The organism is Streptomyces sp. NPDC002623, assembly GCF_053592635.1.
The window spans coordinates 57,065-114,419 of sequence record NZ_JBSFWB010000015.1 but is presented as its reverse complement, the minus strand read 5'-3'; the positions used below and the strand labels follow the sequence as shown (position 1 = coordinate 114,419).

Here is a 57,355-nt window from a genome sequence, read left to right as displayed (position 1 = left end):
GAAGGACGTTGAGACCGGCGATCTCGCCGGCTTCCTTCGTCGCCTGACGCTCGGAGTCGTTGAAGTACGCCGGGACGGTGATGACCGCGTCGGCCACCTTCTCGCCCAGGTACGCCTCGGCGTCGCGCTTGAGCTTCTGCAGGATGAAGGCGCTCATCTGCTGCGGGTTGAAGTGCTTCCCGTCGAGCTCGATCGTCCAGTCGGTGCCCATGTGACGCTTCACCGAACGGATGGTCCGGTCCACGTTGGTGACCGCCTGGCGCTTGGCGACCTCGCCGACAAGCACCTCGCCGTTCTTCGCGAAGGCGACGACGGACGGCGTGGTCCTGGCACCCTCGGCGTTGGTGATGACGGTGGGCTCGCCGCCCTCCAGAACGCTTACGACGGAGTTGGTTGTGCCCAGGTCGATGCCGACCGCACGTGCCATGGTGATCTTCCTCCAGCTGACTTGAGTGGAACGGACTCAAGTGTGCACGAGGCTCGCCTTCGGGTCAACAGACCTGAGTCGGACCCGCTCAACTCTTATCCGTTCCTTACACGCAATCCAGCGTTGACCTGCGACGACACGGACGGCGTGGCCCGCCTCACTCCGAACTCCGGGTGACCCGCAGCGGCCTCGGGTTGACGCCGGGGCCCGTACACGGGCGCGGGACGCACCTCCCGGGAGGCGGCCCCTCGGGAGGCGGCCTCTCGGGAGGCGGGACGGGCCCGACGGGCGCGACGGGCCCGGGAGCCGTCCGTCTGTGGCGCGCGCGCATCGCGCGGCCGTGGCGCACGCGCGCGTGGCGGCCCGTACACCGGGACCCGCAGCAGCCCGAGCGGGACGACGGCCGCCACGCCGGCCACCCACAGCACGGCCCGCGCGTCCGCCCACCCGCCGTGCACCAGCACTCCGACGAGCACCGCGCCGAAGGCCGCGACGCCGAGCAGGACGCTCACGCCCTGAGGAGTGAGCCCGAGCCGTCGCAGCCGGTGGGCGAGATGGTCGGGCGCGGCGCGCAGCAGGGGCCGTCCGGCCAGCCGCCGGGACACGGCCACCAGCAGGACGTCGGCCCCGGCGACCGCGGTGAGCGCGAACAGCACCCCCGCGCCGACGACCGGATCGTGCCCCGCGCGGGCGATCACGGCGGCCGCGGCGAGCAGGAAGCCCGCGAAGAGCGACCCGCACGTCCCGAGGGCGACACGCGCGGGGGGCCAGTTGTGCATGAGGAACCCGGTCAGCGCGGCGGCGAGCACGCTGAGCAGCACCACCAGCCCGTCCATGACCTCGACGGCGACGCACGCGGCCACTCCGAAGGCGGTGACGACCCCGACGGTCCCGGCCACCCCGTCGGCGTGGTCGAGCGCCCGGAAGGCGAGGGCCACGAAGGTGATCCAGCCGACGCCCACCGCCGCGGCGACCGGCCCGGTGTCGCCGTAGGGCACCACGAAGGCCGCCGCGACGGCCGTCCCGACCACCAGGAACCGCGCCTTGAGCCGCCAGACGTCCGCGACGAGCCCGAGCGCGGCGACGGCGCCTCCCGCGACGAGCAGCGCCTCGATGCCCTCCCCGAGGGGCGCCACGCCCGTCCAGTCCCCGGCGACCGAGACGAGACAGGTGGCGAGCGCGACGGCGGCGCCCCCGAACAGCGGAACCCGTCGTTGCCGCTGCCGCCGGTCGATCAGCCCGAGTCTCAGTGCGGGCACGCGCAGCAGCGCGGCGAGTACGGCGGCGAGGAGCAGGGCGGTGGCGGCAGCGACAATCCCGTAGAGCACGGCTATAAATTAGTCATAAATGTACCAATTTGGTACGAATAACACGGCCGGGTTTATCTCGAGTTCTGAGGCAACCCTGAGCGACTCAGATCACTCCACACCCCGCTACAGTGCGACGCAGAATGAGGGGTACTCTCAGACGGACTACATAAGTTACCGCTTAGTAATCTCCACCGAAGTCCCTCGCAGGCCCGAGGAGCCCCCAAATGCAACTCGCCGCGATCATCGTGTCGCTGGTTCTGATCGTGGTCGGCGTGGCCCTGTTCGCCCGCGCGATCCTTCAGATCTACAACTTCATGCGGCTCGGCCAGAGCGTGCCCGCGGGCACCCGCACCGACGAGCCCGTCCAGCGCACCGTCACCGTGGCCAGGGAGTTCCTCGGCCATACCCGGATGAACCGCTGGGGCATCGTCGGTGTCGCGCACTGGTTCGTGGCGGTGGGCTTCTTCTCGCTGCTGCTGACGATCGTCAACGCCGTCGGCCAGCTGTTCCAGGCCGACTGGATGCTGCCGATCATCGGCGAGTGGGCGCCGTACAACGTCTTCGTCGAGTTCATCGGCACGATGACGGTCCTCGGCATCCTGACCCTCATCGTGATCCGCCAGCTGAACAAGCCGAACAAGCCGGGACGCAAGTCCCGCTTCGCCGGCTCCAACTTCGGCCAGGCGTACTTCGTCGAGGCCGTCATCCTCATCGTCGGCGTCTGCATCTTCATGCTGCACGCGCTGGAGGGCGCCCAGCACCATGTGGACGGCTACGAGGCCTCGTTCTTCATCTCGTACCCCGTGGTGTCGGCGCTGGAGGGCCTGGACGTCTCCACGCTCCAGAACCTCACCTACTTCTTCGCCGGCCTGAAGATCGCGACCTCCTTCATCTGGATGATCACGGTCGCCCTCAAGACGGACATGGGCGTCGCCTGGCACCGCTTCCTCGCCTTCCCGAACATCTGGTTCAAGCGCAACGCCAAGGGCGAGACCTCGCTCGGCGCGCTGCTCCCGATGACCTCGGGCGGCAAGCCGATCGACTTCACCGACCCCGGCGACGACGACGTCTTCGGCGTCTCCCAGGTCGAGCAGTTCTCCTGGAAGGGCCTGCTGGACTTCTCCACCTGCACCGAGTGCGGCCGCTGCCAGTCGCAGTGCCCCGCCTGGAACACCGGCAAGCCGCTCTCCCCCAAGCTCCTGATCATGTCGCTGCGCGACCACGCGCACGCCAAGGCGCCGTACCTGCTCGCCGGCGGCGGCAAGACGGCGGAGGGCGAGGAGAAGGGCTCCGAGGAGCAGCTGAAGGACGTCCCCGCGGCCGCTCTGGCCGAGGCCGAGCGCCCGCTGATCGGCACCGCCGAGGAGAACGGCGTCATCGACCCGGACGTCCTGTGGTCCTGCACCACCTGCGGCGCCTGCGTCGAGCAGTGCCCGGTGGACATCGAGCACGTCGACCACATCGTCGACATGCGCCGCTACCAGGTGATGATCGAGTCCGCGTTCCCGTCCGAGGCGGGCACGATGCTCAAGAACCTGGAGAAGAAGGGCAACCCCTGGGGCCTGGCGAAGAAGCAGCGCCTCGAGTGGCTCAAGGAGGTCGACTTCGAGATCCCGGTCGTCGGCAAGGACATCGAGGACCTGACCGAGGTCGAGTACCTGTACTGGGTCGGCTGCGCGGGAGCCCTGGAAGACCGCGCGAAGAAGACCACGAAGGCCTTCGCCGAGCTGCTGCACATCGCGGGCGTCAAGTTCGCGATCATGGGCGGCGACGAGAAGTGCACGGGTGACTCGGCGCGGCGTCTCGGCAACGAGCCGCTGTTCCAGGAGCTCGGCATGGAGAACGTCATGGCGCTGAACACGGCGTTCGGCGAGGAGCTGGACGACGACGGCAAGGTGACCGAGGAGTCCCGCAAGCCGAAGTCGGCGAAGAAGATCGTCGCCACCTGCCCGCACTGCCTCAACACCATCGGCAACGAGTACCCGCAGCTCGGCGGCGACTACGAGGTCATCCACCACACCCAGTTGCTCCAGCACCTGGTGGACGAGGGCAAGCTGATCCCGGTGACCCCGGTCGAGGGCATCATCACCTACCACGACCCGTGCTACCTGGGCCGCCACAACAAGATCTACTCGCCCCCGCGCGAGATCATGTCGGCCGTCCCGGGCCTGCGTCAGCAGGAGATGCACCGCCACAAGGAGCGCGGCTTCTGCTGCGGCGCCGGCGGCGCGCGGATGTGGATGGAGGAGCGGATCGGCAAGCGCATCAACAACGAGCGCGTCGACGAGGCCCTGTCCCTGAACCCGGACATCGTCTCCACCGCCTGCCCGTTCTGCCTGGTGATGCTCACGGACTCGGTCAACGGCAAGAAGAACGAGGGCAAGGCCAAGGAGTCCATCACGGTCGTGGACGTCGCCCAGCTCCTCCTGGAGTCGGTCAAGACCCCCGTCACCGACGACGAGCCCCCGGCGGGCGAGACGGAGACCGAGAACGCGCCGGAGCCGACGCCGGTGCAGTAGCGCAGCAAGTGCGGTAACAGGTTCCTCATGACGGCGGTAACAGGTTCCTCATGACGGGTGCACGAAGGCGCCCCGGGTCCGGTGACCCGGGGCGCCTTCGTGCACCCTGAAGCTCCCTCAAGGCCTGGTGAGACCCCCTGAGGCACCCTCAGATCCGCCCCCTAGGGGATGTCACAGCTCGGCAGCAAACCCGTCCCCGTACGCCCCGCCCAGCCGCACGAGTCGACCGGACCAGGTACGTTCGATGACGTGGCTGGATTCAGGATCGGACGCGGCCGGGACAACCCCGCCCCCCAAGCGCGACCGCAACAACCCCCGTACGGGCAGGCGCCCCAGGGACAGTCGGCACGGCCTTCGGGCCCGTCGTACGGCTACCCCTCGGCCCAGCAGCCGTACCCGCAGCAGCAGCGGCCGCAGTACGGCGGCAGCACGGGCGCGGGCGGCGGCCAGTGGCCGCAGGCGAACGGCGGCGGATACGGCGGCCAGGGCGGACAGAGCGGCGACGAGCCGGAGTACTTCGGCGGCGACGCCCCGTACGGCGGCCCCGGTGGTCCGGGTGGGCCCGGTGCTCCGGGCAGCGGCCCCGGCGGCGCCCCGTACGACCCGTACGCCGCGAACAACCCGGGTAACACCCAGGCCTTCTCGGTCGACGACCACCACCAGTACGACCAGTACAACCAGGGTGGTACGTACCACGCCGGTGCGGCGGCCCCGGCGGGCCCGGTCGGTCCGCGGCTGCACTGGAAGGAACTGCTGAAGGGCATCGTCGTCGCCCCCAACCAGACGTTCCTCCAGATGCGGGACTACACGATGTGGGGCCCCGCCCTCATCGTCACGTTCCTCTACGGAATGCTCGCGGTCTTCGGCTTCGACGGCGCCCGCAAGGACGCGATAAACGCGACGCTCTCCAACGCGATCCCGATCGTCCTGACGACGGCCGTGGCGATGGTGCTGAGCTCGCTCGTCCTGGGCGTGGTCACCCACACGCTGGCCCGCCAGCTCGGCGGCGACGGCGCCTGGCAGCCCACGGTCGGCCTCTCCATGCTGATCATGTCCCTCACGGACGCGCCGCGTCTGGTCGTCGCGATGTTCTTCGGCGGCGACGCGTCGTTCGTACAGCTCCTGGGCTGGGCGACCTGGGTCGCGGCCGGCGCGCTCCTCACCCTGATGGTCAGCAAGTCACACGACCTGCCGTGGCCGAAGGCGCTGGGCGCGTCCTCGATCCAGCTGCTGGCACTGCTGTCGATCGTGAAGCTGGGCACGTTCTAGCACCTGGCGGGCACCGGCCAGTACCTGGCGGACACCAGTAGGGCCCTCGGCGGGTGGCCGGGGGCCCTTGGCATGCCGTCACCGAAAGCGAACTTTCACGGACACACGGCTGGACAAACCAGTCGAATAGTCGCATGTCATACCACCACAACTACGGAGCGTAAATATAATGTGACTGTTCCCTACAACCTCCTACAAGGAGTGTGCGTGAAAGCTCGCTTTGGCATGAGGCAGGGAACGGTGCTCGTGGCCGCCCTGCTGGTCGCCCTCAGCGCCGCGACCCTTCCGGTTTCGGCAGCCGCAAACACGGACGACAACCACAACGACCACTGGGGCGTGATCGCCCGCAACACGATCGGCTCTCCCGTCGCCGAACTCCGCAACGGACCCTTCGGCCCGTTCGGCGTGACGCCATCCGCCGCCAGACCGCCGTACGGGCAAGGCAGCCTCGGCATCGAGGTGGCGAACAACTCCACCACGCTGACCCCTCCCAGCGAGAAGGTCGACTTCGGCAATGAAGTGGACTTCTTCGGCCAACAGGTGCTGCGGGTGCGGCAAGTGGGCTTCCACGTGTTCCAGACGAACGAGAACGTCGGCTACGGAGGCCCGACGAACATGCCGAACATCAGGTTCGAGATCGACCCTGACGTGACGTCCACCGACGACTACTCCACGCTGGTGTGGGTGCCGAACGCATCCCCGGTCACCAGCGGCTGGAGCCCGTTCCTCGACGCCACGAAGACCGGCTACTGGTACCTCACCGGCAACGAGACGAGCTGCACCCAGGCCGCGCGGTGCACCTTCACCCAGCTCAAGGCCTCGTTCCGGACCCTCAACGCCAGGCCGACCATCTACTCGGTCGCCGTGGGCAAGGGACGGGACTTCATGTGGATCGGCGCGATCGACGGCCTCCGACTGAACGACCGCATCTACGACTTCGAGCGCTACGGCGTCAGGGAGATTCGCGTGAAGTGACGCGGAGGAACGGAATCCCCCGGACCTGACCGGGCGGGGCCGACACCGGAAACGGCCGGCCCCGCCCCACGTCACACGGCCGACCGGTGGACTTCCCTACAACCGGCTGGAGACCTTCCCTGCAACCGGCCAGAGGACTTCCTTGCGACCGGCTAGAGGGCTTCCTTGGAGGGCACGACAGCCTCGCCCGCCTTACGCACGACCGGCAGGACGCTCCACGGAAAGTTGATCCAGTCGTCGGTCCGCTTCCATACGTACTCGCACTTCACGAGCGAGTGCGACTTCTCGTAGATGACGGCACTGCGCACCTCGGCGACGGCGTCCAGGCAGAAGTCGCGGACGAGCTTCAGCGTCTTGCCCGTGTCGGCGACGTCGTCGGTGATCAGGACCTTCTTGTCGGAGAAGTCGATGACGTTCGGGACGGGCGCGAGCATGACGGGCATCTCGAGGGTCGTCCCCACCCCGGTGTAGAACTCCACGTTAAAGTTCAGAGGCGCAATCACCAGGCAATATGCCCGACGATCGCGCCTCAACTCAGCACCTGCTCAGCACAGGTTGTGCCGAGTTCCCGTTGCTCAGCCCGCCTTCTGGATCTGTCAGGGGTGGATCAGCGGGCGAGGTCGGCGGCGACGCCCCACAGGGGCCGCTGGAGATGTTCGGGGCAGCGGTGGGAGAACATACCTCCCACCGCGTTGAGCTGTCCCACGACAGACTTGCGGTGCAATCCGACGAGCGCGGCCCCCACGCCCACCAAGCCGTGTCGGTTTGAGCATGAGGTCCATTCCCGTGAATTCGGTGAGGACCGCGGCAGTCCGTTCGGGCGCCCACGGCACACCGTCGGGATGTTCCGCACTCCCGCCGCCAGGCCGCTTCCCTGTACTCCGTGCCAGACCAGAGCGAGTTCCTCGATCGTCGTGACACGGCCGAGAGGCTCGGTGAACAGAGCCGCCAGCACCCGCGGCACCGGATCGCACGGAATCCCTCCGGTGTCGATCCGCTGCCGCACCCGGGAGGTGTCGGTCGACAGCTGGGGGTGGCCCATGGACGCTGCCTCCCGGTTGACCAGCCGCGCGAGTTCACCCTTGGACCAGTCGGCAAGGCCGAACAAGTCCGTAAGGCGGGGTGTTGGGTTGCCTGCTCACGTCAAGCCCCCAGATTCTCGGCTGAGTTGACAGTAGCCCGGTAAAAGTGGCCGGGCGACTATTCGCCAGGGTTCGCTGGGGTGCGCGAGATGGTGTGCCAGTGGCCATCGAGTGTGAGGTGGACGTGGCCGCCCTGAGTCAGAGCTGGGCGGACCGTCCGTTGGACTTCGGAGGGAGGTGAACATGCAGAAGCGGGCCAAGCCCCGTCGACGTAGGCAGCTCGACCCGACTGCCCGGGCGCAGATGATCACTGCTGTACTCGGCGCGGTCACCGCGCTAGTAGGGCTGTTGGCTCAGTTCGCGCGATAGCGCGGACCAGACATGTGGGGCCGGACGGCACAGTCACGGCCTGCGCGAAGCGGGTCCGACCGGCACATGATCGGCCGGCCCCACCTCAACGCCCACACGCCCGGTCGGGGCTCTGGTGGCACCCAGAGCCCCGGCCGCACTCACGTGTGGCCTCTGGTAGAACCAGAGGAGCCTTCACGTGGTAATTATCGAGTGAGTCCCGGGCACGTCGCCCTAGCGCGCCTAAGGTTTCGGCTGGCGGACGCTGGCGAAAAGGAGCCTGATCATCCTCAGAGTTCAGAACAGGATCTGAGTCAGCACCCCTACGCCGAGCGGATCCGGCTGAGCGACTCGGACAGATCACGGGCGACGGCCCGCGCCACAGCACCCTTGATCCGCTCTTCCGCGCCCGGGAGGAGATGGATGTACACCTGTTCGGTGGTCTTGCTACTGGCGTGCCCCATCCATACGGCCAGTTCCGGAAGTGGGACGCCGGCCGCGATGGCCACCGAGGCGAAGTAGTGCCGGAGGGACTTGGGAGTCAACCCCCGATGCTTCAGCCCCGCATCGTCAGTCGCCTTGTTCCACCGGTCGGCGAAGGTCGTCCGCGACGGGAAGCGGTTGGCGTACGTCTCAGACTCGTAGAACCATCCTTCGTCGCCCCAGGTGCCATACGTGGCGATGTGGGCGCGCCACGCTTCGTCAGCGATCTCCGGAACCGGGACCTTGCGGCCGGTCCTGGACCACTTCACCTCATCCCGAATAGCCGTTCCGCGTCCCGCGCCCTCGTTCGCGCCGAAGGTGGAGAGCTGAGCGTTGACCGTCACGAAGCCAGTGCTCTGCTCCCATTTCTGCTCGCACAGCGCCAACGCCTCACCTACTCGGAGTCCACACCCCGCCATGCTCCAGACCACCGAGCGGTAGTACGGCTTGATCTCGTCAAAGATCGCCTCAACCTCACCGGTCGTCGGCACTTCGGACGGATCGATCGGACGGTACGCCGATACCCTGCGCTTTCGCGCTTCCGCCTTCTTGCACGGATTGCGCGGGATGATCTCGGCTGACCACGCGTACTTGAAGAGCGAGGCGAGGACGACCTTGCGCGTGTGAATCCCGTAAGGCTTGTACCCCTTCTCCTTCTGGAGCGTTTCCCACCTGGCGATATCGCTTGCCGTGACGGCTCCGATGGGACGCGGGCCGAAGAACTCTGCGTAGTGGTTCTTGTAGATGCTCACGTACTGCGCACGTGACGAGACGGCCAACTGACCCTCGTCCGACCCCGCGTTGAGCCACTCGTCCCAGACGTCAGCGAACGTCCGCTTGGACTGCTCAGGGTCGATGTACGACCCGGTGTCCTTGTCGCGTTCGACCTTCCGTTCCCACTTGACGGCTAACTTCTTGCCGGTCGCCCCCGACTCGAAGGATTTCTCTCGCTGCCGTCCCGAGCGACCGCCAGGCTCCCGCCAGCGAGCTACCCAGGGGTGCGGACACCGGTCCCACGCCGTGACGACACACTCACACCGCTTGATGATCGAGCCCATGAACGAGGTTCTCCCTACTTCTCCTGGCGACTCAGCACCAATATTCTAGACGTGCTAATTAACGACGTGCTGGGTTAACCAGGTTTCCAAGTCCCTTTCTCTGAAGCGGAGATGCTTGCCAACGCGGTATGCCGTCAGCCCCCACGCCCTCCAGTTGCCGTAGAGCGTGTTCAGGGACACCGACAGGAACTCGGCCGTCTGAGCAGGTGTCAGAAGTGCCCACTGGCGCTACACGGGCTCTGGCCACACCCCCGGCGCAGCCCTCATCGCCGCCGGAATCGCCGAAGACCTCGCCCGCAACCGAGAGGCCGTCATCCGTGACCGCGTCTGGGATGTCGATGTGACCTACGTGGTGGGCGCGTTCGGCGCGGAGTGCTGCGTAGGTGGTGGAGTAGGCGCGTGACTTGGTGAGGATGTGGCCCCGGTAGCCGAGGGTGTGGGTCCAGGCCCGGAGGCGGAGGGGTTCGTACTCGGGGAGGTCGCCGAGTCGCCAGCAGGTCCGCATGAGGGTGCGGACGTGTTCGCTCACTGGTGTCGCGTCGATGTCGTCCCAGGTGGTGACCTTGTGGTCGGTGCCGGCGCCGGTCTCGTCCGCACCCTTGGTGACGTATCTGGCGACGTATGCGGCTACCGCGTCGTCGTCGGGACCGTCGTCGTGGGGGCGCAGGTGGCGTATGTCGATCTGTGCGCCCCAGTTGAGGGCGTGCTCGCCGAGGGCGGGACTGTAGGGGGTGCGGACCAGGACCCGCCTCGCGGAGGCCTGTACCGCAGCAGTCAGGCGCTCAGCGGTGCCCCAGGGCGGGGGTTCGTCGGTCGGTCCGTTTGGGCCGTCGAGGCGGACCACGGCGTGAACGTGGACGGCTGCCCGTTTCTGGTACTCGGCGACACGGGCGAAGGACAGCCGGGCGTGAGCGGCGAAGCGGGACTGCACGATGCCGGCCGAGGAGGCGAGGCGACGTCGGACGTCGATGACGAACCGGTCCCACAGCTTGGAGGCGTGTGCGTGCCACAGCACGTGTGCTGTGTGGTCGTAGCAGTCGGGGCACAGGGGTTGGCCGACGGCGGGTGAGTCCGAGGTGTGAACTGTGCCGCAGCCGAGGGGGCGGTCGTGTTCGCAGGTGTCGCCGTCGCGTCGAGGTCGGCAGCGTTCGCCGGCACGATGCACCGGGCCGAATGAGGGCGCGGTGAGGGTGACGAAGAGTCGAGGCCGGTTGCGGACGGTTGCGGGGACGTTCTTGCCGCCGATCAGTCCCGCGCGGACCAGGTGGAAGGTGTCGCCTGCGTGCAGGCGGGAGCATGCGGGGCAGATGATTGCGCGGCGGTTACGGCAGCGGACGAGGAGGCGTTCACCGGGTTCGTTGCGGGTGTCGTAGTGGCGGAGGATCTCGCCGGTCGCTCCGTCCAGGGTGGTGGTGGAGCCGGAGACGTGGACGGGATGGGAGCAGCCGCCGGTTGCGGTGATCTGTTCCAGCCAGCGGGGGAACTTGGGGTCTTGGGCGATGCGGATTGCGTCGCGGTCGGCTTCGGGGAGCTGACGCAGGCGCGCCGCGCGGTCGAGGGCAGCGCGCCTGTCAGCCGGGGTGTACTGCGGGGTGATGGTGGTGACCTTCCGGGGTGAGCCGCCGCAGCGGCACGGATGTGGGTGGGTGGTGCGAGGTGGGTCATGGGGATCACTCCCTGTGTGGAGGGGTGTGGTGGGGTTCAGCGGATGGTGCCGGTACCGCGGCAGACGCGGCAGCGCCGGATCCTTCCGGTCCAGGTCTTACGGGCTCCGTCGCCCTTGCAGTGGGGGCACCTCACGCGAGGCATAGGCATGGGGGGACGTCCCTTCTCTCTGCTCAGGTGTGGGAGAAGCCGCTGATGAACCAGGTCACGAGCCCGTGGATGGTGAAGACCACGGGGGTCTGCCCGAGGTAGATGCCGAAGAGGCCGACGCAGACGGCTTCCCAGGGGCGGACGTCGCGGGAGCGGACGAGGAGGACGGTGATGATCCCGAAGATCACCGCGAACGTGAACGCCGTTCCTTCGCCGATCACTTGCCGTCTCCTTTCAGCGCCGCGAGGGCGCGGCCGACGAGGGGCAGGTCCGGGGTCATCGCGGCGTACTTCCGTGCCGTGGCCACGGCCTCATCGGTGGGGGTGAGATGGGAGCGAGCGCGGCTCCATCCGCCGTCCGGGCCGGTACAGACGGCCACCCCGCGCTCTTCCGGCGTGATGGATTGGGCGACGGCGACGGCGTCTTTGTTGAGGTCGCCGAGGGTCATTTCGGCGGTGCCGGGGTCGTTGACCCGGTGGCAGATACGGCCGCCGAGCTGGGCGCGCAGGGCGGTGACGCCGGGGCCGAGGTCGGATCCGACGCGTTGGCCGGCCACGACCAGGTGGATGCCGAGGGCGGCTCCGAGCTGGGCGAGGCGCAGCAGGAGTGTGGAGCACTGTTCGGCTTCCGCTTTGCTCTCGCGGGTGCCGTCGGACAGGTACAGTTCCGCGATCTCGTCGACCAGGACCACGACCGGCACCGGGCGGAGCTTGTCCGGGAGCTCCCAGACGGAGCGGACCCCGGCCGACCGGCAGGCGCTCATCCGGTCGTGCATGTCGACGACGAGGGCGGAGAGGACCGCGACCGCCTCACGCCGTGAGGTGGCCAGCGCACTGAGCCGTGCGGTGAACAGGCCGAGTTCCATGCCGCCCTTGCAGTCGACGCCGACCAGGGCGACGCGCTGTGTGGCGAGTTGGGTGATGAGCCGGGCCATCAGGGTGGACTTGCCGGATCGGGTGGCCCCGGTGATGAGCCAGTGCGGGACCAGGCGCAGGTTCATCACCCACGCCCCGCCCGTCTCCAGTGCGCCGATCAACGCGGAGAGGAGTTCGGCCGGGGCCGTGACTAAGCCCGGCCGTTCCAGCGGGTCATGGGCCATGGCTGTCAGCAGCACAAGCCCACGTTCCGGCGAGGTGACCCGTACCGCGTGCACTCTCCAGGCGTGCACGAAGGCGTCCGCCGCCTTCAGGTAGGTCGCCGGGGTCTGCCCCGCGTGCAGCCGGATGATGAGCGTCAGGCCCATCGGAGTGACGCGCGGGAAGGAGCAGCGCGGAGCCACCGGCCGCACCGGGTCGCCCTTGACGAGCAGGTGTCCGACGAGGGTACGGGCAGGAAGCCGGGACACCGCCAGGTCGTTGAGCACGGCGACGCGTCGCCAGGTGAACACCACCCGCCATGCGGTCACGGGGTAGCCGACGAGGTACCAGTGCCAGACCGGCCGGTGCCGACGCACCAGGTCCCCGACGACGAGCATCCAGGCCAGCACGGCGAGGGCGAAGGCGAGCACGATGGGTCCCATCACGCGTCACCGCCCTTGCCGTGCGCGGCAGTCGTGCGGACGGGGGTGATGGCGTCGGCGCGGAAGCTGACGCCGTGGCGGTCGCCCATCGACCACATGAACGCCGTCAGGCCGGTGACCTTGACGATCTGTCCTTCTTCGATGCCGGTGGGCTCGCCGCTGACGGCGATCTCGATGACGGAGATACGCCGCCGGTCCTGCCGCACGGTGACGGCCACGGTGTAGACGGGGTTGCCGTCCCGGTCCTTCTTCACCTCCTGTGTCTCGGAGTTGCTGATCTTCACTTCCGGCGCGATGGCGCACCGCAGTACGCCGAGCCGTGTCGTGTCCACGGGAATGGACTGCATTTCTTCGGCCTCCCTGGCCAGTTGAGACGCCAGTCTGATACTGACGTCACTTGTCCTTACGAGTGATGAGTGTGTGGTGCTGTACGGCGAGTGCGCAACTACTTATGCTGACGAGTGACGCCGCGCGTGCGACGTGCCTATGACCCCGACCCGTCGGAGATGCCCAGATGTCGGAGATCCAGCGCCCCGGAGCCCTCTACCAGCAGGTCGCCGCCGCCATCCGCGAAGCAATCCTGTCCGGCGAACATGAGCCCGGCGCTCCCCTGCCGTCGGAAGCGCAGCTCATGGAGCGCTACCAGGTGTCCCGCCCGACCGTCCGCAACGCGGTCGCCGCCCTGCGCGCGGAAGGGCTGATCGACGTCCGCCACGGCAAGGGCAGCTTCGTCCGCGCCGACCGCGGCCCCGCCACCGACATCTCCCGCTACGTCGGCAAGACGCCGGCCGGACGCTTCACGCTGTACGGCGTAGCCGCCTGGCAACAGACCGAAGAACCCACCACCTACCGCACACACGCCACCGAAACCACAGCCCACCAGCTGGAACTCAAGGTGGAAGACGCACTGTTCGGCTGTGACCGCCTGCTCACCGACCCGGCCACCGGGGCGCGCGCGATGCACCGCACGCTCATCCCCTTCACCACCGCCGAGGCTGTACCCGCTCTCGCCGAGGCACCGGACACCGAACCAGCGACGGTGTACGCGCTGCTGACGAAGGCCGGACACAAGCTGTGGTGGTCCGAGACGGTCCGCGCCCGCATGCCGCTGCCCGACGAGCGCACCGCGCTGCGCCTGCCCGACGCGACCCCGGTCCTGCACGTCTCCCGCGTGACGTGCGGCACCGACGACCAGGCCCTGATCCTCGAAGAACTCCGCATCGGAGCAGACCGCGCCGCACTCGGCTACCGGATCACCGCCGACAAGGAGCCCACCCGACGCCGCCCGGCATGACCGCGAACGGCAATCGGTCGAAACAGTCTTCACTTCCTCAAGGGCGCGCCTGCGGCGCGCCGGGCCGCCCGGCCGCCCCGGCCGGGCGTGCGGCGTGGCCGCCGGTCCCGGCCGAGCGCCGGACGCCCCACACCGCAGCCAGCCGAAGGGGTCGAAGCGTCGACCGGCCGTCGAGGGCCGGGGCATGGGTGGCCGGGGGTCGCCGGCGTGCCCACGCGCGCCACCCACCAACGGAAAGACACCTCACAGCGCACCACCGTCGCCATCAGCGAGCGCCTCCAGAAGCCCGGCAAGCCGATCCACCGCGCCCGGCCGGCCCGCCAGACGCACGACCCCGCGCCCGTTCTCGTCCGTCGAGGCGACGGCCCGCGCCTCCGAGAGTTCGAACCCCGCGCCGAGGAACGCCCGGTTCAGTCGGTCAGCGGATTCGCGCGCCATACGCCAACCCGTCATGTAGTCGACGCCACGAACCCACAGAGCGGACTCCACGCTTGTGATGTCGTCCAGCCCATCCCTGAGCCAGTCCTCACCGAAGTCAGGCACCTTCGCTCACCTCAACCTAACTGGTCGTCAACTCCCTTGATTCCAGGGTCAGAAGCAGACGCAGCACTGCGACCCCGGTACCATTTGGCACCGGGGATCGCAGTGTCCCCAGCCGGGCCACCCTTCGCTTTCCAGGGCTGATGGGGTGGCCCGGTCTCGGTATGAGGTTGTGAAGCGCGGCCCCTCTACGGGAGGGGAGACAACGAGCCCTCGAAGGGCCGCGCTCCCCGGCCGAAGCGGTCAACTCCAGCCGGTGACCGGCGCATCGCCGACTCCCGATCGCGAGGGAGCACGAGGAGGCGACGCGCCGGCGTCAGTCAGGCCGAATGCTCGGCCCACAGCTGTTCGAGGTCGAAGCGGCACCAGACGGTCTTGCCTCCCTCACGCTCCGGCGACCACCACACCGCTTCCGCCAGACGCTGAGCGATCAGCAGCCCACGGCCCCTGTCCGGCAGCAGCGCCTCAGCGAAGCCGCCCGCCAGCTCGGGCGATACGACCTCTCCGGCGGGAAGGTCGGGAGGAGTCGAGTCCTCGTCCCGTACACCGAGTACGAGCAGCTCCGGCCAGGTCACCACCGACACGTCGATACGACGTCCGGCACCAGGGCGCGCAAGGACGTTGTCCGGGACCGCGTGATGCACAACGTTGCCGACCAGCTCCGACACGACGAGCCGCACCGCGTCGACCGCGTACGCCAACCCCCAGGTCTGGAGATACGAACCGAGCATGTCCCGCGCCGCTTTGGCACAGTCCGGCGATTCGGCGTACAGCGTCATTCTCCGGAAATGCCCCGCGCCGGGATCGTGGACCGAGCGACGAGGAAATCTCACAGCCAAGGTGTTCGCTGCGCATTTGCTCTGCTGTGCTTCCACCGCGTTCCCTCCCGGACACTGACGGACTCCGCAGTCCGCCGATCTGTGCGACCAGTGAACGACGCAAGGGGTTCAGCCGGGAGTGTTCACCAGGGGGTTCACATGAACACCGGCAAATGCGACGGGGGTTCGCTTTTGAACCCCCCGGGTTCAAACGGTGTGACACGATGGTGACTCATCGTCATTCTCGGGTTGGCAGGGGAGCATGAGCCGAGAGCCGAACGCGCAGTTGATCTCCCTCATGGACGAGGCCGGGTTCTCGAACAAGGGTCTCGCCAAGCGCATGCGAGATCTCGCGCAGCAGCGCGGCAGCACACTCGGAACGACCCATGTCGCCGTACAGCGCTGGCGGGATGGAGCGGGTATCCGGGCGCAGGCCGCCGCAATCATGGCGGACGTGTTCGGCTCCAAGTTGGGACGCCGCATCACTCCGGGAGATCTCGGCCTGTTCGGAGCCCCGGAGCCGGCCGTACCCCAGCCAGTTGCGTATGCCGCCGTTCTGCCAGACGCCCTGACCGCGCTGGAAGGTCTCTCCGAGGAGCGCCCCGAGCCGGAATCGGCCAGCCTTCTGATCATCCCGGACGGAGAGATAAACGCCGCTGTCCTGTCCTGGATGGTGGCCCGGCCCGATGGAGTGCAAGCCGACAGGCACGAGTCTCAGCGAGTCGGCATGCGCGACGTACGCGCGATCCAGACCGCTACCGAGATGTTCATGCGCCTGGACTTCCTGTATGGCGGAGGCCACGGCCACAAGGCATTAAGACACTATTTCCGGCACGAGGTATTACCCCTCCTGAATGCCAGCTACTCGGAAAAGGTCGGCCATGCCCTCTTCACGGTGGCGGCGGAGACAGCCGAAGTGCTGGGATGGATGGCATACGACATCGGGAATCACGGACTGGCGAACCGCTATCTCCTCCATGCCCTGCGACTCACCCAGGTCACCGGCGACCGGATGTTCGGCGCATCCGTCCTGGCCAACCTCAGCCACCAGGCGAACTACCTGGGACAGACGTCACGCGCCTTGCAGTTGGCGCGATCCGCAGTCGAAGGCGCCAAGGGCAGCGCAACGCCACGCGCCAAGGCCATGTATGCGATCCATGAGGCCCGCGCCCTGTCCAGTGCCGGAGACCTCTCCGGAGCGTCACGCGCGATGAACGAGGCAGAACGCCACTTCGAGGGAGCCGCAGCCGACGGCCCCGAATGGCTGGCATACTTCGACGAAGCGGAACTGATCGGCGAGTTCTCCCACTGCTTCCGCGACCTCAAGCGGCCCGCCGAGTCACTCCGATTCGCCGAAAAAGCCGTCGCCAAGACAGACCCTCAGTACGCGCGCACGCTGGGATTCTGCCGCATGGTACTCGCGGAGAGCCACATCTTGAACGGCGACCTGGACAGCGCGATCGTCGCAGCCACACAGGCAGTCGACGAAGGCGAATCCCTGCAATCGACCCGATTCCTTCGCTACGTCACCGACTTTCAGCAAGGAATCAGTACCCACGCAGGAGTGCCGATCGTGACGCAATTCAACAACCGGGTATCCGAAGCACTGGCCAGCTTGGACGAGTAGGCGCTATGCCCTCAGTAGGGGAGCCACCGGCGCGGTGCACTCTCGTCTCGCAACGACGCCATCCGCCGAGCGAACTCCGCCGCCACCTCTTCCCCCTCGGTCACGTTCTGCATGAGCCAGGTAGTCATCTTGAACTCCTGGATAGCACACAGCGTCGCGAATCCCGGCCACTTCCTCAGGTCACGTCCGTATGCACCCACGAAATCGCCATACTGCTCATCCGTCACCCAGTCCAGCCGGTCGTACTCGTGCGCTGCTACCTCAAGATCCCACTCGGGGTGGTCAACGCAGAAGTTCTCGAAGTCGATCAGATACACGACGCCATTCCGACCCACCATCAGGTTGTCGGTGTGAGCATCCCCGTGCACCGGCCCCAACGACGACTCGAACCGCAACCCCGCCAACCGCTCCTTCAGTTCCTGCCCCCGCTTGCGCAAGAAGTCGAGATCGTCATCCGCTACCCCGACCCCCCGCTCAAGCCGCAAGTCCGAACGCCCGAAAGCGTCGTACTGCGGTAGCTCCAAGCCGTCCGGCAGCGTCAGCGAGTGAAGATCCCGCAGGACCGCGCCCAACTCCCCATAGGTAGCCGCTCGGCCGTCCTCAACGATCAGATGCCAGAAGGTCACCGGGTGCCCGTCGACCACGACCGGCTGTTCAAGGTCGTCGACCACACGAGCCGCGGGAAACCCCTCACGCGCCAGCCACCGAGACACGGCAACCTCTCTACGCGCCGACGGCAGGTACTCAATCGACCGGGCGATACGCACGATCACCGGCACCGAGGCCAGCCTGAAGAGAGCGTTCTCCCCTAACCTGATCAACTCCGCGCCAGCGGCATCAAGCCCGACCACCCGGCAAGCGCCGACCATCACACGCGTCGCCCCTACCGACGTGAACGCTTCTTCCGATCCCCGAGCAGCGTCAACCGCCATGCCCGTACCAGCTCCCCTAGTCGCGCGCGATCAACCAGCGCACGCCCACGGGTGACCAACCCGACGCACGCCAGACACGACAACGACCGTACCGACTGGCCTGCGGACAGACGAGGGCGCCTCTCCCCCGAAAAGTGGATGCTGCGGATGCAAAGGAAGTGCGCCGGTGAGAAGCTGGAAGATAAGCGCAAACATTTGGGCGTTCGTGACGTATTCCGCTGCAGGGGCGAACTCTCAGCGATGAGACGTCCCCTAAAGGAGAAACCCGGCCTGGACACTCGTTCACCTCGCAACTACATAATAGTTGTCGCGTTAAATAGGTGGACGGTGCCGAGTGATGGGTTTAACTGGTGGAAGTTCCAGCATGCGGGGCCAGCATGGAACGTACATCCAAGCATGTTTGGTGGTACAGCCGGTTCCTTCCGGTTGCACCCCTAGCAATCATTGGAATGGTTGCTGGAGGGCAAGTCGGTTGCGCGGGTAAGTCGGGGCAACCGGAACAGCAAGTGGTTGTGATTTCGACTGGGACCGCCACTGAGCCGACGCCAACGCTCAGCGACGGCATTCGGGAGACGCTTCAGGGGATTGCCGAGAGCGAGTCCGGAGGAAAAGCCGACATATTTGAATCGGAATCTCCGACTCGAACCGTCGTTCACCTAACCCCGCTCCGGCGAAATGGACAGACAGAGAACATCGATGCCAGGCGCGAAAAGTTGATCAAAGAAAACCTCGATAAAGCGACTGACGCCGTTAACGACCTGAAAGCAAGCACTGCTGGAATGGATCTCCTAGAGGGCATCTCTTTGGCTGTTCGCGCTTACAACGATTCGGCCGACACCCCGCGTACTCTAGTAGTGATTAGCAGCGGGCTGAGTACGCGAGGTGCAGTGGATTTGCGTCAAGTCACCTGGCAGAAGGAGGTGAAGGAACTGGTGAAAGAATTGAAGAGTCGCGACTTGCTACCTCAACTGTCTGGGTGGCACGTTGTATTCAGCGGGCTGGGTGAAACCGCCGGCGCACAGCCAACCTTGCCGCAGCCGATCAGGGACACATTGGAACGATACTGGCTCAGCATTTGCACTGCCTCGGGAGCGCAGCCTTGCAGTGTGGATAATTCGCCTCGTGACAAGCAGCCCCCTGCGGCAACGGTTCCAGAGCCCATAATTCCGGTTGACCCGATAAAGTCCATTCAAGGGCCGCACGGAGAAAGAAAGTTGGTTGTTTCTGATTCCCTGTTGGGTTTCGCTGGAAATTCTGCCGTTTTGCCACCCAGCTCGCAAAGCACCATCGAATCGGTTGCGGACAAGATTGCTGATCAATTCGGCAAGGACCAGCGGAAGTCGGTCATTAAGCTCACCGGTTTCACAGCAGATCCTCCAGGCTCAACTGCTGCCGGATGTAAGCGTTTGTCCCAGCAGCGAGCCGACGCCGTATCCAAAGCACTTGACAAAGCACTTAATGAGCGTGGGATCCGGGTAAGGATAGAGGCCGTTGGCCTCGGAATATCCCCTGGGACCTCGTCCATCGACGACGGAAAGTTCGATGAGAAGCAGGCCGCAAAGATGCGGCGTGTTGAGATTCTTTATTGATCACAGCATGAGAGTCGAGCAGCGCCATGACTCCTAGTGACACGCCTTCCCCGCTTTCTTCGCACGCGGCCGCTCATCTTGACCGGCTCGAAGGTCAAGCGGCACAGCATCAGCGTCTTGCCGATGGAGCATTCGCTGTCGAGGTGCCTGGGGCTCGCGGCGGCGTAATGACCGTAGCGGAAGCCCAGCGTTGCAGTGACGCAATTGCCAAGCAGATTGGGCAAGAGGAAGGCAATGGCAGTCGCCGTCACAGGCTGGTGGCACGGTGGGTCAAGGTCCTAGTCTGGATTTTCACCGCAGTCATTGACTTTCCCATAATGCTCTGGTTCACCGTATCGGTCTTCAATGTGGACTTGGCGAATCCTAGTGGCTTTACCTTCGCTCTCGCCCTAGTTGTCGCATTGCTTCCAACTTATGGTTCAACTTTCGCACTGTATGAAATTGGCCATAATCTGCGCGACCATAAAACTCATGATCGCGACCTGAGGTGGACGGAAATTCCGACTGCCGCAAGAATCGGGCTGACGGCGATCGCCCTACTTCTCATCTTCATATTTGTGTCGCTCTCGATCCGCATTTTCGTCGAGGGGACATATAGTGGTGACTATCGCCTTACCCCGCTGCTGGCCGTTCTTGTGTCACTCGTTATGTTGATAACAAATGCCCTAGTTTTTTGGACTGCATTCTGCGACGGATCGCTTGAGCAGGATGATCTTCGATACTACACGAGGTTGGTTCTGAAGCACCTCAGGAAGAAGCGGGAACACGAGCTCAAGGCGCTTCGCTTGCGCTCTCAGATTGAGCGTGTTCTGAAACAGGCTGTTCGAGATCACGCATATAAATACCCGCTCGGGCCAGAGGAGCCAACGGCCGTACAGTTTGCGGCGAATTCCTCCGATCTACTTCCCAGCGCAAAGAAAGCAATCGATGAGACGGCGGTAGCCATTTCTGATGCCGTGAGGAATTCTTCGCTGCGGAACTCTATCGCTCTCGTCGGCTACACTGCCGATCCTCCAGACGTCACAATCACCAGGTGCCAGAGCCTTGCGAGGCTGCGCGCCAAATCTGTGGAGGCGCAGCTAAACGAGGCGCTCCATGCGCGGGGAGTGCACCCTTCTGTAAACATCTACGGAGGAGGTATTGCCCCTGGTGACTCTTCGATCATCGATGGCATTTTCGATGAGAGTCGGGCGGCAGGAATGCGTCGGGTTGAAATTAAGTATTGAACCTCCATGGTGACCACCTAACGACCCGGTGGCATGAGGGAGATGGGACGAGCTTGAGGTGGCCCCACCCGCACACAGACAGCCCGCGGTTGCGATCAAAGTGACGGTTCAGACACTCGCCGACGATGGAGCCTGGGTCGGCTCGCCCTCCTGGGAGGAGGTCTGCGACGTGATCCGAGCCGTCACCGGCTGCCAACTGTGCAGCAGGCCTCCGACCATCAAGATGGCTGAGTACGCATCGGCCTTCGCCGTCTCTGCTACTTCCGGGTGCGCCCCCAGGTCACACATGAACTTGAGGGCACGCCGCACCTGCTCGGCACGCAGCGGGTAGCCAACGCTCGTCCTATTGGACTCCTTACGGAGTGCGTTAGCTGCCGCTTGAACATCTGCCGCCGCGTCCTCCTCCTCGGCTTTCTTACCGACGACCGCCGCGAGGGCCTGACGGAGCGCTTCCACCGTCAGGCGCCACTCCTGCTTGATGTACTGCTTCTCAGCGTCCCGGTAGTAGTCCATAGCGGCGGCAAACTCAGCCGAGCGGGTGGCATCTGGTGCATCGATCTCGATGAGGAGCAGGCGGCGGTACTGCATCTGTTCAAGGATCGCCGCCCAATTGCTTTGGCTGACCTCACACTCGATGCTGCCGACGCCAATACGCTCGAGGTTGCCATCCCTCATAGCAGTACCGGTGACTTCCAGGTTGAACTTGATCCCACCCGTGCGGTGCTCCTCGATGATCTGGAGCTGCCGGTGGTCGAGGTCGACAACGAGGACGAACGTCGTTGTCGCTGCGAGGCTATGCAGGGTGACGGGCGAGGACTCAACCGCCAACCGCCCCAGGTAGCCGCTCGACGTACCAAGGCCGACGGCGTTGACCTTGCCCTCGAACCACATCGGGCGTTGCGCTGACGCGTCATGTCGACATGACGCCTCAAACTGGAAGCGGAGTTGCATCACGCCCAGGCCGCTGGTGCCGTGCACTGCCTTGAGTTCCAACCGGGCTGCGTTGTTCACGCCGCCCACGTTCACCCAGATCTCGTTCATGATCATCTTTCAGTTGGTGGAGACGACGTTCCAGGATCGGACCGAAGCCGAGGCGAGGCAAGCGAATAGAGCGGCGCGCAAGGTGGCGGAGAACCACAGCCCAGCGTGAAGCTTGCCGGATCGTCCCTTCCTAATACCCGCGGCCGGCGCAGTTGGCTCTGCCAGGCAGCGAGGTCCAAGGCTGACGCGACGAACGTCGAGTTCCTCAAGGGCACGTTCGAGGCGATCCCCCTCCCCGCGAACACCATCGACGTCGTGATCTCCAAGTGCGTGATCAACCTGTCCACCGGCAAGCCCGCCGTCTTCGCCGAGGCCTACCGCATGCTCAAAACCGGGCGGCCGGATCGGCGTGTCGACGTGGTCGCCGACGACTCACCGACCCAACACGCCGAACGCGGCGACCACGTGGGCTGCGTCACGGGCGCTCTCTCCTACGCGGAGTACAGCGCAGGACTGGAAGCGAGCGGGTTCACGGACGTCGAGATCATTGCGACGCACGCGATCGCCGAGGCATGCGCTCCGCGACCGTCCGACTGCGCAGCCCGACACCCGGACGGACACGGCAGCCGACACATGCTGCGGAGTGAACGCCTGCTGCACCAGCACGAGACGTCAGACGCCCCGGGTCGGGATGCGCGGGCGCTGGGCGGTCAGCACCAGCTCAGCACACGGACCATGATCAGCGACAATTAACGCAAACGAACAGCAAGATCAAACTAGCCCTACAGATCGCCTCACCTGCCCGTTTGCCATGGCCAGACACCGAGTGCTAAGCAGCCAGCCCAAAGTACTCCACGTTCACCAGGTGCAGGTTCTTGCAGTCGAGGGCGTAGGCGAGCCCGCCGGCGACGAAGACGCCCCCGCGGGCGATGCTGAGGACTATGTCGGGTACGTACCCGTCGTCGGCGATCGTCTGCGCGAGTTCGCGGACGGCGACCCCGAACCGCTCGTAGGTCAGGTTCTCCCGAGCCACGCCCGTGTCACTCATACCTGGGTCCGATGGAAGTTGAGGAAGGACCGGGAGGCGGTCGGACCGCGCTGCCCCTGATACCGGGACCCGGACCGCTCACTGCCGTACGGGGACTCGGCCGGCGAGGTGAGCTTGAACATGCACAGCTGGCCGATCTTCATCCCGGGCCAGAGCTTGATGGGGAGCGTGGCGAGGTTGGACAGCTCGAGCGTCACGTGCCCGCTGAACCCGGGGTCGATGAACCCGGCGGTGGAGTGGGTGACGAGCCCGAGCCGCCCGAGGGAGCTCTTCCCCTCGAGCCGCGAGGCGAGATCGTCGGGAAGCGAGATGACCTCATACGTGGAGGCGAGCACGAACTCACCCGGATGAAGAATGAACGGCTCGTCGCCCTCGGGCTCCACCAGCCGGGTCAGGTCGACCTGCTCGACGGACGGATCGATATGCGGATACCGGTGGTTCTCGAACACCCGGAAGTACCGATCGAGCCGTACATCGATGCTCGACGGCTGCACCATGGATTCGTCGTAGGGGTCGATCCGTACGCGCCCGGAGTCGATCTCGGCCCGGATGTCCTTGTCTGAGAGAAGCACGTCCCGAGGATACGCACGGCGCGCGGAGCCACCACAATCGGGACGACTCCACGCGCCGGGCCGCTGACTGGCCGGTTTGCCTACCGCTTCTCGAGAATCACCGGCACGACACTTCGCAACCGGGCACAACGAGGGCACCGGACGAGTCGCCCGGGACCGAGCCGCTCGGCCTGCTGCATCGGGAACGAAGCGGTGCTGAACACGTGCCCATCGGCACAACGGACGACGGTGCGCTCCATCAAGTCCTAGAGTCCCTTCCCCAAAGAGCCGCGTCCGGCTGCTGCTCGCCGGACACTGAAAGCCACATTACGGGACGAACGGGACGACCCTCCAGGCGGCACTCCGACCCCGCCCGGTCCCTCTTCCGCACCCCCACCGTACGCCCCAACTCCGGTCCCCCGCACCCGGATCCCACCCCCGAAACACACTCAGACCCCAGGGCTTCAGCGCCCGGGGCCTGGCATGAGGTAGAGTGACGGAGCGTTCCGACACCGGCTGTGACCGGCGTCTTACGCGGGTGTAGTTTAATGGTAGAACATCAGCTTCCCAAGCTGAGAGCGCGAGTTCGATTCTCGTCACCCGCTCCAGAATTTGCCCCCAGGTCAGCGGCCTGGGGGTTGTTTATTGTCTAGTCCAATTCGGGGTGGCGTGCCCTCTGCTTGCCCTACTGAGTTTGAACTCGGGTTGTCGTTGGTGTGAGCGATAGTCCGGTTCAGCAGGTGCGGATCCACGTTCCGTGGAGCTGTATGAACTCGCCTCCGATGATGGAGGCGGCGGAGGCGGTACCCATGTAGGTGGGCGCGCCGAAGATGATCGTGGCTGCCGGATTGGGGTCACCTCGGCACCCGCCTCCGCCGCGCCCCACACCGATCGCCGATCGCCGATCGCCGAGTGGCTTCTGGTCATTTGCCGCCGTCCCTGGAAGTACGGGTTCAGCGGACGGTCGGCCGACTCCGCTCCGGGAGATGGGTCTTCGCCCACTTCGCAAGTTCTTTGAGCGCGGGCTCCAACGCCACCGTGCGCACGACGAGATCCGTGGCGGCGAGCTCGGTCAGGCGATTGGAGAGCATGCGCTCACTGATTCCGGGTATCGCCCGGCGCAGGTCGGCGAAGTACGTCGGTCCCGTGATCAGCACGGACATGATGAGGCCGGTCCAGCGCTTTCCGAGGAGCTGAAAGACGCGTGTGATGCCCTCGTCGACCTGTGGACCGGTCTGCATGGCTTGGCGGTTCCACGTGTGAGATGCCCCCGCATCCGGCATGCGCGGTGCTCGGACGGCGGAACGCGACCCACATGGGAGCGGCGGAAGCCACGGTCTGATCTCGCGGTCGCGCGCGTAGGTCATGGCGTCTCCTCGGCGGGCGGATGCTGGGACGACTTGGGGTGTGTGGTGCTCGTGGCAGGACGATCAGCCCTGGGTCAGCCTCTGAAGATTCGCTCGGACCGGTCGCGGTGGGTGGTGTGCAGGTCCCAGTGGAGGAGGGAGAGTTGGTCAGCCGTGGCCCGTGGTTGTCCGTAGAAGGTGGGGGTGCCGATCGTCGCGTCGATGCCGATGTGAGCGGCCTGGATGCCGGTGACGGCCAGTTCCTTGTGCAGGTTCATCGCCCAGTTGCGCAGCGCGGCCGTGGCAGTGCTGATCGGGGCGGTCGGCGTCTGGGGGTTCATGGAGGCGGCACTGGTGGTGAACAGTAGGGTGCCCGTTCCGGCTTCGTGCATCGCGGGCAGCACCGCCTTGGTGGCGGCGATGGCACCGTAGAGCTGGAACTCGATCTCGTGCTGTACGTGCGTGGGTTCGGTGTCGGCCGGGGTAGTCGCCTCGATGGTGTCGAGCCCGGCCGACGGGGAGTATTCCAGGACATCGATCCCGCCGAACTCTGCGGCGGCGTCCTTCAGCGCCCGGGTGAGGGCATCGCGGTCGAGTACGTCCGCCGGGAACGCTGCGGCGGTGATGCCCTCGGCGGTGAGAGTGCTCACGAGGTCGTCGAGCTTGGCGCGGTTGCGGGCGATCAGGGCGACGTCGTAGCCCTGGGAACCGAAGGTGCGGGCGATGGCCAGGCCGAGCTGGGGGCCGGCTCCGACAATGGCGATGCTGGTCACAACGATCCTTTATGGAAGGGGTCGGAGTATGTCGGGTGACTCGGTGATGTCGCCGTCGCCGGCCGGTGGCTTCCGGTTTCGTCACCCTGGAACACCTGCCTGAACAGCGGCATGACTTCGGCTGCCAGTGAGTCGCCGTTGGTCGCCTGCACCATCAGCAGTAGAGCGGCTGCCGTGTCGAGGTCCTCGACGGTCAGGTCCTCTCCGTCACGCATGCGGACCAGAGCGCCTCTGAACGCCTCGACGAGACGTGCCGAGTGGGGGTCGAACGGCATCGAGTCGATGGCTGACGGGTCGGTGACTGTGGTCATTTCTGTTTCCTTGCGGGTAGGGAAGAGCCGAAGGCGGAAATGGCGCCGGCGTCTCATGGGGCTGTTGACGACCAGCGCTCCGTGATGCGCCGGTCGGAAGGTGTGGGGTCCAAAGCGGCCCCAACTGGTTCGTCTTGAGGACGCCGGAGGCCGCGAGGGCCACGGGCAGGAGGCTCTGCACCAACGACAGGAGCACGTTCATCAGTACGGCCCTCTTCCGGGATCGCGCCGCGGTATGGCAGACCGCGGCGCGATCAAGGTTCGTCGACGGCAGTGGTGCGGTGTCAGCCGCGAGGGAAGCCCTTGTCATCGAGCTTGAAGACGAGCTCGTCCTCGTCGCGCCTGGTGGTGTGCAGCTCCCAGTACATCGGTGAGATCTGCTCGGGCCGGGCCGCTTCCACGCCAGGGAGGACGGAGACGCCGATCGAGGAGTCGATGCCGACGTGGGCTGCCTGGATGCCGGTGCCGAGCAGTTCCTTGTGCAGGTTCATCGCCCAGTTGCGCAGCGCCGCCGCGGCGGCGTTGACGTTGGCGACCCGCGGGTCGGGCCAGATCGAGCCGGCGCCGGTGGTGTAGAGCAGGGTGCCCGCACCGGCCTCGCGCATCGCGGGCAGCACCGCCTTGGTGGCGGCGATGGCACCGTACAACTGGAAGTTCATCTCGAACTCCACATGGGACGGTTCGGTCCCGGAGGGAGTGGTCAGCGTGGTGACGCCGAACGTGCCCACAGGGGAGTACTCCAGGACGTCGATCCCGCCGAACTCTGCGGCGGCGTCCTTCAGCGCCCGGGTGAGGGCGTCGCGGTCGAGTACGTCCGCGGGGAACGCTGCGGCGGTGATGCCCTCGGCGGTGAGAGTGCTCACGAGGTCGTCGAGCTTGGCGCGGTTGCGGGCGATCAGGGCGACGTCGTAGCCCTGGGAGCCGAAGGTGCGGGCGATGGCCAGGCCGAGCTGGGGGCCGGCTCCGACAATGGCGATGCTGGTCACAGCGATCCTTTCGCAGTGCGCCGTCGAGGAGTCACGAGCGGCGCCGAAGAGACGGAGAGATATGGAGTGGGCTATCCGTTTCGGGATCCGGATAGCCCATTCCGGTTCACTTCAACCACCGTAGCACAGGAAATGGATAGGGCTTTCCGATTGCTAGACTGCTCCCATGAACCCCGGCGACCAGCACTCCGACGCCCCCGCCGCCCAGCCTGTGCGCAGTGACGTCGAGCGCAACCGGGGGCGGATCCTCGCCGCCGCACGCACCGTGTTCGGACGCGACGGCCTGGGTGCCTCCATGGCCTCCGTGGCCCGCGAGACAGGTGTCGGGATCGCCACCGTCTTCCGTCACTTCCCCACGAAGGAGGCGCTGGTCGCAGCCGTCTTCTCCGACCGCATGGACGCCTACGCCGACGCGGTCGTCACCGCCCTCGAAGACCCCGACCCCTGGCACGGTTTCACCGGCTACATCGAGGCCGCCTGCGCGATGCAGGCCGCCGACAACGGCTTCGCCGACGTCCTGACCATGACCTTCCCCACCGCCAAGGCCATGGAGAAGCGCCGGAACGAGGCGTACGAGGGCATGGTGGAACTCATCGGCCGCGCCAAGGCCACGGGGCGACTGCGCGAGGACTTCGACCCTTCGGACCTGGTGCTGCTGCACATGGCCAACCTCGGCGTCGTCAACGCCTGCGGCGACGCCGCTCCCGACGCCTGGCGACGCGTCGTAGCCCTGATGATCCAGTCCTTCGAAGCCCCGGCCCGGGCCCCCCTTCCCGCCTCGCCCGCGCACGACGACCTCTACAGGGCCATGCTCCGCGCCCTGCCGGCAGGCGACACTGTCGCGCGGAAGCCCGACCCGAAGGGCTGACCTTCCGGGCCCCTCCGCCGACTCAGGGAGGGCGACAGGCCCGTCACGGGCTCACCGGTGGAGTCGGCCGGCAAGCATCGCCATGGCGAGTCCCACGCGTGAGCCGTGGCCCGTGTGGCCCGTGCGGGAGAACAGTCGCGGCGTCGCGACGCTGACCCGAGAACTAGACGTGCACCAGACGTGCTCTCTTCCCTGACGGCGCCTTCGGGTGCCCCGGCCAGACCGCGCGTATGCAGCTGCAACAGCACTTCGACCGCTGGTCTAAGAACGGCGCAGCCCATGCGCGGTGCACCGTAAGCCGCGCCGCCTTCTCCCCTTCCGAGGTTCCGTGCCCTTCGCGTGCCCATACGGACGGAAAACCACGGTCAACAGCGGTGCGGTCCGCCACACACGACCTTCCCTAGAAGCAGGCACGGTGATCCTCACCTACGCGTGGGACCGCCTGCTGGTCGACCCGCTACCGGGCCCCCGCGGAAGCAACGACTTCACCGGCCTCGAACCGATCACCCCCACCGTGTGGAAGGTGCCGGCGGAGGCCCGCCCGATCGCTCCGGCCGGCTCGACTCTCCCCCGACTCGCGGCAGAGCTCCCGCACACATTCGCACTGATCGACCCGAGGCAGGGCGCCGAGGGAGTCACGCGCCAGATCGAAGAACTGGTCACCCACATACAGCCGACCACAATCGATCTCCTGGACGTCGGCGGAGACGTGCTGGCCCAAGGCGACGAACCCACACTGAAGAGCCCACTCGCCGACTCCCTGACGCTGGCAGCCTGCGGCCAAGTGAACGCGCCGGTCCGCCTGTTGATCGCGGGCCCCGGCCTGGACGGCGAGCTGTCACACGAGGACGTGCGAGGCGTGCTCGGCCCGGTCGTCCACACCTTCACGGCGAAGGATGTGGAGCCGGTCAGCTCGGTCCTGGAGTGGCACCCCTCCGAGGCAACCGGGATGCTCGCCGCAACAGCCCGAGGCGTGCGCGGCACATGCGAAATCCGAGACGCCGGCCTTCCCGTCCCTCTCACCGACGAAAGCCCGACGGTCCACGCAGTCGACCTGGACGAGGCCCTCAGCCGCAACGAGTTGGCCCGCGCCATCATGGCGACAGCCACCCTGGACGAGGCAGAGGCACTGAGCCGCGAGATCTGCGGCTTCTCCGAGATCGACTACGAGCGCAACAAGGCTCTCTGGCTCAAGGAGCAACGGCCGACGAGGCTCGCCGCCGAGTCGGCACTATCCCAGCTCGCCCAGTTCGAGACCAAGGCCCGAAGCCGCGGAGTCACTCACACGACGTTCCGCCACCTCACCGAGGCTCTGAACCTCCATGGATCACAGCGCGATGATCTCCGCCGCCTGCTCATCAACACACGGCCGGAGCAGTACGCAGCCCCGCTGTGGAGCATCACGAGCGCCAAGAGCACCCACACAAGACAGACGCCGTGAGCGCGTTCAGCAGCGATCCAGACCTCAACGTGGAGGACACCACCGGCAACGGCACAGAAGTCGACGTTGCCACCAACCTGCTGAACGGCGACATCAGGCTCTCGATCCTCTGGACACAAGACATCCTCTTGTCCGCAGACACCGCCGAACAAGTGGCAGACGCTCTTCGACGAGCCGCAGCACAATCCCGCAGCATCCCAGCCGCCCCACAAGCACCGCCTGAGTAACAACCTTCTTCACGGGTTCAAGCACCCGTCGTCGCTCCGCTCCCGCCCAAGTGGCAGCCATACGGGCATGAGGTCAGAACATGTCGTGGCTGGGGCGGTCGACTCCACAACTTTAAGGATCATGGCCTCAACGTCATGCTTTAACGGGCAGGTCCACAGACTGCCCGACTCGCCGGAAGCCTACGGGGCCGTGATCACTCGCCCCAAAGCAACTCACGTTGATCTCCGCCGACCTCGTCACGGACGATGAAAGTCACGTCGCGCCACCGTTAACGGGAGTCCTGATCAAGGTCGAATATCGCCAGACTGGCCCGTACGTGGACCAGGGCCAGGAGCACCAGGAGCACCAGGAAGAAGTAGACCTCGCCTTGGCCAGCAGCCGTGCTGACCTGCGCTGGTACTACTTCCTGTCCGACCTTGCGTTCACGATCGACGAGGCCGAGCTGACCCCGCCGTGGTCGTGGACACCCGTGTTCGACTTCCTGTGGTCGATGAAGGGTGCACTCGAACACCTGGAGCGGGGCGAACACACAACGATCGGCTTCACCGAGAACGCCGAGCTGATCAGCTTCGTCCCGGAAGGCGAGAAGGTTCGAGTCTCGTGCACGTACACAGCGGCAGAGGCTGTCTGCGAACGCGTTGATCTCAGGAACGCCTGGCTGGCCTTTCGAGAGGCCGTGCTGACGCAGCTCAGCGTCGAGTATCCGAGGCTCGCGGCTAACCGAGTGTTCGCAGAGCTCCGGCTCTGAGAGCCTCTGGCTGAGGCGGCCCGGGCAGCTCACGCCGGGTCAACGCCACAAGGCCGGCAGCGTGGCTGAGGCCGGTGAGGGTGCAGCGAGGCACACGCGCGCCTGATCGATCAGTGTGCCCGCCGTCGTGGCTGACTTTCGTCGGCTGAGGCACAACCAACCGATCTCCGAGACGAGGTGCCGCCCGCTCCGATGCGGGCACCCCCCACCGCCTTGACTCGGTCATGGAAACTCCGCCGACCTTCGTGGGCCGACTGCCCTGTGTGAAGTCACTTACGGATCACGGCCTGCGGCCACCGTGGGGGGTAGTCCCTTGCGCGGGAAGTATGTCGAACCTGTGCACCAATCTGGCACCGGTGCCCAGATTGCATGCGTGACGCGGGTGTTCACCCGGGATGATCACATGGTTCTGTACACCTGCTTGGCTTCTGAGTGCACTTCGGGGGACCTCATGTACCGCTTCACCCGCCACACTGGCAGTGCTCTGACTGCCGTCGCGCTGATTACCGGCATGGCAACTTCCTGTTCTGACTCGCCTGCGACGTCCAAGGCTCCGCAGTCCCAGAAGACGGCGAGCTCCGCCGCGGCTCCCACAGCGCAGTCACCCTCTCAGTCCGGCCGGGAGCAGCTGAACAAGGAAGCCCGCGACTTGCTCAACATGACGGATCGCTTGGAGTCGGACGAGGGCTTGGTCTCGTCCGGCTCCCTCGCGGTGCCCGGGCAGAACTTGGACGAGACCATCAAGTCCGGCACCGCCCTGCGGGTGGAGGTGGCATGTGCAGGGGAGGGCACAGTCACTTTCACAGTCGCCTCAGGCACCGCCAAGACAGCTAAGCGCGTCGACTGCACGCAGCCGATGACGAACGGGTTCGACTTCACCACGGCCGGGCCGGGTCTCGCGATCCAGGCGGACTCACCCGAGGAAGAAAGTGTGGGCACCGCCTACATAGTGAGCCACATCTCCTGACGGTCCCGGCTGACGGCCCTCGTCGCCCTGGTCCGGCTGTTGCGGTACAGCAGCGAAGTACAGCAACCACAGCAACCGACTCTGCCCGGTAGCCTCCTCGTAGGGCCATGAGGCGACAGGTATGACCGCTACCGACCGATCCATACAGAGCTACGGATCAAAAGACACCGTGCCCCACCCGTGCCCGATCGTGCGGGGACTCGCGGGGAACCACGGTGGCGAGCAGGCACCACACAGCACAACGGCCCCTGACCATATGACCTGGTCAGGGGCCGTTCACCTGCGGTGGGTGTGGGATTTGAACCCACGGTGACATCGCTGCCACGACGGTTTTCGAGATCGCCCGCGCATCACTGCCAAGTAGGCCCGTGACCTGGTCGTTCATCGTTGCTGTATGCCCACCCGACCGCGCCTTGGCCGCAGGATGGCCACACCTTCCCGCAGGCAACAGGCCCGGATGCAGTCTGGACGAGTTGTACCCGGTAAGCCAGCCGCCACTTTGGCGGCTCATATGCGGACGGCTCACCCCCTATTCGGCTAGCGCATCAGGTGCTCACTCCCCGTCACTCCGGCTCCCTTTACCGCCCACCACGCCTACAAGCGCGACGTAGCAAACAACCCCTGCCGAGATCGCCTGACCGGCAACCGGGAGGGAGACGCACAGGACCGCCTGAAAGATTGCCAAGGCGACCAGGAAGATGCGGCTCGCATAACGCTTCCGCCATGCTGTGGAGTTGTTTTCTGATTCGGCCACTACCCCGCCTCTCTGAGAAATTCAAGTCCGCTTTGAACTCCGAAACCCAGGGTGCCGGACAGCGCGAGAGGAGGGCAAAAACACGCGTGTACACGTGTGTACACAGATCACGTTCGACTAGTAGACCGAAGCGTGATAAGGACACTAGGCTTCTACCCGTGGCCGACTCATTCAGGAAATCTGAGCTTGTGTTTGGGGTTCGTGAGGCACGGAAGAACTTCGCCCACATGATCGACCAGATTGAAGACGGGACACCTGTCGTGTACCTGACCCGAGGTGGCCGTCGAGTCGCCGCGCTGGTCGAACCTTCGTTCGCCGGGTCGTCTACCCTCCCAGGCGAAATTGCCCAGATCCCTCGCAGTACCAGGAATTCTGCCCAATTGATTGAAACTATGCTGACCGATGTCCGCGACCTGATGCCCGACGTATTCGAGCAGTTAGGGGAGCGCAGAGGTGAACTAGTTGGTGAACTGGCGCTTCTCATGGAGTGCCTATACTTCCCGCTAAGCGGAAACAGGGAAGACGGAAGCGTCATGATCCTAGGAGATGATGGGAAAGACTCAGGAAGAAGCATTTCATTGCCGGAACTGATCATGCCGAGAGTGTTCCACTCAAGGGGTAACGGTTCTCTGTTCACCGGGGAAGGGATGTCTATCGTCGCCGGTGCACTTTGGGCACTACAGATGGGAATAGACCTGCATGAATGGAGAAATTCCCTCAGGCTCCCGATTAGCGGTGACGAGCTGATGAGTTGGATCTTCGCCACGTATCATCTGGCAGCATTTTTGAACGTCAACTTCGGAGAAGGATTTGCCGAGGATCTGATGTACCAGTCAGACGATGTCGCGCGCACTTTTCGATCTGACAATTCATAAGCGTCTATAGCTGCCAAGGTCTCACCGCCGCGCTTCCGCCGGCGCGGCTTGCTCTGGTCGACGGCATGGCAGCGTGGCTAAGGCCGGTGGGGGTGCCACGAGGCGTACGCGTGCGTGATCGGCCGGCGCACCCGCCGTCGTGGCTGGCTGTCGTCGGCAGAGGTTCAGACGGGGAGCGCATTCGAAGGTGCCAGCCGTCAGCAACGTGCGGTAAAGCTGGGCCGTCTCCGGGCCGTCCGAGGCTGCTCGACAGTGGCCAATCACGACCAGCAACGACCACCAGGCGCACGAGCCCACCGCCCCCGACCAGCAAAAACCCAGCTCACCAAGATCCCCGGCAAGACCCAGGGCAAGAAGAAGCCGATGCCCTCAACCGTCAGTAGCGGTCGCACTGAGACTACGTGTCGAACAGTGTTGGGCAGCTTCATCAGCGAAAGTGCAGAGCTGACCGATGAACTCTCGGTAGCTGTCGGGGGTATCGCGGTCCTTGCTGGGTGGCCCTTCGATCCACTGCTGCCAGAGCCCGTTCGAGGCAAGGAACCGGGCCGCGTGGTCAGCACCGAGCTTGGCGTCGAGCAGCAAGAGCGCGCCGAGGGCGGCTTGCTGGTCGTAGTAAAGGTCAGGGCGAGGCAAGTAGCAGTCGAGGTAGGCGACCAAGGGGTCGATGTCGGCAGAGGTGCCGAAGGTGGCCAGCGCGACGCAGTATGCCTGCCCAGCGTAGGGCCCTTGACTGGCGAGCAGGAGTTCGACGAGACGTTCCCGGAACTCGGTCCTGCCAGCAACGGCGATGAGCCAGGCCGCTGTCTTGCGCTCGCGCCATCCTCCGTCGAGCAGCACGCCCAGTTCACGGGGGCTGATCTCACCGGCAGCCTTGCCCAGCTTCTTCATGAACTTGGCTCGGTCGCGCCCACTCATACTTAGAAGGACGCCACCCACTTTGAGGTATCGCCGGTCGGGCGTGACGTAGCGGCGGATCAACCTGAGCCGCTCGTCCTCTTCGTCGGTATGGCGCATGGCTGCATCCTCGTACGGACGAAGCTGTCAGACCAGCAATCTGGCCGGCCGGACGCCTCAGTCGTGCATGTCCCTCCGTCTCAGTTTCCGTCTCATTCAGCCCCGTTCACGACCGTTCAGCCGAGACCCCAAGCCCGTCACCCCGCTAGCTGCCAACCGCCCATGAACGCAGGTGAACGCCCCCATACGCCGCCCAGCGCCCCACCACCACAGTTGGAACGCGTGCGTCCGCCCCCGCGAGAGGGGGTGCGCGGCCGGCGCTGGCAGGTCACCTCGTGGCCATCGACGAAGCCCGGCCGTCGGTTAGGTCCCGGACGAGTCTCCGAGCCGCCCCCAGACAGGCCGGGGATGAAACCATCCCTTCAGAGCTGGAACCCCCGGAAGCCGACCGCGCGCTTGAGACCATAGACGCAAGCACTGACAACGCACCTGTCGGCGACGGACCGGTGAGTAGGTGAGTGTCTAACTGCGTGACAACGCGCGCGAACGCCTACGAACCATCGGTGCAGGTAAAAGCCACACCAGCCCAAGGCCCAGCCCCCGCCCAAGTCGCTTCGGGACGAAGAGGTCGTTGGCTCATCCGTTGCTTCACCAGCCACGAAGCCCTCCCGCGAGGTCGGCAACCAGCTGACGCAGTCCCTGTCGATCAACCCACCACTGAAGAAGTCGAGGGCCGTCGCCAGTACTGGTGGACAAGGATGGAGCCGTGGCATTCATCAATGTTCAGGGCGGAACCGCGGCCGGACCGTATCGGTGTCCCTGCTGCGGCTTCATCACCCTCGCCCAACGCGGAGCGTATGAGATCTGCCGTGTCTGCTTTTGGGAGGACGACGGCCAGGACGAGCACGACGCGGGCGAGGTGCGGAGCGGCCCGAACCGCGCCTTGAGCCTCCGAGAGGCCCGCCGGAACTACCAGGAGATCAGTGCATGCGACGAGCGCTGCACCCGGTTCGTGCGTGCCCCGCTGCCCCACGAGCACCCCGACAGCGGCACGCCGTACGGCACGGGGACCATCCACACGCGCCTCTGAGACCCGACCGCGCACCGTTCGTCTCTGCACCACAAGCGCACCAGATCGAGCGGGGAACAGCGGGGAATCACGGGGAACGAGGACCGGCCTGAAGAGGCCGTCACACGGCCGTTCGCACAGGTCAGAGCCCAAACCGTGCGCAAATGACCGCAGCTTCCCAAGCGGAGAGCGCGAGTTCGATTCTCGTCACCCGCTCCATGATGAAGGCCCAGGTCAATGACCCGGGCCTTTTTGGTGTGCTTGACGATCACTCACCGCGTGCCAGATGCGTGCCAGAACGTTGATCGTCGGGGGCGCGTGTCTCCTGTTCGTCGGAGTGCCGGTAGATCAGCACGGCAGGTCCGTTCTCGGCGCACCGAGCGAGGTGGCGTTTCACCTCCTTCTCCAGGAAGGCTGGAAGGACAACGAGACGAGCCCCCGCGTCGGACTTGGTGGCCCCGGGAGCACACTTCCCGTTGGTCGGACTCGGCAAGGCGGACGCGGATCACGAGGCTGTTCGGGTCGACGCATCGGCCCTTCAGGCCGGCCACGCATCGGCCATCACGAAGGAAACGACCGTCCCGCCGAAGCGACTCGGCCCGGAATGCCAGGAGTCGGCAATGGAGTCGACAGGTCACCGTCTCCGACTCTTGACCGGCCTAAGATCGTCACGCATCAAGCGCTGAAGATTCTTGAGCTCACGAAAGAATGTGACTGCGGCATCTCGATACTCCGAAGAACCAACTATGACTTGCTCAGAAGTCAGGAGCTCTCGTATAGCACGTAGAGCTATGTAAACCTTCTCAGCTTCATCGAATATGTGATCCGGAGCAATGATTCCTAACTCACGCAGAGTTGACTTTGCGTCAGCCCCGTTGGAGTCGTCACTGAAGGACCGATAGATCGTGAGTCGCCTACCCGAAAGGGAAGGGTCGTCCTGCGCAGCTGTGACCATCCGGCTGTGAGTCTGGGTAAGCGAAACAACAAAGCGGGCATAAGATGCCTGTTTCGCCTCAACCCATCGATGGTTTTCCTCTCGCCGCGAGCGGTGCGCGGCTCGCTCCGCTCCCCGCGCGCGGTAGGAGAGGTGCCTCGTGGCTGGGGCGGTCGGGCTGTTGCTGTTGTCCCTTGAGAGCGAGCTCCGCAACGGGCACTCAGCGTGGCTGAGGCCGGTGGGAGTCCAGCGAGGCACATGCGCGCCTGATCAGTCGTCACACTCGCCAGCATGGCTGACTGTCGTCGGCTAAGGCACAGGCAAGGAGCGGACGCCCACGAGGCATCCTCAAACCGGCCCGCTAGCTCATCACCCGCCGACATCACTCGAATGGCCTGGCCGGATGGCCGCTAGAAGATTCGCTGTTTACCTTCAAAAGGACAGAAGAGTCAAAATAACCGCGAGAGTCAGTAATATGACCCTACACCTTTCGGGCAACTACGGCGAGAGCACTTGGAACCTTCTCGCGCATCGTTCATGGATTTGGATTGATGTGGCATTTTTGGCGACCCTCATATTTTTCCATACTTTGGCGCAGTTTTCTGATGATACGCAGGCCAGCGACGACGACAGGCATACGGCGTCCACTCGCCTAGGGAGTGCCAGCACGGCAGGAATCACAGTCGTCGGCATTCTGGCACCACTTACAGTGCTCGCCATTCAACTGAGCGCCGGAAGCCCAAGGCTTAAACTTCCAGATTCGGCGATAATCGATTTCCTGGCTGCAAACATTTGGCTGGCCACATCTCTCACCTTGGGACTTTGGGTACTCTACCTCACAGCTTTCAAGGCGACTTCAGGGAACGTTCTGAATAAACGCTCAGTCACATGCCCATTCGGGTATCAATTGTTTTTCCTTGCCGTAGGAGTCGAGAGATTCCTATGGGGCATCTTAAACGCCAGCATCAACGGCCGTGGCGGCGAGGTCGATATCGCCGCGCCCGGCTGGAACGTACGGTCGGCGGCCCTTGACGGCGGATACCGGGTCATGAACGGCACCAGCATGGCCACGGCGCACGTCGCGGGTGTCCTCGCACTGCTCGCCCAAGCGAACCCCAATGCTTCCGCGGCCGATCTCATCGCCAGATTGAAGTCCGGTGCGTTTCCGCTGATACAGCCCGTTGGAGACGTCGGCGCAGGCCTGCTCCAGGCGCCGTGAGCGAGTCGTCCCAGTCCGCGCCGGTCGAGGTCGGAGCCGCCTTCGAAACCGACGAGCGTGAGGAGTTGTGAGACAACATCGACCGGTCGCCTCACCGAGCACGGCATCGATGCCGCCGCCTTGACCGCGCCACGGACTGGGCCCCTTCTGATGGTGACCGGTGCCCTCCTGATTGCGGTAGCCGCGGTGGGTCAACGCCTTTCGGTCAAAGGGCACTTCGCGAGGCCGGGAACGCTTCGTTCAAAGTGGCAGATCGTCGGGCAGTACCCGGAATGCCTTGTGGCGACCGAGTGGCCGTACGGCTCGGAAGCCACGTCGGTCGAGGGTGAGGATCGCGTCGGTGTCGTAGTCCGCGGCCAGCGCCACGTTCACCGCGTCGGCGAGGTCGAGATCCAGAGCGCCGTGACGGACGCGCACGGACTGGGCGGCGCCCAGGTGGTCCTCCGTGATCTCGGGCAGGACGACCCTGCCCCGGCTCATCCAGCGGCGGAGATCGTCGACCGCGCTGACGGCTGCCTCTCGCCCGAGTTCGCGCGTGGCCACGTGGTCGAGTTCCGCCAGCAGGAGTGGGGACAGGACCAGGAGTCCGGCGGACATGATCGCCTCGTTGGCCGCTCCGTGCTCCGGGTGTGTCGAGTCGAGAGCGGCCAGGAGGGCGGATGTGTCCGCGATGACGATGATCACGCGACCGTTCCAGGGTCCGTCTCACGCCGGACCGCGTCGGCGACCGTGTCACGGACCTCGGCCTTGGACGGCGTACGTCCCGACCCCTCGAAGGTGCGCGAGAACAGCGGTTCGTCCCAGACTCGGTTGGCCATGGCGGCGAGATGGATGCCCTGGCGGATGATCTCGGCCTCGCTTATGCCGCGGCGCTTGGCCGCCTCCTTGATGATCGCCAGGTCCTCGGGGTCGGCATAGACGTTCGTGCGCTTCATGGACATGTACCGATGGTAGGTCATGTACCAATTTGATGTATGCCTGCAGGCGCCTCAGCAGACACCGTTGTGCATCCGGCGAAACGTGTGCTGCCCGCACGAGCGCACGTCGTCTCACGCCCGTACGTGGTTCGGGGCCGTTGCGTGCGTCGTGGTTGGGGCCGTGTGCCACAGTGCCGCGGAGAGCCAGAGCAGGATGGTGCCGACCAGGACGTGCAGCGCACTGGTGAGCAGGGAGTCGGGCAGCGCGGTCAGGAACGCGAAGAGGGGCAGCAGCACGGCGTATCCCCACGACGGGGCCCTCGGGAAGACCCGGGCGCGGATCATGGTCGCCCCGAACAGGGCGCAGCCCACGGCGAAGACGGCCGCGGAACCGATGAGCGCGGGGACGGTGGGGCCGGTCAGGGTCTCGTCGATGATGTCCTCGTCCAAGTAGAAGAGCACCAGGTTCGACGCGAACGCGGCACCGCCGAACAGGCCCAGGCCGATGAGGTTCAGGGTGACGGCGGCCCTTCCCAGGCTCCCGGCAGCCGGGGCCTGGCGCTGGTGCAGTGCGGTGAGCAGCGGCAGGGCGAACGCCGGGGCGAGGGCGAGCGGGACGCTGGTCGCCGAGGTCTCTCCGGTGAACGCCTCGACCAGGCCGGGCACGGCGATCAGCAGGCCGGACAGCGCCCCGCACAGGGCGCCGGCGCGGAACGGCGATCGAGACGTCGATGAGGGGGCGGATGAGATGACGGATGAGGGGGGCATGGGGCTGCTCCAGGTGCTCGGACGGTGGGTGGGTGCTCGGACATCCGGTCCGGGTCGCAAACGTAGGAGGCGGGTGGTCGGCGCCGGGAGGTGACGGACGTCCTGCGTCGGCGGCCGGAAGTCACCGTCGTACGGGCTTCGCAGGGCCTTTCGGCACGTGCCGTCGGGCTCGATCCGGGCGTGATGTGCTCGCCGGTGTCCCGTGGCGGTCGTGGTCGGCCTAGCCTGGCGGCAACGGGTCGAGGGGGTGCGCATGGTGGCGTATGTGCCCGTGCGGTGGGTGTCGCCGCTGCTGTACGGCGTCGTACTGGTGGGTGGGTTGTACTCCGCGGTGGTCGGGGTGGGCGACGGCCCGGGGCCCGCGGCCTGGCGGACGGGCGGCTTCGTCGGCGCGGTCGGTGCGCTGTTCGCGCTGGAGGCGGTCGGGCGGCGCTGGCCCGTTGCCCGGGTGGCGCTGCTGTCGGCCCGCTGTGCCCTGATCGGGGCGGTGGTGCTGCTGGACGCCTCGGGACTGTCCCAAGTGCTGTTCGTGCTGGTGCCGTTCACGGCCTACTTCGCCTTCGGGCGGGCCGCCGCGGTGGCGCTGGGCGCGCTGTGTGTGGGCGGGTTGCTCACCGCGTACCTGCTGACCGCGCCCGGCTGGTACCGCGAACAGGAGCGTGTGGCCGACCTGTTGATGCTCTGCGTCGGGCTGGTGCTGGCGATCTCGATGGCGGCGGTGGCCGTCGGCGAGCAGCGCGCGCGGATCGAACTGGAGGCGTACGCCGCGCGGGTCGCCGAACTGTCCGCCGCCACCGAGCGCAACCGGCTGGCGCGGGACATCCATGACAGTCTCGGTCACCATCTCACCGCGATGTCCGTGCAGTTGGAGATGGCCGCGGACTTCCAGAGCCTGGACCCCGACGCGGCCCGGCGGGCACTGGACGAGGCTCGGCGATCGGTGCGGCTCGCGCTGGGCGACGTACGGCAGTCGGTGCGCGCGCTGCGGGACGAGGCGACGCGCCCCATGCTGGCTGTGGCGCTCGCCGCGCTGGCGGGGGACGGTACGGCGGCACGGCCGCGGGTCACGGTCGAGGTGAGCGGCGACGAGGACGGTTACGGCGTGGCCGAGCTGACCGCGCTGTACCGGGCCGCGCAGGAGGCCGTGACCAACGCGCGTCGCCATGCGGGGGCCTCGGAGGTGGCCGTTGTGGTCCGGTTGGACCGGGGCGCCGCACGGCTGGAGGTGACGGACGACGGTCGCGGCTTCGCACCGGACGCTGCCGTCGCCGGGTTCGGGCTGCTCGGCATGCGGGAGCGGGTACATCTGGTGGCGGGGAGCGTCCACGTCGAGAGCAGCCCGGGCGCCGGCACCCGGGTGACGGTGGCTGTCCCGCGCGGGACGACGGCGAAGTCCTCGGTGGACGGGGAGGCGGTGACATGAACGACGAGGGGCCTGAGCAGCCGGCGCCCGTGCGGGTGCTGGTGGTGGACGATCAGCGGCTCATCCGGGACGGCATCGCCTCCCTGCTGTCCATCCGGCCGGGCATCGAGGTCGTCGGCACCGCCGTGGACGGCCGGGACGCCGTGGCGAAGACTCTGGAAAGGGAGCCGGACGTCGTGCTCATGGATGTCCGGATGCCGGCGATGGACGGTGTCGAGGCGGTCGCCGTCCTGCGCGACCGGGCGCCCGGGTGCCGCGTGGTGATGCTGACGACGTTCGACGACGAGGAGTACGTGGTGCAGGCGCTGCGGGCCGGCGCGCACGGCTATCTCCTCAAGGATCTGCCGGCCGAGGAACTCGCCCACGCGGTCCGCCTGGCGCACGCGGGCGTCACCCAGCTCGACTCGTCCGTCGCCCGCCGTCTGACCGCCCTCCTGCCTCGTCCCGAACCAGCCGCCGCCGAGGCTCCCGCCGTCTCCCTCAGCCCGCGCGAGACGGACATCCTGCGCCTCGTGGCGCACGGGCACACCAACAGGGAGATCGCCGCGCGGCTGTACCTCAGCGAGGGCACGGTCAAGAACCACGTCTCCCGCATCCTCAGACGCCTCGCCCTGCGCGACCGCACCCAGGCAGCGCTGCGTGCCCGGGACCTCGGCCTGCTGTGAACCTCCGCCGTCACCGACCGGACGGTCCACTGGTACAGCCGTGCAGAACGGGCAACGAATTCGGCATGGAGATCCTGGCCGAGTAAGCGGACCTGAATTGATACCAGAGGGAAGGATGCGTGGGATGCGTCAGCGGTTGATTCCTGATGCGAAATCCCGCGAGCAATACTCAAGTTACCCGCAGGTTTCTCGTGACTTGTTTCATACTTCTCAGTAGAACTCGTTTCCCTTATGCAAGAGGAAGGAGATCTACGTGGGCACAAGACCTGTCGGCATACTGCAAGGAAGAGGTCTGTCCCGGCGCGGCTTCATTGGAGGAACTGGTTCTATTCTTGGCGCCGCAGCCCTGAGCACATTCGGCATCCCGACCGCCGAGGCCGACCCGATCGAACCCGGCGCGCAGGTCGCCGCACTCGTGATCGGAACCGGATACGGAGGTTCCGTCACCGCACTGCGACTCGCACAGGCCGGCGTGGACGTCCATATGGTGGAAATGGGCATGGCCTGGGACACCCCGGGAACGGACGGCAAGATCTTCGCCAACACCGCCAGCCCCGACTATCGGTCCTTCTGGCTTCGCACCCGGACCAGGCAGCCCCTGAGCAACTTCCTCGGCTTCCCGCTCGACAAGGACGTGCCCAAGTACACCGGCATTCTCGACGCCGAGGAAATGGGCGGCATCATCGTGTACCAGGGGCGGGGCGTCGGGGGCGGCTCCCTCGTCAACGGCGGTATGGCCGTGACGCCCGACCGGTCCCGGTTCCCCGGGGTGCTCCCCTCGGTCGACGCCGACGAGATGTACGACGTGTACTACCCGCGCGCCAACAGCACGCTCGGCGTCGGCACGATCGACCCTGCCTGGTTCGAGACGACGGACTGCTACCAGTACGCGCGCGTGGGCCGTAAGCACGCGCAACGGTCCGGCTTCGCCTTCAGATTCGTCCCCAGCGTCTACGACTGGGACTACATGAAGCAGGAGGCCGCGGGGACGGTGCCCAAGTCGGCCCTGACCGCCGAGATCCTGTACGGCAACAACTACGGCAAGAAGTCCCTCCCGAAGACCTATCTCGCGCAGGCCCGCGCCACCGGCCGGGTCAGCGTCTCACCGCTGCACAGGGTCACCACGGTGACGCCGGCCGCCGGCGGCTACTCCGTGACCATGGAGCAGCTCGACACGACCGGCGCCGTCACCGCCACCAAGACCGTCCTCGCCGCGCGGGTGTTCTTCGCGGCCGGAAGCGTCGGCACCAGCAAGCTGCTGGTCCGGCTGAAGGCGACGGGCGCGCTGTCCGGCCTCAACGGCGAGATCGGCAACAGCTGGGGCGACAACGGCAACGTCATGTGCGGCCGGGCCAACCATCTGTGGGACCCGACCGGAGCGCTCCAGTCGTCGATGCCGACCGCGGGCATCGACAACTGGGCCGCGGGCGGTGCGTTCGCCGAGGTGGCGCCGTTGCCGACCGGTATCGAGACCTGGGCGTCGTTCTATCTGTCGATCACCAACAACCCCAACCGCGCCCGGTTCACGTACAACACGTCGACGGGACAGGTGGAACTGAACTGGCAGACCGCGTGGAAGCAGCCGTCCATCGACATGGCGAAGACGATCTTCGACAAGATCAACGCCACCGAGGGCACCATCTACCGCACGGACCTCTTCGGAGCCAACAAGATCTGGGGCGACCATCTCACGTACCACCCGCTGGGTGGCGTGGTCCTGAACAAGGCCACTGACAACTACGGCCGACTGCGCGGCCATTCGGGTCTCTATGTGATGGACGGTGCGCTGATCCCCGGCAACGTCACCGTCAACCCCTTCGTGACCATCACCGCGCTCGCCGAGCGCAACATCGAGAAGATCATCGCCGAGGACTTCTGACCCCGTTCCCGCCTCCCGTCCGGGCGCCGTACGAGCACCTGTGGGCCGTGGCCGATGCGCCGCGGCCCGCAACTCGAGACTCGCAACCCTCACCTCGCAGCCCCGGACGCCTCATCGGCCCTGTGCCGAAGGCAGCACACAGACCGTGTCGAGACCCAGCACGTGATTGAGCCGGCCGAACGCCAGCCAGGAGCCGATGCTCATGGTCAGCTCCACGATCTCCGCCTGGCTGTAGTGCGCCTTCATTCGGTCCCAGAACTCGTCGTCCAGGTGGTGATGGTCGACCGCGTAACGCTCCGCGTACTCGGCGGCGAGTCGGGTCCGTTCGTCGAAGACGTCCGTGGTCCGCCACTGCGTGACCGCGTCGGGGAACCCCTCCTCGACCTTCTCCCCGTCGCGTTCGGTGCGCCAGTCCAGGCAGAACAGGCAGCCGTTGATCTGCGCGATGCGCAGGCGGGCGGCCTCGAACTCGCGCAGGCCCAGGGTCGAGTACTCGTAGACGGACATGGAGAAGACGCTGGCCGCATGTCCGATCCTGGGCACCATGTCGCCCCAGACGTACGGGATGGGCTCGGCGCCCTCGGGGATGTCGATCTGCATGATCACTTCTTTCCCAGTCTGCCCACCGCGGGGCGCAGCGGGACGTCGAGTGCGTCGAAGAGACCCGGTTCGGCCTCGACCAGCCAGTCGATGGCGTTCACCAGACGGCCGGCCGCCGTCGCGTTGCCGCCGGCGGCTCTGTTCTCCCCCTCGTCCGTGGCCTCGACCGTGACCTCGATACGGGGGCGCCCTTCGATGATCACGCGATGCGCGCCCGCCCCACCGTCGGGCGGCGCCGGCCAGTCCGGGGCACAGGTGGCGTGAATGCGGGTGACATGCTCGATGACGATGCGGGGCTCGCCCGCCACCACGCCCTGCACCTCAAGACGCACCGCTCCCTGGGTGCCGGCCGGGAAATCCCCCATCGTGTCCGTGACGACGGACGTTTCGAGGGGTCGGCGCTCCAACGTCTCCTCGATGGAGTCCAGTTCGACGCCCAGGGCCCGTGCCATCATCCGCAGCTGTCCGCCCCAGATCATCGTCGGAATGCCCTCGGCGAGCATCAACGGCTGGTAGTCGAGCGGATGTCCCATGCCGATCAGGTGGCGGACGGATTCCTCCTGGTCGTAGGTCGAGTAGTCGAAGATCTCCTGGCAGCGGACGGCGTCGATGTCGGACCCCAGCCCGCTGACCAGCAGCGGGAGCACGTCGTTGGCCCAACCGGGGTCCACACCCGACACGAACAACGAGCCGCCCCCGGCCTCGACGGACTCGAGCAGCACGTCGCGGATCTCGGCAGGCGCGTTCGTGCAGTCGTACATGCCGTACAGGGACGGTGTGACGACCACCGCGCCGGCCCGGACCGCGCGGCTGATGTCATCGAGGGCACCGTCCATGCGGACGTCACCGGACGCCGCGTACACGACCGCGCGAGGGGCTCCGGAGAGCACGGCGTCCACATCGTCCGTCGCCGTCACCCCGAGGCGCCGGCCGAGTCCGCCGAGCTCGCCCGCGTCCTGACCGACCTTGGCGGGAGTGGACACCAGCACGGCCACCAGACTGAGCATCGGGTGCGCCACGACAGCTCGGACGGCCGCGCGCCCGACGTTGCCTGTGCCCCAGACCACCGTGGGAATCATGGCCGGAGGGTAACGATGCACCCCAGAACTTCCCATAGCCGTGCACGAGGAATCGGGCCGGACACCGGCCACGGACCCGGCAGAGCGGGAGGTCGTCGGGCAGCACCGTAGTGCGTCAGCTCGGCATGCCCCGCTCGGCGTGGCCGGTTTCGTAGGCGATGATCACCAGTTGGGCGCGGTCGCGGGCGTTCAGCTTGGAGAGGAGGCTGCTCACATGGGTCTTCACGGTCGGCAGCCTGATGAGCAGTCGCCGGGAGATCTCGGCGTTCGACAAGCCGTTCGCGATCAGCACGAGCACCTCCTGTTCCCGCTGGGTGAGCCCGACGAGCCGGGAAGCCGAACGGGCCGGTTCGTCGCCGCAGGAGAAGCTCGCGATGAGGCGGCGTGTGACGGTGGGCGCCAGTACACCCTCGCCGGTGGCGACGACGCGGATGCCGGCGACCAGCTCGGACGGGGTGGCGTCCTTCAGCATGAAGCCGCTCGCGCCTGCCTGAAGGGCCGGGTAGACATAGTCGTCCATGTCGAACATCGTGAGGGCCAGGACCCGCACACCGGTCATCGTCTCGTCGGAGCAGATCTCCCGCGTGGCGGCGATGCCGTCCATGACGGGCATGCGCAGATCCATCAGGACGACGTCCGGTCGCAGTTCCCGGGCGAGTTCCACGGCCCTGACGCCGTCGCCCGCCTCGCCTGTCGCCTGCATTCCCGGTGTCGCGTCGATGAGGACACGGAAGCTCCCGCGCAACAGCGCCTGATCGTCGGCGATCAGCACCCGGACCGGCTCGGCCACTCCGCAATCCTCCATGCGCCAAAGGTTCGGGCAGATCCCGTCATGCTTCCCAGCGGTTGTGGCGGAGGTAGCCGAGAAGCAGCGCCGCCGTGGTCCACACGATCAGCACCATAGCTCCGGTGTACCCGTCCGGTGAGCCGACGGTGAGCAGCTGGGTGCCGGCCCGGTCGGGGAAGTACCGTGCCACCTCCTTCGTCGCTCCGATGACGGACAGGATCTGCGACCCGGCGAGCACCATCGGGAGCAGGACGGCCAGCGGGACGACGGCGCTGCGGGCGGTCGCGGCCACACCTGCCGCGAACAGGGTCATCAGCGTCAGATGGACCACCGCGCCGGCCAGGGCGCGGGGGACGCCGTGCGCGTCGATCGGGGCGCCGTGGGGTCCGAGGGCGATCTGGGTGACCAGGTAGCCGACGACGGTGACGGGGACGGCGACGGCCGCGGCGGCGACACCCGTGACGGTCATCTTCGCCGCGTAGAGGCGGCCTCGTCGGGGCACGGCGAGCAGTGAGAGCCGCATCATGCCCGACGCGTACTCGCTGGAGACGATGAGCACTCCGAACACGATCAGCGCGAGTTGGCCGTAGAGGACGCCGTCCAGGCCGGCCTGTTCGGGGGTGAAGTCGGAGCGGAGCCCGGAGCTGTCGGACTCGATCGCGCCCTTCGCGGACCAGCCGCCCAGAGCGGCGACGAGGACGCTGACGGGGGCGAACAGCAGCAGTGCGACGAACGTGCCGCGGATGCCGCGCAGCTTGGTGAACTCGGCCCGGACGGCCGCGACCGTCTCAGCCATGGGTGTTGCTTCCTCCGTTGCCGGTGAGTTTGAGGAAGGTGTCCTCGAGGGATGCCGTGCGGGTGCTCAGCTCTTCGAGCGGGAGCCCGCTCGCCGCGGCCAGCCGGCTGATCTCCGCCGCCGGCATGCCGTCGATCTCCAGGCTGCCGTCCGGTGCGAGCCTCGGTGAGGCTCCCTTCCGTTCCAGTTCGGCGTTGAGCCGCAGGGGTTCCGGTGTCCGCACCCGTACATAGGTCCGTCCGTGGCGTCGGATGAAGTCCTCCATGCCGGTCTCCGCGAGGAGTCGTCCTCGGTCGATGACGATCAGGTGGTCCGCGACCATGGACATCTCGGCCATCAGGTGGCTGGAGACGAGGACGGTCCGGCCTTCGGCGGCCATCGAGCGCAGCAGTTCGCGCAGCCACCGGATTCCTTCCGCGTCGAGGCCGTTGACGGGTTCGTCGAGCACCAGGACCGGTGGGTCGCCGAGCAGGGCCGCGGCCAGGCCGAGCCGCCGGCCCATGCCGAGGGAGAACGTTCCGATGCGCCGCTCGGCCGCCCCCGTGAGGCCGACGGTCTCCAGGACCTCGCCGACGCGTCGCCGGGCGATCCGGTTGCTCTGCGCCAGCCACAGCAGATGGTCGGCGGCGGTCATGCCGCGATGCGGGACGGACGTCTCCAGCAGGGCGCCGACATGCCGGGCGGGGTACCTCAGTTCGTGATAGGCGCGGCCGCCGATCATCGCGGATCCGGTGTCCGGGCGGGTGAGGCCGAGGAGCATCCGCATCGTCGTGGACTTCCCGGCTCCGTTGGGGCCCAAGAATCCGGTGACGGCCCCTGACCGCACCGTGAAGGTGAAGCCGTCGACGACCGTGTTCTGCCCGTACCGCTTGGTCAAGTTCTGCACGTCGATCACATGCTCGATCACATGGTGGAGTCTCGTCGAGCGCACCCTTCGGCCGCATCGGTCCGGGGTCCGGGACCACCGGACGGCCTTCGCGGGCCGAAGTCATACCTGCGAATGAGTCCGGCGCAGTGCAGCCCAATACGGCCCAGTACAGCCCAGTACGGCTCAGTACGGCTCAGTACGGCTCAGTACGGCTCAGTACGGCAGCGTCGCCCTGATCCGGAAGCCCGCGTCCGGTTCCGGTTGCGGTCCGGCGCTGAAGGTGCCTCCGTGCGCGGCGATCCGCTCCTTCATTCCGACGAGGCCCATTCCGCCGCCGGGCACGGCCGGCCGGGTCCCGGGCCCCGGCCCCTCGTCGGCCACGTCGATCGTCAACGTGCCCTGCTCCGCGGTGAGATGGACCCTGCAGCGGGTGGGTGCGGCGTGCTTGACGACGTTCGTCAGCGCCTCCTGGACGATCCGGTACGCGGAGAGCGCGACGCCGTCGGGAGGTTCCTCCGCGCACTGCGACCGCAGGTCCACGGAGACTCCGGCCGCTTCGGCGGTCCGGACCAGGGCGGGCAGGTCCGACAGCCCGAGAACCGGCCGGAGGTCCTGGTCGCCGCCCTGCTGATCCCGGTGATCCCGGCGCAGCACGTTCAGCGTGGCCCGCATGTCGCGCAGCGCCTTGCGGCTGACGTCCTCTATCACCGTCAAGGCTTCCCGTGCCTCCTCCGGGTGCGTGGCGAACACATGGTTGGCGACACCCGCCTTGACCGCGATCAGGCCCACGCTGTGCGTGACGACGTCATGGACGTCACGGGCGACACGGAGGCGTTCCTCGGCCCTCGCCTGCTCGGCGGCCTGCTCGGCGGCCTGCTCGACGGCGCGCCGCATGCTCTCCCGCCGCTCTGCGACCGTCGTCCCCCACGCCCAGGCGGCACCGAGGACGAGCAGACCGAACACGACCTGCGCGGCCGTGGTCCCGCCTTGCCGGTCCTGCCCTCCCGTCGCCGTGAGCAGGACCGCTCCCGCCGTGCACAGTCCGGCGACGAACGCCGGGGACGGCCCTCGTCGCCGACTCCTCGTCGCGGCCACCGCGTACAGGGCGTACGCCGCGGCGAGAAACGGAATCGGCCCGGCACCCACGGCCAGCGCCACGCAGGCGACGAGCAGAACCGAACCGAAGACCGGCACGGGCCACAGCCTCCGGGCCGCCAACGGCAGCGCGCTGCTCAGCGACAGCAGCCACACGGCGGTGACGCCCGCCTCGCCGCCGACGGCCGGCCGCAGCAGGGACACCTGCGGGAGCAGAGCGAACCCGACTACGGCCGACACATCGAGCATGACCGCGCGCCGACGAGGGACATCACCCATGCCCTGAAGGTAATCGTTCCTCAGGGGCGGTTGTGCGCTGCCACCGACCGGACCGCTCTCAGACCGTTCCGCGTGGTCTGACCAGGCCGCTCTCGTAGGCCAGGATCGTGGCCTGCACCCGGTCCCGTAGGCCCAGCTTGGACAGCAGGGCGTTCACATGGGTCTTCACGGTGCCGGTGGTCACTCCGAGGGCGGAGCCGATCTCGGCGTTCGCCAGGCCCGACGCGATATGCAGCAGGACCTCGCGCTCGCGTGGTGTGAGGGCGGAGAGCGCTCCGGTCACGGACGGCGGCTGCGGTGCGCCCTGGGCGAAGGTGTCGATGAGGCGGCGGGTCACGGTCGGGGCCAGGATGCCCTCGCCGGTGGCGACCACGCGGATCGCGGACAGCAGGTCCTCGGGCTGGGCGTCCTTCAGCAGGAACCCGGAGGCCCCGGCGCGCAACGCCTCGTAGACGTAGGCGTCCAGGTCGAAGGTGGTCAGGACGAGGACCCGCGGCGGGCGCTCCTGCGCGGTGATGAGACGGGTCGCGGTGAGCCCGTCCATGCCGGGCATGCGGATGTCCATCAGGACGAGGTCGGGCGCCTCGGCGGCGGCGAGCTCCACCGCCGACGCCCCGTCACCGGCCTCGGCGACCACCGTCAGGTCGGGTTCGGCGTCCACGATGGCGGCGAATCCGGCGCGGACCACCGCCTGGTCGTCGACGACCATCACGCGTGTGGTGATGGGAACACCTCCTGGACGGGCACCGGCGGACTCGGCCGGATCGACAGCAACACCCGTACCGTACCTGTCCGTTCGAGAGTGATACGTCCGGTGTCCGTCCCCGTCCCCGTCTCTGCCCCTGTCCCCGTCCCTGTATCCGTCCCCACCTGTACCTTCAGGCGTTCGGCCACGGGGCCGGTCACGGCCAGCGGTACGCCCGTCACCGTGACGCGCAGGGTGTCCCGCCGTCGGCGTAGCGTGACCCGCGCCGGGCCCTGGTCGCCCGCGCCGAGCGCCGCCTCGACGATCCGGTACGCCGAGAGGGTCACGGAGGGCGGCAGGTCCCGCGCGGCCTCCGGCAGGCCCCGCAGGGTCACGTTCCGCCCGGTCGTGCGCAGGGACCGGCACAGCGTGTCGAGGTCCGCGGCGGTGGGCGCGGGAGCAAGCCCTGGCCCGGGATCCTCCGAATCCTCCGACGTGCCCAGGCTGTGCAGGAGTTCGCGCATGGCGGCGAGGGCCGACCGGGCCCCGGCGGCCACCTCCTCCAGCCGACCCTGCCGGGCCTGTTCGACCAGTGCCGACGTGGGGTGCAGGACGGCGTCGTGCAACTTCGCCGCCAGTCGGCGTCGTTCGGCGTCCGCGGCCCGTTCCGCGTGCCACAGCGCGCCGGCCAGCGCGAAGTCGTCCCAGGCCAGGATCCGCAGCCGGCGGCGTCGCACGGCGAGCCCTGCGCCCCACAGGCCGGCGAACACGACGGCGAGCGCCATGGCCAACGGCACGGACATCGCCACGGCGGTGGACCATGTCGCGCCCGCGCCCTGCAGCTCGCCGTCCGCGCCCGCCGTCGCGACCAGGGTCCCGGAGAGCGAGACCGCCGCCGCGCACCACGCGGGCCAGGTACGGGCGGCTCCCCGGCCGTAGACCGCCACCGCGTACACCACCGGCAGCTCCACGAGCGCTCCGCCGGCGAAGAACTCGGACACCCGCGACGGCAGGCCCGCCCCGACAACCGCCACCGGCCACAGCCACGACGTGGCCAGCACCCCGAGGAACGCCGGCCACGGAGCGCGCCGCCGCCACAGCAGCGGCACCGCGTGAGCGGTCAGCAGCACGGCCACGACCAGCAGGCCGGGCACCGCGGCGCGCAGGCTCGCGCCGGTCCAGTCCTCCGCGGTGACCAGGGCGAACACCAGGGGAAGGAGCGTCGCCGTGAACACCAGCGCGGGGTCGGCCAGCCGCTGTTCCCGCAGCACGTCACGCCGGCCCGCGCCCGCGCCCTCGGGCGGACCCCACGGTCCCGTGACGTCGGGCAGCGTGGCCCGGACCCGCCAGCCACCGCCGGGTGCGGGGCCGGCGGTCAGTTCCCCGCCGACGGCCGCGGCCCGCTCCTTCATCCCCGCGACGCCGCGCCCCGAACCGAGGCCGCCGACTCCGTCGGGCACCGAGCCGCGCGGGGGAGCGTTGTCGACGCTCAGTTCCAGGACGCCCTCCCCGCGTACGACGCTGACGTGCGCGGCGGAACCCGGGGCGTACCGCAGGGCGTTCGTCAGGGCCTCGCGGACGATCCCGTGGACCGCCTCGGCCGCCGGACCGGCCAGGTCGGCGGGGAGCACGGCGTCGATCGGACGCCCCAACCGGCCGAATCCGGCGATGAGTTCCTCGATGCGGGCGGTCATCGGACGGGGATCCGGACGGTCGACGTCGCGCAGCAGACCGACGAGCCGTCGGAGTGCCGTCAGGGTCTCGGTGCCGGTGCGCTCGGCGAACGACAGCGCCTCGGCCGTCAACTCGGGCCTGCTGCCGCCGAGTCGGCGCGCGGCGTCGGCCGTGATGACGACGGACGTCAGGTGATGGGCGCTCACGTCGTGCAGTTCGCGGGCCAGCCGCCGCCGTTCGGTGTCGCCCGCCCGCCGCCGGGTCTCCTCCGCGCCGGCCAGCCGACGGGTCGCGAGGAGCCGCCCCTTGAGCCACTGCCGTCGGGCCTCGCCGAGTCCCGCGCAGACGGCGTACACGAGCGCGCCGAGCGCCCACTCCGAGGCGAGTGCGGGCCGGACCCCGAGGTGGATGAGGGACAGCAGCCACTCGACGCCCACGGCCGCGGCGAGCGCGCGCACGGTCACCGACACCGGACAGCGGACCGCGACCGAGTACAGCGCGATCGGCGCACCCAGCCCGAAATAGCCGTCCTGCCAGGCCAGTTGACCCAGGAGGAGGGTGCCGAGGGACCAGGCCAGGGCTCGGACCGGCGTCTGCCGTCGCCGGCCCAGCGCGGCCGTCTCGGCGACCACCGCGCCCAGGACGGCGACAAGTGCGGCCGACCCGGGCGGCTCCGCGCCGGCCGAGCCGGCTCCGGGCCACAGCCAGGCGATCTGTCCGGCCGCGAGCAGCGCGGGGAGCAGCCAGTTGCGTAGCGTCGTCTCCATGTCGGCACGAGCGTAGGGCGGGGTGCGACGGCACGGCACCGGCCCCGGGTACGAGGTCGGTCTCCAGCCTCCTCTATCTTCCGACAGAGTCGTCGTTCGTGCCCGCGGCCGATGTGGGGACAGGGGCCCGCGGGGAGGCTTGTCCGCATGACGAATCCCCTCCCCGAACTGCTCCCCTACCACCGCATGGCCCGCGCCTCGGTACGCCATCGATGGTGGCGGCCCGTGCTGGGCACCGGGTTCGTGGCCGTGGCGTGCGTGATCGTCGCCGTACTCGTCTACGGCCTCGGCTCCGTCCTGGGGGCGGCCAAGGGGTACCCCGAAGCCCCGGACGGAACCGTCGAGTTCGGTCCCGTGTCGGGCACCGCCCTCGACCTGCTGGCGATCGCGTCCGCCCTGCCCGTCGTCCTGCTCGCGGTGCGCTGGATCGGCCGCCGCCCGGCGGGCACGGTGTCGTCCGTGACGGGCGGGTTGCGGTGGCGCTGGCTGGGGCTGTGCGTGCTGGCGGCGCTCCCGGTCCTCGCCGTGACCACCGGGGTCATGCTTCTTCTGCCCATCGACGACGGCCCGCCGGCGCGGTGGGCGGGCTGGGAGGTCTTCGGTCCGGCCCTCGCGATGCTGGTCGTCCTGGTGCCGCTGCAGGCGGCCGCCGAGGAGTACGTCTTCCGCGGCTGGCTCACGCAGGCGGTCGGCGGCTTCTTTCGCTCTCCCTGGTGGGCGCTCGTGCCCCAGGCCGTCCTGTTCGCCGCCGCCCACGGCTGGGGCACCCCGTGGGGCTTCGCCGACCTGGCCGTGTTCGCGGTGGTCGCGGGCTGGCTCACCGTGCGCACCGGCGGGCTGGAGGCGGCGATCGGACTGCACGCCGTGAACAACCTGCTGGCCTTCGGCGTCTCGGCCGCCGTCGTCGACGGCCTCAAGAGCGACGAGACCGCCGCGGACCTTCCCTGGCAGCTCGTGGTCGTCGACCTGGCCGGCATCGCCCTGTACACGGCGGCCGTCCTCTGGCTCGCGCGTCGCCGCACGCCGACCCGCGCCGTCCCCGCGCCGTCACCGGTCCCGCCGCCGCTGCCCTTCTCCGCGGCGTATCCCCCGGTTCCTGCCGCGTATCCCCAGTACTTCCAGGGTCCTGCCGCGTATCCCCAGGCTCCCGTCGCTCACATGCCTGTCCCCGGCGTCCCCGCCCCCGGTGTCCCCGTCCCCGGCGTCCCCGCCCCCGGTGCGCCTGTCCCCGGTGCGCCGGTCCAGGTGCTTCCGGACCCGGTTCCGCGCGCCGAACGCTCGGGCAGCTGACAGCTTCTGTGCCAGGCCTTGACCCGCTGGGCGGGGAGGTGCAGTCTCCGTTAATGCGTATTATGTAATACGCATTAACGGAGGGGGAGGCCACGGTGGAGCCCAGGAAGCGGCCCGGTCGTACGCCCGCGCCGACCGGACGCACGGCACGGCCCCGGCAGGCCGAGGTGGCCCGGCTCGCGGGTGTGTCCCAGGCGACCGTGTCCCTGGTGCTCTCCCCGAAGGCCGACGGCAAGGGCCCCCTCATCTCCGAGGAGACCCGCCGACGGGTCCTGGAGGCGGCCCGCAGCCTCGGTTACGTGCCCGACCCGGCCGCCCAGCGGCTGGCCGCGGCCCGCAACAACCTCCTCGGCGTCTTCAGCTTCACCGCCACGTTCCCCACCGATGTGCAGCACTCGTACTACCCCTTCCTGGTCGGCGTGGAGTGCGAGGCGGCGGCGCTCGGCTACGACCTGGTGCTGTTCACCGGGTCGAGCACCGGCGGCGCGGGGGCCGCGCGTCCCGACGCGCTGAGCCGGGTCCGGCTCGCCGACGGCTGTCTGTTCATGGGCCGGCACACACCCCGGGCGGAGCTCAAGCGGCTGGTCGACGACGGTTTCCCGGTCGTGCACCTGGGCCGCCGCGAGGAGTTGGAGGGCGTCGCGTGGGTGGGCGCGGACTATGTCGAGGCCACCCGTGACGTCGTGGGCCATCTGGCCGGGTTGGGGCATCGACGGATCGTCCTCGTCCGCGAGGACGACGACGCGCCCGCCTCGGCGGACCGTCAGCGCGGCTTCCTGGAGGGGTTGGAGGCGGCGGGTCTGCCCTCCGGGCCCGCGGCCGTCTTCCGGTCCGCGGATCCGCAGCGGGAACTCACGCCCCAGCGGCTGCGCGCCTGGGCCGACGAAGGGGTGACGGCCTTCGTCGCGGAGGAGACCGACACCGGGGCGGCCTGGCGAAGTCTGCTCTCCGCCGTGCGCGGGGCGGGCCTCGACTGCCCCGCGCACGTGTCCCTCGCCCTGCTCGGCAGCCCGCCCGCCGATCTGGCGAGCGAGCCCGTGCCGACCGGATTCGACATTCCCCGGCCGCAGTTGGGCGCGGCGGCCGTACGACTGCTGGCCTCGCTGGTCGCGGGAGAGGGAGCGGGAGCGGGGGAGGGACAAGGAACGGGAGGGGAGGCGCGGGAGCCGCTCGTCAGCTGTGCCTTCCGTCCGGGCCCGACGACCGGACCGCCGCCTGTCCGTCCCTGAGCACGAGCACGAGCACGGCCCGTACGGACCTTCTCCGGACCTCCTCCCCCTCCTGTCCCTCCCCTCCCCCTTCCCTCCTCCTCTCCCTGTCATGGACCTGATCTAGCAGCAAGGAAGCCCGTGTTGTTCGAAGCAGACATCCTTGTCGTGGGCGGCGGCCTCGGTGGCGTCGCCGCCGCACTCGCCGCCTGCCGGGCCGGACGCAGCGTCGTGCTCACCGAGGAGACGGACTGGATCGGCGGCCAGCTCACCAGCCAGGGCGTGCCGCCCGACGAGCACCCGTGGGTCGAGCGGTTCGGCACGACCGCCTCGTACCGGCGGCTGCGTGAGGAGATCCGGCGGTATTACAGGCACTGGTACCCGCTGCGGGCCGAGGCCCTGGCGCTCACCGACCTCAACCCGGGAGCGGGCCGCGTCAGCAAGCTCTGCCATGAGCCGAGGGTCGCCCTCGCCGTCCTGGAGGGCATGCTCGCGCCCCATCGTGCGGCGGGCCGGCTGACGGTGCTCACCGAGCACCGGCCGGTCTCCGCCGAGTCCGACAGCGATCTCGTCCGGTCGGTGACCCTGCGGGACCTGCGCGACGGGACGCTTCGCACCCTCACGGCCCGTTACGTCCTGGACGCCACCGAGACCGGCGAGCTTCTCCACCTCGCGGGCGTCGAGCACGCGACCGGGGCCGAGGCGCAGGCCGAGTTCGACGAACTGCACGCTCCGCACGAGGCCCAGCCCGACAACCAGCAGGGCATCACGGTCTGCTTCGCGCTCTCCCACCACGAGGGCGAGGACCACACGATCGACCGCCCGGACGACTTCGACTTCTGGCGTGCCTACCGGCCCGCCTTCTGGCCCGGCCCGCTGCTCGGCTTCGAGGCGCCCGACCCGCGCACGCTGGAGCCGGTGGCGCGGACCTTCGTACCGAATCCCGAACTCGACCCGCTCGCCGTCTCCGCCGACCAGAGCGCCGACGCCGGTGACAAGGAGCTGTGGGGCTTCCGCCGTGTGCTCGCACGGAAGATGCACGTGCCGGGCGCCTTCGACTCCGACATCACCCTCGTCAACTGGCCGCTGAACGACTACTGGTTGAAGCCGTACATCGGAGAGCAGGAGGCCGAAGCGCTGCGCGAGGCCCGGCAGTTGTCGCTGTCGCTGCTGTACTGGCTGCAGACCGAGGCCCCGCGCCCGGACGGCGGCACCGGCTTCCCCGGCCTGCGGATCCGCCCGGACGTGACCGGCACGGCGGACGGGCTGGCCAAGGCGGCGTACGTGCGCGAGTCCCGCCGTATCAAGGCCGTCACCACGATCACCGAGCACGACGTGGCGATCGACGTCGTCGGGCCGTACGGCGGCACCCGGTACCGGGACTCCGTCGGCGTCGGCGGGTACCGGATCGACCTGCATCCCTCGACCGGCGGCGACAACTACATCGACGTCGGGTCGGTGCCGTTCGAGATCCCGCTCGGCGCGCTCGTGCCGCGCCGGGTGCGCAATCTGCTGCCCGCCGGCAAGAACATCGGCACCACCCACATCACCAACGGCTGCTACCGGCTGCACCCGGTGGAGTGGAACGTCGGCGAGGTCGCCGGTGCGCTGGCCGCGCACTGTGTGGCCGAGGACGTCGAGCCGCACCAGGTCCAGGCCGAGGACAAACGGTTCGAGGACTTCGCGCGCCTGCTCGACCGCGACGGAGTGCAACGCCACTGGCCGGACGTACGCGGCTACTGAGGACGACCCCTGCGCGGCCGCACGGCCGCTGAACACCCCGCACACGGACGGTACGGACGTACGGACGGTACAAGGAGGTGCCCTGACATGAACACATCCCGCATACGCGTCGGCATCGACGTGGGCGGAACCTTCACCGACGCCGTGGCCGTGGACGCCACGACCCTCGAACTCCTGGGGCAGGTCAAGGTCCCCACCAGCCATCACCACGAGGACGGCGTCGCACACGGCATCGTCGAGGCGCTCGACCGGCTCCTGGAGCAGACCGGCTGCGCCCCGACCGACGTCGCCTTCCTCGCGCACGGCACCACCCAGGCCACCAACGCCCTCCTGGAGGGCGACGTGGCGACCGTCGGACTGATCGGCATCGGCACCGGCCCCTCGGCGGTGTTCACCCGCCGCCTCGCCTCGTTCGGCAAGCTCGAACTCGCCCCCGGCAAGAGGCTTCCGCTGGTGTACGCGCATGTCGCCGACCCCGACGACACGGCGGCCGTCCGCCACGCCGTCGAGCGGCTCAAGGAGGACAGCGCTCAAGTCCTCGTCGCCAGCCAGCCGTTCAGCGTCGACCGGCCCGAGGGCGAGCAGGCGGTGTTGGACGCGGCACGGCCGTACGGGCTGCCGATGACCGCCGCGCACGAGATCACCTCGCTGTACGGGCTGCACAAGCGCACCCGCACCGCCGTGGTCAACGCGGCGATCCTGCCGCGCATGCTGGCCACCGCCGACCTCGTCGACGCCTCCATCACCAAGGCGGGCGTGACCGCGCCCCTGATGGTGATGCGCTGCGACGGCGGGGTGATGTCCCTCGACGAGATGCGCCGCCGACCGCTCCTGACGGTGCTGTCGGGACCGGCCGCCGGAGTCGCGGGCGCGCTGCTGCAGGAGCGGGTGAGCGAGGGCGTGTTCCTGGAGACCGGGGGCACGTCGACCGACATCAGCGTCGTACGGCGCGGCAAGGTCGCCGTCCGGCACGCCACCGTCCTCGGTAAGACCTCGTATCTGAACGCCCTCGACGTGCGCACGGTCGGCGTCGGCGGCGGGTCCATGGTGCGGATCGCAGACGGTCGCATCACCGGCGTCGGACCGCGCAGCGCCCATATCGCGGGGCTGCCGTACGCCTGCTTCGCCTCGCCCACCGAACTGCGCGACGCGCGCGTCGCCACCGTCCGGCCCATGGCCGGCGACCCCGCCGACTACGCCGTGCTCGACGCGGCGGGCGGGCGGTTCGCCGTCACCCTGACCTGTGCCGCCAACGCCCTCGGCCGGGTCCCCGAGGGCGACTTCGCCCACTGTGACCCGGAGACCGCGCGCGCCGCGATCGCCCCGCTGGCCGCCGCGCTCGGCACCGACGTGGCGACGGCGGCCACGCGGATCCTCGACGCGGGCGTCGCCCAGGTGAAGTCGGTGGTGGACGCGATGATCCGCGACTACCGCCTCGACAAGGACACGGCCATCCTCGTCGGCGGGGGCGGCGGGGCCGCGTCCGTCACCCCGCACCTCGCCCTCGGCAGTGGCATGGAGGGGCGGATCGCCCGGCACAACGAGGTGATCAGCCCCATCGGCGTCGCCCTCGCGCTCGTCCGGGAGCAGGTCGAGCGGATCGTGCCGGGCGGCGCTTCGCAGGAGCAGATCCTGGCCGTCCGTGCCGAGGCGGAGCGGGCGGTCATCGCCCAGGGGGCCGCCGCCGAGGGCGTCGAGGTCGAGGTCACCGTCGACCCGCAGACCCACACCGTGCGCGCGGTCGCCACCGGGGCCACCGAACTGCGCACCCAGGACCGGGCCCATCGCGCCGACGACACCGAGCGGCTGCGTGCCGCGGCGGCCAGTCTCAAGGCCGACCCGGCCGCCGTCCACATCCTGGCGGGCACCGCCGCCCACACCGTCTACGGGACGGAGACGCACCGCCGGCTGCGGCCGACCCGCCACGCCGTACGGATCGTCGACATGG

Annotated in this window: 50 protein-coding genes, 1 tRNA gene and 6 pseudogenes (2 of these 57 cut by a window edge); 24 read left to right on the top strand and 33 right to left on the bottom strand. The window is 67.6% G+C overall.

The features are described from left to right. Window positions 1-427, bottom strand: partial view of a molecular chaperone DnaK gene (dnaK, locus tag ACWD4O_RS26485; RefSeq protein ID WP_351918980.1) — the 5' end (the start) only. Its footprint begins 1,409 nt before the window's first position; the window shows 427 of its 1,836 coding nt (coding positions 1-427); the start codon lies at window positions 425-427; its stop codon lies off the left edge, out of view. Between the two features lie 95 nt (window positions 428-522). Further along, entirely contained in the window at window positions 523-1,755 is a 1,233-nt protein-coding gene (locus tag ACWD4O_RS26480; RefSeq protein ID WP_451283441.1) for an MraY family glycosyltransferase, read from the bottom strand. A gap of 206 nt (window positions 1,756-1,961) precedes the next feature. Here ACWD4O_RS26480 and ACWD4O_RS26475 point away from each other — a divergent pair, with 206 nt between their 5' ends. The 3 genes from ACWD4O_RS26475 (at window position 1,962) to ACWD4O_RS26465 (ending at window position 6,500) form a co-directional block, all read left to right on the top strand. Continuing rightward, entirely contained in the window at window positions 1,962-4,256 is a 2,295-nt protein-coding gene (locus ACWD4O_RS26475) for a (Fe-S)-binding protein (RefSeq protein ID WP_451283439.1), read from the top strand. 168 nt (window positions 4,257-4,424) lie between these two features. Then, entirely contained in the window at window positions 4,425-5,525 is a 1,101-nt protein-coding gene (locus ACWD4O_RS26470) for a Yip1 family protein (protein ID WP_451283438.1), read from the top strand. A 225-nt stretch (window positions 5,526-5,750) separates the two neighbouring features. Further along, window positions 5,751-6,500, top strand: a complete 750-nt coding sequence (locus ACWD4O_RS26465; RefSeq protein ID WP_451283436.1) for a hypothetical protein — start codon at window positions 5,751-5,753, stop codon at window positions 6,498-6,500. Between the two features lie 152 nt (window positions 6,501-6,652). Here ACWD4O_RS26465 and ACWD4O_RS26460 read toward each other — a convergent pair. The 8 genes and pseudogenes from ACWD4O_RS26460 to ACWD4O_RS26425 all read right to left on the bottom strand — a co-directional run. Then, window positions 6,653-6,982, bottom strand: a pseudogene (locus ACWD4O_RS26460) (phosphoribosyltransferase); the annotation flags it as partial. A 131-nt stretch (window positions 6,983-7,113) separates the two neighbouring features. Further along, window positions 7,114-7,608 (bottom strand): annotated as a pseudogene (locus ACWD4O_RS26455) (hypothetical protein); the annotation flags it as partial. A gap of 645 nt (window positions 7,609-8,253) precedes the next feature. Then, window positions 8,254-9,471 carry a tyrosine-type recombinase/integrase gene (locus tag ACWD4O_RS26450; protein ID WP_451283434.1) on the bottom strand — a complete coding sequence of 406 codons (1,218 nt, stop codon included), beginning with the start codon at window positions 9,469-9,471 and terminating at the stop codon, window positions 8,254-8,256. Between the two features lie 54 nt (window positions 9,472-9,525). Then, window positions 9,526-9,651 (bottom strand): helix-turn-helix domain-containing protein, encoded by a 126-nt coding sequence (locus tag ACWD4O_RS26445; RefSeq protein WP_451283433.1) that lies wholly within the window; start codon window positions 9,649-9,651, stop codon window positions 9,526-9,528. A gap of 220 nt (window positions 9,652-9,871) precedes the next feature. Further along, window positions 9,872-10,933 (bottom strand): annotated as a pseudogene (locus ACWD4O_RS26440) (replication initiator); the annotation flags it as partial. A gap of 376 nt (window positions 10,934-11,309) precedes the next feature. Then, on the bottom strand, window positions 11,310-11,507 hold the full coding sequence (locus tag ACWD4O_RS26435) for a hypothetical protein (RefSeq protein WP_451283431.1): 198 nt from the start codon (window positions 11,505-11,507) through the stop codon (window positions 11,310-11,312). Then, window positions 11,504-12,805, bottom strand: a complete 1,302-nt coding sequence (locus ACWD4O_RS26430) for an FtsK/SpoIIIE domain-containing protein (RefSeq protein ID WP_451283429.1) — start codon at window positions 12,803-12,805, stop codon at window positions 11,504-11,506. Before ACWD4O_RS26430 ends, ACWD4O_RS26435 begins: the two co-directional genes overlap by 4 nt. Next, on the bottom strand, window positions 12,805-13,152 hold the full coding sequence (locus ACWD4O_RS26425; protein ID WP_409082801.1) for an SCO3933 family regulatory protein: 348 nt from the start codon (window positions 13,150-13,152) through the stop codon (window positions 12,805-12,807). Before ACWD4O_RS26425 ends, ACWD4O_RS26430 begins: the two co-directional genes overlap by 1 nt. Window positions 13,153-13,319: 167 nt before the next feature. On the opposite strand from ACWD4O_RS26425, the gene ACWD4O_RS26420 reads away from it, so the two are divergent. Then, window positions 13,320-14,099 (top strand): GntR family transcriptional regulator, encoded by a 780-nt coding sequence (locus ACWD4O_RS26420; protein WP_451283426.1) that lies wholly within the window; start codon window positions 13,320-13,322, stop codon window positions 14,097-14,099. Window positions 14,100-14,342: 243 nt separating this feature from the next. Here the strand turns inward: ACWD4O_RS26420 and ACWD4O_RS26415 are convergent, their stop codons facing one another. Both ACWD4O_RS26415 and ACWD4O_RS26410 read right to left on the bottom strand, forming a co-directional pair. Next, the gene (locus ACWD4O_RS26415; RefSeq protein ID WP_451283424.1) at window positions 14,343-14,642 is read right to left on the bottom strand and encodes a hypothetical protein; all 300 of its coding nucleotides are present in this window, start codon (window positions 14,640-14,642) and stop codon (window positions 14,343-14,345) included. Window positions 14,643-14,959: 317 nt separating this feature from the next. After that, complete coding sequence (locus tag ACWD4O_RS26410) at window positions 14,960-15,514, bottom strand: ATP-binding protein (RefSeq protein ID WP_451283422.1); 555 nt, start codon at window positions 15,512-15,514, stop codon at window positions 14,960-14,962. Window positions 15,515-15,719: 205 nt separating this feature from the next. On the opposite strand from ACWD4O_RS26410, the gene ACWD4O_RS26405 reads away from it, so the two are divergent. Beyond that, window positions 15,720-17,084 carry a sporulation protein gene (locus ACWD4O_RS26405; RefSeq protein WP_451283421.1) on the top strand — a complete coding sequence of 455 codons (1,365 nt, stop codon included), beginning with the start codon at window positions 15,720-15,722 and terminating at the stop codon, window positions 17,082-17,084. Window positions 17,085-17,095: 11 nt separating this feature from the next. On the opposite strand, the gene ACWD4O_RS26400 is transcribed toward ACWD4O_RS26405, so the two are convergent. Continuing rightward, a complete protein-coding gene (locus tag ACWD4O_RS26400) occupies window positions 17,096-18,016 on the bottom strand; it encodes a phosphotransferase enzyme family protein (protein WP_451283419.1) in 921 nt (306 codons plus the stop codon). Window positions 18,017-18,393: 377 nt separating this feature from the next. Between ACWD4O_RS26400 and ACWD4O_RS26395 the strand changes: the two genes are divergently transcribed. Beyond that, window positions 18,394-19,605 carry an OmpA family protein gene (locus ACWD4O_RS26395; RefSeq protein WP_451283417.1) on the top strand — a complete coding sequence of 404 codons (1,212 nt, stop codon included), beginning with the start codon at window positions 18,394-18,396 and terminating at the stop codon, window positions 19,603-19,605. Window positions 19,606-19,772: 167 nt separating this feature from the next. Continuing rightward, window positions 19,773-20,831 carry a hypothetical protein gene (locus ACWD4O_RS26390; RefSeq protein WP_451283415.1) on the top strand — a complete coding sequence of 353 codons (1,059 nt, stop codon included), beginning with the start codon at window positions 19,773-19,775 and terminating at the stop codon, window positions 20,829-20,831. A 108-nt stretch (window positions 20,832-20,939) separates the two neighbouring features. Here the strand turns inward: ACWD4O_RS26390 and ACWD4O_RS26385 are convergent, their stop codons facing one another. After that, on the bottom strand, window positions 20,940-21,878 hold the full coding sequence (locus tag ACWD4O_RS26385) for a hypothetical protein (protein ID WP_451283413.1): 939 nt from the start codon (window positions 21,876-21,878) through the stop codon (window positions 20,940-20,942). A 99-nt stretch (window positions 21,879-21,977) separates the two neighbouring features. On the opposite strand from ACWD4O_RS26385, the gene ACWD4O_RS26380 reads away from it, so the two are divergent. Next, the gene (locus ACWD4O_RS26380; RefSeq protein ID WP_451283411.1) at window positions 21,978-22,565 is read left to right on the top strand and encodes a methyltransferase domain-containing protein; all 588 of its coding nucleotides are present in this window, start codon (window positions 21,978-21,980) and stop codon (window positions 22,563-22,565) included. Window positions 22,566-22,656: 91 nt separating this feature from the next. Here the strand turns inward: ACWD4O_RS26380 and ACWD4O_RS26375 are convergent. Together ACWD4O_RS26375 and dcd are read right to left on the bottom strand one after the other, a co-directional pair. Beyond that, a pseudogene (locus tag ACWD4O_RS26375) lies at window positions 22,657-22,860 on the bottom strand (phosphoribosyltransferase); the annotation flags it as partial. After that, window positions 22,857-23,432, bottom strand: a complete 576-nt coding sequence (dcd, locus tag ACWD4O_RS26370; RefSeq protein WP_450946308.1) for a dCTP deaminase — start codon at window positions 23,430-23,432, stop codon at window positions 22,857-22,859. The gene dcd and the pseudogene ACWD4O_RS26375, both read right to left, overlap by 4 nt. Before the next feature lie 513 nt (window positions 23,433-23,945). Here dcd and ACWD4O_RS26365 point away from each other — a divergent pair. Beyond that, window positions 23,946-24,019, top strand: a tRNA-Gly gene (locus ACWD4O_RS26365). A gap of 345 nt (window positions 24,020-24,364) precedes the next feature. Here the strand turns inward: ACWD4O_RS26365 and ACWD4O_RS26360 are convergent. The 4 genes from ACWD4O_RS26360 to ACWD4O_RS26345 all read right to left on the bottom strand — a co-directional run bounded on the left by ACWD4O_RS26360 (window position 24,365) and on the right by ACWD4O_RS26345 (window position 26,827). After that, entirely contained in the window at window positions 24,365-24,652 is a 288-nt protein-coding gene (locus ACWD4O_RS26360; protein ID WP_451283409.1) for a winged helix-turn-helix transcriptional regulator, read from the bottom strand. Between the two features lie 200 nt (window positions 24,653-24,852). After that, complete coding sequence (locus ACWD4O_RS26355; RefSeq protein ID WP_451283407.1) at window positions 24,853-25,530, bottom strand: SDR family NAD(P)-dependent oxidoreductase; 678 nt, start codon at window positions 25,528-25,530, stop codon at window positions 24,853-24,855. Beyond that, the gene (locus ACWD4O_RS26350) at window positions 25,527-25,841 is read right to left on the bottom strand and encodes a hypothetical protein (RefSeq protein ID WP_451283406.1); all 315 of its coding nucleotides are present in this window, start codon (window positions 25,839-25,841) and stop codon (window positions 25,527-25,529) included. Before ACWD4O_RS26350 ends, ACWD4O_RS26355 begins: the two co-directional genes overlap by 4 nt. A gap of 284 nt (window positions 25,842-26,125) precedes the next feature. Continuing rightward, a complete protein-coding gene (locus tag ACWD4O_RS26345; protein ID WP_451283404.1) occupies window positions 26,126-26,827 on the bottom strand; it encodes an SDR family NAD(P)-dependent oxidoreductase in 702 nt (233 codons plus the stop codon). A 166-nt stretch (window positions 26,828-26,993) separates the two neighbouring features. Here ACWD4O_RS26345 and ACWD4O_RS26340 point away from each other — a divergent pair, with 166 nt between their 5' ends. The 6 genes and pseudogenes from ACWD4O_RS26340 to ACWD4O_RS26315 all read left to right on the top strand — a co-directional run bounded on the left by ACWD4O_RS26340 (window position 26,994) and on the right by ACWD4O_RS26315 (window position 32,708). Further along, window positions 26,994-27,695, top strand: coding sequence for a TetR/AcrR family transcriptional regulator (locus ACWD4O_RS26340; RefSeq protein ID WP_451283402.1), 702 nt, complete (start codon window positions 26,994-26,996; stop codon window positions 27,693-27,695). A gap of 403 nt (window positions 27,696-28,098) precedes the next feature. Further along, window positions 28,099-29,136, top strand: a pseudogene (locus tag ACWD4O_RS26335) (DUF1152 domain-containing protein); the annotation flags it as partial. Further along, window positions 29,133-29,363 (top strand): hypothetical protein, encoded by a 231-nt coding sequence (locus ACWD4O_RS26330; protein ID WP_451283400.1) that lies wholly within the window; start codon window positions 29,133-29,135, stop codon window positions 29,361-29,363. The pseudogene ACWD4O_RS26335 and the gene ACWD4O_RS26330, both read left to right, overlap by 4 nt. Window positions 29,364-29,581: 218 nt before the next feature. Then, complete coding sequence (locus tag ACWD4O_RS26325; protein ID WP_451283398.1) at window positions 29,582-30,112, top strand: hypothetical protein; 531 nt, start codon at window positions 29,582-29,584, stop codon at window positions 30,110-30,112. Window positions 30,113-30,563: 451 nt separating this feature from the next. After that, on the top strand, window positions 30,564-31,079 hold the full coding sequence (locus tag ACWD4O_RS26320) for a hypothetical protein (RefSeq protein ID WP_451283396.1): 516 nt from the start codon (window positions 30,564-30,566) through the stop codon (window positions 31,077-31,079). 912 nt (window positions 31,080-31,991) lie between these two features. Continuing rightward, window positions 31,992-32,708, top strand: a complete 717-nt coding sequence (locus ACWD4O_RS26315; protein WP_451283395.1) for a type II toxin-antitoxin system Phd/YefM family antitoxin — start codon at window positions 31,992-31,994, stop codon at window positions 32,706-32,708. Between the two features lie 369 nt (window positions 32,709-33,077). On the opposite strand, the gene ACWD4O_RS26310 is transcribed toward ACWD4O_RS26315, so the two are convergent. Beyond that, window positions 33,078-33,722 carry a DUF6000 family protein gene (locus tag ACWD4O_RS26310; RefSeq protein WP_451283393.1) on the bottom strand — a complete coding sequence of 215 codons (645 nt, stop codon included), beginning with the start codon at window positions 33,720-33,722 and terminating at the stop codon, window positions 33,078-33,080. Between the two features lie 706 nt (window positions 33,723-34,428). On the opposite strand from ACWD4O_RS26310, the gene ACWD4O_RS26305 reads away from it, so the two are divergent. After that, window positions 34,429-34,752, top strand: coding sequence for a CPCC family cysteine-rich protein (locus tag ACWD4O_RS26305; protein WP_451283391.1), 324 nt, complete (start codon window positions 34,429-34,431; stop codon window positions 34,750-34,752). Between the two features lie 517 nt (window positions 34,753-35,269). On the opposite strand, the pseudogene ACWD4O_RS26300 reads toward ACWD4O_RS26305, so the two are convergent. After that, window positions 35,270-35,362, bottom strand: a pseudogene (locus ACWD4O_RS26300) (ATP-binding protein); the annotation flags it as partial. Window positions 35,363-36,140: 778 nt separating this feature from the next. On the opposite strand from ACWD4O_RS26300, the gene ACWD4O_RS26295 reads away from it, so the two are divergent. Next, entirely contained in the window at window positions 36,141-36,884 is a 744-nt protein-coding gene (locus ACWD4O_RS26295) for a S8 family peptidase (protein WP_451283389.1), read from the top strand. A gap of 240 nt (window positions 36,885-37,124) precedes the next feature. Here ACWD4O_RS26295 and ACWD4O_RS26290 read toward each other — a convergent pair whose 3' ends face one another. The 3 genes from ACWD4O_RS26290 to ACWD4O_RS26280 form a co-directional block, all read right to left on the bottom strand. Next, a complete protein-coding gene (locus ACWD4O_RS26290) occupies window positions 37,125-37,568 on the bottom strand; it encodes a PIN domain-containing protein (RefSeq protein WP_451283387.1) in 444 nt (147 codons plus the stop codon). Then, window positions 37,565-37,825: a ribbon-helix-helix domain-containing protein gene (locus ACWD4O_RS26285; RefSeq protein WP_451283386.1), complete on the bottom strand. Its 261-nt coding sequence runs from the start codon at window positions 37,823-37,825 to the stop codon at window positions 37,565-37,567. The genes ACWD4O_RS26290 and ACWD4O_RS26285 overlap by 4 nt, the downstream gene beginning before the upstream one ends. 108 nt (window positions 37,826-37,933) lie before the next feature. After that, window positions 37,934-38,569, bottom strand: a complete 636-nt coding sequence (locus ACWD4O_RS26280) for a hypothetical protein (protein WP_451283384.1) — start codon at window positions 38,567-38,569, stop codon at window positions 37,934-37,936. A 253-nt stretch (window positions 38,570-38,822) separates the two neighbouring features. Here ACWD4O_RS26280 and ACWD4O_RS26275 point away from each other — a divergent pair, with 253 nt between their 5' ends. From ACWD4O_RS26275 to ACWD4O_RS26265, 3 genes are all read left to right on the top strand, one after another. Then, on the top strand, window positions 38,823-39,992 hold the full coding sequence (locus ACWD4O_RS26275) for a sensor histidine kinase (RefSeq protein ID WP_451283382.1): 1,170 nt from the start codon (window positions 38,823-38,825) through the stop codon (window positions 39,990-39,992). Next, a complete protein-coding gene (locus tag ACWD4O_RS26270; protein WP_451283380.1) occupies window positions 39,989-40,657 on the top strand; it encodes a response regulator in 669 nt (222 codons plus the stop codon). The genes ACWD4O_RS26275 and ACWD4O_RS26270 overlap by 4 nt, the downstream gene beginning before the upstream one ends. Before the next feature lie 253 nt (window positions 40,658-40,910). Next, window positions 40,911-42,536: a GMC oxidoreductase gene (locus ACWD4O_RS26265; protein ID WP_451283378.1), complete on the top strand. Its 1,626-nt coding sequence runs from the start codon at window positions 40,911-40,913 to the stop codon at window positions 42,534-42,536. Between the two features lie 111 nt (window positions 42,537-42,647). Here ACWD4O_RS26265 and ACWD4O_RS26260 read toward each other — a convergent pair whose 3' ends face one another. The 8 genes from ACWD4O_RS26260 to ACWD4O_RS26225 form a co-directional block, all read right to left on the bottom strand. After that, window positions 42,648-43,136 carry a carboxymuconolactone decarboxylase family protein gene (locus tag ACWD4O_RS26260; protein ID WP_451283376.1) on the bottom strand — a complete coding sequence of 163 codons (489 nt, stop codon included), beginning with the start codon at window positions 43,134-43,136 and terminating at the stop codon, window positions 42,648-42,650. 2 nt (window positions 43,137-43,138) lie between these two features. Continuing rightward, window positions 43,139-44,215, bottom strand: coding sequence for an NAD(P)H-dependent amine dehydrogenase family protein (locus ACWD4O_RS26255; protein WP_451283374.1), 1,077 nt, complete (start codon window positions 44,213-44,215; stop codon window positions 43,139-43,141). 115 nt (window positions 44,216-44,330) lie between these two features. Further along, complete coding sequence (locus tag ACWD4O_RS26250) at window positions 44,331-45,005, bottom strand: response regulator (protein WP_451283372.1); 675 nt, start codon at window positions 45,003-45,005, stop codon at window positions 44,331-44,333. A gap of 40 nt (window positions 45,006-45,045) precedes the next feature. Then, window positions 45,046-45,798 carry an ABC transporter permease gene (locus ACWD4O_RS26245; RefSeq protein ID WP_451283370.1) on the bottom strand — a complete coding sequence of 251 codons (753 nt, stop codon included), beginning with the start codon at window positions 45,796-45,798 and terminating at the stop codon, window positions 45,046-45,048. Continuing rightward, window positions 45,791-46,705 (bottom strand): ABC transporter ATP-binding protein, encoded by a 915-nt coding sequence (locus ACWD4O_RS26240; protein WP_451283368.1) that lies wholly within the window; start codon window positions 46,703-46,705, stop codon window positions 45,791-45,793. The genes ACWD4O_RS26245 and ACWD4O_RS26240 overlap by 8 nt, the downstream gene beginning before the upstream one ends. Window positions 46,706-46,879: 174 nt before the next feature. After that, the gene (locus tag ACWD4O_RS26235; protein WP_451283366.1) at window positions 46,880-48,040 is read right to left on the bottom strand and encodes a sensor histidine kinase; all 1,161 of its coding nucleotides are present in this window, start codon (window positions 48,038-48,040) and stop codon (window positions 46,880-46,882) included. 58 nt (window positions 48,041-48,098) lie between these two features. Then, a complete protein-coding gene (locus ACWD4O_RS26230) occupies window positions 48,099-48,749 on the bottom strand; it encodes a response regulator (RefSeq protein ID WP_451283364.1) in 651 nt (216 codons plus the stop codon). Then, window positions 48,749-51,166 carry a histidine kinase gene (locus tag ACWD4O_RS26225; protein ID WP_451283362.1) on the bottom strand — a complete coding sequence of 806 codons (2,418 nt, stop codon included), beginning with the start codon at window positions 51,164-51,166 and terminating at the stop codon, window positions 48,749-48,751. Before ACWD4O_RS26225 ends, ACWD4O_RS26230 begins: the two co-directional genes overlap by 1 nt. Before the next feature lie 147 nt (window positions 51,167-51,313). On the opposite strand from ACWD4O_RS26225, the gene ACWD4O_RS26220 reads away from it, so the two are divergent. The 4 genes from ACWD4O_RS26220 to ACWD4O_RS26205 form a co-directional block, all read left to right on the top strand. Beyond that, window positions 51,314-52,456, top strand: coding sequence for a CPBP family glutamic-type intramembrane protease (locus tag ACWD4O_RS26220; RefSeq protein WP_451283360.1), 1,143 nt, complete (start codon window positions 51,314-51,316; stop codon window positions 52,454-52,456). A 95-nt stretch (window positions 52,457-52,551) separates the two neighbouring features. Further along, entirely contained in the window at window positions 52,552-53,685 is a 1,134-nt protein-coding gene (locus ACWD4O_RS26215; protein ID WP_451283358.1) for a LacI family DNA-binding transcriptional regulator, read from the top strand. Window positions 53,686-53,805: 120 nt separating this feature from the next. Further along, window positions 53,806-55,407, top strand: coding sequence for an FAD-dependent oxidoreductase (locus ACWD4O_RS26210; RefSeq protein WP_451283357.1), 1,602 nt, complete (start codon window positions 53,806-53,808; stop codon window positions 55,405-55,407). A gap of 87 nt (window positions 55,408-55,494) precedes the next feature. Then, window positions 55,495-57,355: the 5' portion of a hydantoinase/oxoprolinase family protein gene (locus tag ACWD4O_RS26205; RefSeq protein ID WP_451283355.1), read on the top strand. It continues 272 nt past the right edge of the window; only the first 1,861 of its 2,133 coding nucleotides appear in the window; it begins with the start codon at window positions 55,495-55,497; its stop codon lies beyond the right edge, outside the window.

Bases quoted from the DNA above. Each gene is read 5' to 3' on its own strand.
- ACWD4O_RS26225 (WP_451283362.1), bottom strand. From the start codon at position 51,166: ATGGAGACGACGCTACGCAACTGGCTGCTCCCCGCGCTGCTCGCGGCC.
- ACWD4O_RS26245 (WP_451283370.1), bottom strand. From the start codon at position 45,798: ATGGCTGAGACGGTCGCGGCCGTCCGGGCCGAGTTCACCAAGCTGCGC.
- ACWD4O_RS26220 (WP_451283360.1), top strand. From the start codon at position 51,314: ATGACGAATCCCCTCCCCGAACTGCTCCCCTACCACCGCATGGCCCGC.
- ACWD4O_RS26420 (WP_451283426.1), top strand. From the start codon at position 13,320: ATGTCGGAGATCCAGCGCCCCGGAGCCCTCTACCAGCAGGTCGCCGCC.
- ACWD4O_RS26280 (WP_451283384.1), bottom strand. From the start codon at position 38,569: ATGCCCCCCTCATCCGTCATCTCATCCGCCCCCTCATCGACGTCTCGA.
- ACWD4O_RS26270 (WP_451283380.1), top strand. From the start codon at position 39,989: ATGAACGACGAGGGGCCTGAGCAGCCGGCGCCCGTGCGGGTGCTGGTG.
- ACWD4O_RS26310 (WP_451283393.1), bottom strand. From the start codon at position 33,722: ATGCGCCATACCGACGAAGAGGACGAGCGGCTCAGGTTGATCCGCCGC.
- ACWD4O_RS26390 (WP_451283415.1), top strand. From the start codon at position 19,773: ATGACCGTAGCGGAAGCCCAGCGTTGCAGTGACGCAATTGCCAAGCAG.
- ACWD4O_RS26350 (WP_451283406.1), bottom strand. From the start codon at position 25,841: ATGACCACAGTCACCGACCCGTCAGCCATCGACTCGATGCCGTTCGAC.
- ACWD4O_RS26405 (WP_451283421.1), top strand. From the start codon at position 15,720: ATGAGCCGAGAGCCGAACGCGCAGTTGATCTCCCTCATGGACGAGGCC.
- ACWD4O_RS26450 (WP_451283434.1), bottom strand. From the start codon at position 9,471: ATGGGCTCGATCATCAAGCGGTGTGAGTGTGTCGTCACGGCGTGGGAC.
- ACWD4O_RS26385 (WP_451283413.1), bottom strand. From the start codon at position 21,878: ATGATCATGAACGAGATCTGGGTGAACGTGGGCGGCGTGAACAACGCA.
- ACWD4O_RS26465 (WP_451283436.1), top strand. From the start codon at position 5,751: ATGAGGCAGGGAACGGTGCTCGTGGCCGCCCTGCTGGTCGCCCTCAGC.
- ACWD4O_RS26475 (WP_451283439.1), top strand. From the start codon at position 1,962: ATGCAACTCGCCGCGATCATCGTGTCGCTGGTTCTGATCGTGGTCGGC.
- ACWD4O_RS26230 (WP_451283364.1), bottom strand. From the start codon at position 48,749: ATGGTCGTCGACGACCAGGCGGTGGTCCGCGCCGGATTCGCCGCCATC.
- ACWD4O_RS26285 (WP_451283386.1), bottom strand. From the start codon at position 37,825: ATGTCCATGAAGCGCACGAACGTCTATGCCGACCCCGAGGACCTGGCG.
- ACWD4O_RS26425 (WP_409082801.1), bottom strand. From the start codon at position 13,152: ATGCAGTCCATTCCCGTGGACACGACACGGCTCGGCGTACTGCGGTGC.
- ACWD4O_RS26260 (WP_451283376.1), bottom strand. From the start codon at position 43,136: ATGCAGATCGACATCCCCGAGGGCGCCGAGCCCATCCCGTACGTCTGG.
- ACWD4O_RS26400 (WP_451283419.1), bottom strand. From the start codon at position 18,016: ATGGCGGTTGACGCTGCTCGGGGATCGGAAGAAGCGTTCACGTCGGTA.
- ACWD4O_RS26275 (WP_451283382.1), top strand. From the start codon at position 38,823: ATGGTGGCGTATGTGCCCGTGCGGTGGGTGTCGCCGCTGCTGTACGGC.
- ACWD4O_RS26295 (WP_451283389.1), top strand. From the start codon at position 36,141: ATGACCCTACACCTTTCGGGCAACTACGGCGAGAGCACTTGGAACCTT.
- ACWD4O_RS26395 (WP_451283417.1), top strand. From the start codon at position 18,394: ATGGAACGTACATCCAAGCATGTTTGGTGGTACAGCCGGTTCCTTCCG.
- ACWD4O_RS26255 (WP_451283374.1), bottom strand. From the start codon at position 44,215: ATGATTCCCACGGTGGTCTGGGGCACAGGCAACGTCGGGCGCGCGGCC.
- ACWD4O_RS26320 (WP_451283396.1), top strand. From the start codon at position 30,564: ATGTACCGCTTCACCCGCCACACTGGCAGTGCTCTGACTGCCGTCGCG.
- ACWD4O_RS26470 (WP_451283438.1), top strand. From the start codon at position 4,425: ATGTCACAGCTCGGCAGCAAACCCGTCCCCGTACGCCCCGCCCAGCCG.
- ACWD4O_RS26360 (WP_451283409.1), bottom strand. From the start codon at position 24,652: ATGCAGACCGGTCCACAGGTCGACGAGGGCATCACACGCGTCTTTCAG.
- ACWD4O_RS26235 (WP_451283366.1), bottom strand. From the start codon at position 48,040: ATGGGTGATGTCCCTCGTCGGCGCGCGGTCATGCTCGATGTGTCGGCC.
- ACWD4O_RS26430 (WP_451283429.1), bottom strand. From the start codon at position 12,805: ATGGGACCCATCGTGCTCGCCTTCGCCCTCGCCGTGCTGGCCTGGATG.
- ACWD4O_RS26340 (WP_451283402.1), top strand. From the start codon at position 26,994: ATGAACCCCGGCGACCAGCACTCCGACGCCCCCGCCGCCCAGCCTGTG.